The sequence below is a fragment of the Thioalkalivibrio sp. ALE16 genome, assembly GCF_000381305.1.
Classification (GTDB): Bacteria; Pseudomonadota; Gammaproteobacteria; order Ectothiorhodospirales; family Ectothiorhodospiraceae; genus Thioalkalivibrio.
The window spans coordinates 1-53566 of sequence record NZ_KB906373.1; the positions used below are offsets into that span (position 1 = coordinate 1).

The 53566-nt window shown below is 66.9% G+C and carries 61 protein-coding genes and 2 tRNA genes (1 of these 63 cut by a window edge); 29 read left to right on the plus strand and 34 right to left on the minus strand.

Going from position 1 to position 53566, the window contains the following annotated elements; genetic code table 11:
* Window positions 1-332: 332 nt before the first annotated feature.
* From F627_RS0113460 to F627_RS0113480, 5 genes are all read right to left on the minus strand, one after another.
* Window positions 333-950, minus strand: a complete 618-nt coding sequence (locus F627_RS0113460; protein ID WP_026332117.1) for a phosphoribosyltransferase — start codon at window positions 948-950, stop codon at window positions 333-335.
* Window positions 943-1521: an isochorismatase family protein gene (locus F627_RS0113465; protein WP_019584343.1), complete on the minus strand. Its 579-nt coding sequence runs from the start codon at window positions 1519-1521 to the stop codon at window positions 943-945. Before F627_RS0113465 ends, F627_RS0113460 begins: the two co-directional genes overlap by 8 nt.
* Window positions 1518-2927 (minus strand): nicotinate phosphoribosyltransferase, encoded by a 1410-nt coding sequence (locus F627_RS0113470; RefSeq protein ID WP_019584344.1) that lies wholly within the window; start codon window positions 2925-2927, stop codon window positions 1518-1520. Before F627_RS0113470 ends, F627_RS0113465 begins: the two co-directional genes overlap by 4 nt.
* Entirely contained in the window at window positions 2924-3457 is a 534-nt protein-coding gene (locus F627_RS0113475) for a macro domain-containing protein (RefSeq protein WP_018880352.1), read from the minus strand. The genes F627_RS0113470 and F627_RS0113475 overlap by 4 nt, the downstream gene beginning before the upstream one ends.
* An 85-nt stretch (window positions 3458-3542) precedes the next feature.
* Complete coding sequence (locus tag F627_RS0113480; protein ID WP_018866133.1) at window positions 3543-4547, minus strand: LLM class flavin-dependent oxidoreductase; 1005 nt, start codon at window positions 4545-4547, stop codon at window positions 3543-3545.
* A gap of 93 nt (window positions 4548-4640) precedes the next feature.
* On the opposite strand from F627_RS0113480, the gene F627_RS0113485 reads away from it, so the two are divergent.
* A complete protein-coding gene (locus tag F627_RS0113485) occupies window positions 4641-5114 on the plus strand; it encodes an aminoacyl-tRNA deacylase (protein WP_018866134.1) in 474 nt (157 codons plus the stop codon).
* Window positions 5115-5223: 109 nt separating this feature from the next.
* Window positions 5224-5661 (plus strand): nucleoside deaminase, encoded by a 438-nt coding sequence (locus tag F627_RS0113490; RefSeq protein ID WP_026332118.1) that lies wholly within the window; start codon window positions 5224-5226, stop codon window positions 5659-5661.
* 26 nt (window positions 5662-5687) lie between these two features.
* On the opposite strand, the gene F627_RS0113495 is transcribed toward F627_RS0113490, so the two are convergent.
* From F627_RS0113495 to sohB, 6 genes are all read right to left on the minus strand, one after another.
* Window positions 5688-6758, minus strand: coding sequence for a succinylglutamate desuccinylase/aspartoacylase family protein (locus F627_RS0113495; RefSeq protein ID WP_018866138.1), 1071 nt, complete (start codon window positions 6756-6758; stop codon window positions 5688-5690).
* The gene (gene rimK, locus F627_RS0113500; protein ID WP_019584346.1) at window positions 6758-7663 is read right to left on the minus strand and encodes a 30S ribosomal protein S6--L-glutamate ligase; all 906 of its coding nucleotides are present in this window, start codon (window positions 7661-7663) and stop codon (window positions 6758-6760) included. The genes F627_RS0113495 and rimK overlap by 1 nt, the downstream gene beginning before the upstream one ends.
* The gene (locus F627_RS0113505) at window positions 7660-8163 is read right to left on the minus strand and encodes an ATP-dependent zinc protease (protein ID WP_019584347.1); all 504 of its coding nucleotides are present in this window, start codon (window positions 8161-8163) and stop codon (window positions 7660-7662) included. Before F627_RS0113505 ends, rimK begins: the two co-directional genes overlap by 4 nt.
* A gap of 97 nt (window positions 8164-8260) precedes the next feature.
* Complete coding sequence (locus F627_RS0113510; RefSeq protein ID WP_019584348.1) at window positions 8261-8725, minus strand: DUF302 domain-containing protein; 465 nt, start codon at window positions 8723-8725, stop codon at window positions 8261-8263.
* A 262-nt stretch (window positions 8726-8987) separates the two neighbouring features.
* Window positions 8988-9491 (minus strand): DsrE family protein, encoded by a 504-nt coding sequence (locus tag F627_RS0113515; protein WP_019584349.1) that lies wholly within the window; start codon window positions 9489-9491, stop codon window positions 8988-8990.
* A gap of 77 nt (window positions 9492-9568) precedes the next feature.
* Complete coding sequence (gene sohB, locus F627_RS0113520; protein WP_018876387.1) at window positions 9569-10657, minus strand: protease SohB; 1089 nt, start codon at window positions 10655-10657, stop codon at window positions 9569-9571.
* 64 nt (window positions 10658-10721) lie between these two features.
* Here sohB and F627_RS0113525 point away from each other — a divergent pair, with 64 nt between their 5' ends.
* From F627_RS0113525 to F627_RS0113535, 3 genes are all read left to right on the plus strand, one after another.
* Window positions 10722-11111, plus strand: coding sequence for a hypothetical protein (locus tag F627_RS0113525; RefSeq protein WP_018876388.1), 390 nt, complete (start codon window positions 10722-10724; stop codon window positions 11109-11111).
* 40 nt (window positions 11112-11151) lie between these two features.
* Window positions 11152-12039 carry a LysR family transcriptional regulator gene (locus tag F627_RS0113530; RefSeq protein WP_304412394.1) on the plus strand — a complete coding sequence of 296 codons (888 nt, stop codon included), beginning with the start codon at window positions 11152-11154 and terminating at the stop codon, window positions 12037-12039.
* 102 nt (window positions 12040-12141) lie between these two features.
* Entirely contained in the window at window positions 12142-13926 is a 1785-nt protein-coding gene (locus F627_RS0113535; protein ID WP_019584351.1) for an N-acetylglutaminylglutamine amidotransferase, read from the plus strand.
* A 310-nt stretch (window positions 13927-14236) separates the two neighbouring features.
* Here F627_RS0113535 and moaB read toward each other — a convergent pair whose 3' ends face one another.
* Entirely contained in the window at window positions 14237-14773 is a 537-nt protein-coding gene (gene moaB, locus F627_RS0113540; RefSeq protein WP_019584352.1) for a molybdenum cofactor biosynthesis protein B, read from the minus strand.
* Between the two features lie 59 nt (window positions 14774-14832).
* Between moaB and rluB the strand changes: the two genes are divergently transcribed.
* The 4 genes from rluB to F627_RS0113560 all read left to right on the plus strand — a co-directional run bounded on the left by rluB (window position 14833) and on the right by F627_RS0113560 (window position 18017).
* Entirely contained in the window at window positions 14833-15828 is a 996-nt protein-coding gene (gene rluB, locus F627_RS0113545) for a 23S rRNA pseudouridine(2605) synthase RluB (protein ID WP_019584353.1), read from the plus strand.
* 6 nt (window positions 15829-15834) lie between these two features.
* Window positions 15835-16488, plus strand: coding sequence for an endonuclease III domain-containing protein (locus tag F627_RS0113550; RefSeq protein WP_019584354.1), 654 nt, complete (start codon window positions 15835-15837; stop codon window positions 16486-16488).
* Window positions 16489-16568: 80 nt separating this feature from the next.
* Complete coding sequence (locus tag F627_RS0113555; RefSeq protein WP_017941597.1) at window positions 16569-16784, plus strand: lipopolysaccharide assembly protein LapA domain-containing protein; 216 nt, start codon at window positions 16569-16571, stop codon at window positions 16782-16784.
* Between the two features lie 72 nt (window positions 16785-16856).
* Window positions 16857-18017 (plus strand): nitrate/nitrite transporter, encoded by a 1161-nt coding sequence (locus F627_RS0113560; RefSeq protein ID WP_019584355.1) that lies wholly within the window; start codon window positions 16857-16859, stop codon window positions 18015-18017.
* Between the two features lie 33 nt (window positions 18018-18050).
* Here F627_RS0113560 and F627_RS0113565 read toward each other — a convergent pair whose 3' ends face one another.
* The gene (locus tag F627_RS0113565; RefSeq protein ID WP_018882623.1) at window positions 18051-18749 is read right to left on the minus strand and encodes a hemerythrin domain-containing protein; all 699 of its coding nucleotides are present in this window, start codon (window positions 18747-18749) and stop codon (window positions 18051-18053) included.
* Complete coding sequence (locus tag F627_RS0113570; protein WP_019584356.1) at window positions 18742-19284, minus strand: hemerythrin domain-containing protein; 543 nt, start codon at window positions 19282-19284, stop codon at window positions 18742-18744. The genes F627_RS0113565 and F627_RS0113570 overlap by 8 nt, the downstream gene beginning before the upstream one ends.
* Window positions 19285-19418: 134 nt before the next feature.
* Here F627_RS0113570 and F627_RS0113575 point away from each other — a divergent pair, with 134 nt between their 5' ends.
* The 5 genes from F627_RS0113575 (at window position 19419) to rnk (ending at window position 21929) form a co-directional block, all read left to right on the plus strand.
* Window positions 19419-19817 (plus strand): hypothetical protein, encoded by a 399-nt coding sequence (locus tag F627_RS0113575; protein ID WP_026279693.1) that lies wholly within the window; start codon window positions 19419-19421, stop codon window positions 19815-19817.
* A gap of 2 nt (window positions 19818-19819) precedes the next feature.
* On the plus strand, window positions 19820-20272 hold the full coding sequence (locus tag F627_RS0113580) for a glycine cleavage system protein H (protein ID WP_019584357.1): 453 nt from the start codon (window positions 19820-19822) through the stop codon (window positions 20270-20272).
* 18 nt (window positions 20273-20290) lie between these two features.
* Window positions 20291-20959 carry a thioredoxin family protein gene (locus tag F627_RS0113585; protein WP_019584358.1) on the plus strand — a complete coding sequence of 223 codons (669 nt, stop codon included), beginning with the start codon at window positions 20291-20293 and terminating at the stop codon, window positions 20957-20959.
* Window positions 20960-21006: 47 nt separating this feature from the next.
* On the plus strand, window positions 21007-21354 hold the full coding sequence (locus F627_RS0113590; RefSeq protein ID WP_018874975.1) for a rhodanese-like domain-containing protein: 348 nt from the start codon (window positions 21007-21009) through the stop codon (window positions 21352-21354).
* Window positions 21355-21518: 164 nt separating this feature from the next.
* Window positions 21519-21929, plus strand: a complete 411-nt coding sequence (rnk, locus tag F627_RS0113595) for a nucleoside diphosphate kinase regulator (protein WP_018866160.1) — start codon at window positions 21519-21521, stop codon at window positions 21927-21929.
* A 33-nt stretch (window positions 21930-21962) separates the two neighbouring features.
* Here rnk and F627_RS0113600 read toward each other — a convergent pair whose 3' ends face one another.
* From F627_RS0113600 to F627_RS0113615, 4 genes are all read right to left on the minus strand, one after another.
* Entirely contained in the window at window positions 21963-23396 is a 1434-nt protein-coding gene (locus F627_RS0113600) for a DNA polymerase Y family protein (RefSeq protein ID WP_019584359.1), read from the minus strand.
* Window positions 23397-23553: 157 nt separating this feature from the next.
* Complete coding sequence (imuA, locus tag F627_RS0113605) at window positions 23554-24186, minus strand: translesion DNA synthesis-associated protein ImuA (RefSeq protein WP_018877575.1); 633 nt, start codon at window positions 24184-24186, stop codon at window positions 23554-23556.
* A gap of 3 nt (window positions 24187-24189) precedes the next feature.
* Complete coding sequence (gene lexA, locus F627_RS0113610) at window positions 24190-24807, minus strand: transcriptional repressor LexA (protein ID WP_018877574.1); 618 nt, start codon at window positions 24805-24807, stop codon at window positions 24190-24192.
* Window positions 24808-25166: 359 nt separating this feature from the next.
* A complete protein-coding gene (locus F627_RS0113615; RefSeq protein ID WP_019584360.1) occupies window positions 25167-25658 on the minus strand; it encodes an Lrp/AsnC family transcriptional regulator in 492 nt (163 codons plus the stop codon).
* Window positions 25659-25838: 180 nt separating this feature from the next.
* Here F627_RS0113615 and F627_RS0113620 point away from each other — a divergent pair, with 180 nt between their 5' ends.
* Entirely contained in the window at window positions 25839-27524 is a 1686-nt protein-coding gene (locus F627_RS0113620) for a 2-isopropylmalate synthase (protein ID WP_026280896.1), read from the plus strand.
* Window positions 27525-27773: 249 nt separating this feature from the next.
* On the opposite strand, the gene F627_RS0113625 is transcribed toward F627_RS0113620, so the two are convergent.
* From F627_RS0113625 to F627_RS0113635, 3 genes are all read right to left on the minus strand, one after another.
* The gene (locus F627_RS0113625) at window positions 27774-28214 is read right to left on the minus strand and encodes a type II toxin-antitoxin system VapC family toxin (RefSeq protein ID WP_018880370.1); all 441 of its coding nucleotides are present in this window, start codon (window positions 28212-28214) and stop codon (window positions 27774-27776) included.
* Window positions 28201-28428 (minus strand): type II toxin-antitoxin system Phd/YefM family antitoxin, encoded by a 228-nt coding sequence (locus F627_RS0113630; RefSeq protein WP_017942101.1) that lies wholly within the window; start codon window positions 28426-28428, stop codon window positions 28201-28203. The genes F627_RS0113625 and F627_RS0113630 overlap by 14 nt, the downstream gene beginning before the upstream one ends.
* Before the next feature lie 91 nt (window positions 28429-28519).
* Window positions 28520-29362 (minus strand): ion transporter, encoded by an 843-nt coding sequence (locus F627_RS0113635; RefSeq protein ID WP_018877572.1) that lies wholly within the window; start codon window positions 29360-29362, stop codon window positions 28520-28522.
* A 457-nt stretch (window positions 29363-29819) separates the two neighbouring features.
* Here F627_RS0113635 and F627_RS0113640 point away from each other — a divergent pair, with 457 nt between their 5' ends.
* Window positions 29820-30404, plus strand: coding sequence for a bifunctional 2-polyprenyl-6-hydroxyphenol methylase/3-demethylubiquinol 3-O-methyltransferase UbiG (locus tag F627_RS0113640; protein ID WP_019584361.1), 585 nt, complete (start codon window positions 29820-29822; stop codon window positions 30402-30404).
* Window positions 30405-30760: 356 nt separating this feature from the next.
* Here F627_RS0113640 and F627_RS0113645 read toward each other — a convergent pair whose 3' ends face one another.
* From F627_RS0113645 to F627_RS0113655, 3 genes are read right to left on the minus strand one after another with little or no spacing between them, the layout of a single operon-like run.
* Entirely contained in the window at window positions 30761-31363 is a 603-nt protein-coding gene (locus tag F627_RS0113645; protein ID WP_019584362.1) for a nucleoside triphosphate pyrophosphatase, read from the minus strand.
* Entirely contained in the window at window positions 31356-33188 is a 1833-nt protein-coding gene (oadA, locus tag F627_RS0113650; RefSeq protein WP_019584363.1) for a sodium-extruding oxaloacetate decarboxylase subunit alpha, read from the minus strand. Before oadA ends, F627_RS0113645 begins: the two co-directional genes overlap by 8 nt.
* Before the next feature lie 33 nt (window positions 33189-33221).
* Window positions 33222-34640, minus strand: a complete 1419-nt coding sequence (locus tag F627_RS0113655) for an acetyl-CoA carboxylase biotin carboxylase subunit (protein WP_019584364.1) — start codon at window positions 34638-34640, stop codon at window positions 33222-33224.
* Window positions 34641-34794: 154 nt separating this feature from the next.
* On the opposite strand from F627_RS0113655, the gene F627_RS0113660 reads away from it, so the two are divergent.
* The 6 genes from F627_RS0113660 to F627_RS0113685 all read left to right on the plus strand — a co-directional run bounded on the left by F627_RS0113660 (window position 34795) and on the right by F627_RS0113685 (window position 38912).
* Window positions 34795-35319 carry a DUF177 domain-containing protein gene (locus F627_RS0113660; protein WP_018876407.1) on the plus strand — a complete coding sequence of 175 codons (525 nt, stop codon included), beginning with the start codon at window positions 34795-34797 and terminating at the stop codon, window positions 35317-35319.
* A 109-nt stretch (window positions 35320-35428) separates the two neighbouring features.
* Window positions 35429-35626, plus strand: coding sequence for a 50S ribosomal protein L32 (gene rpmF, locus F627_RS0113665; RefSeq protein ID WP_017942094.1), 198 nt, complete (start codon window positions 35429-35431; stop codon window positions 35624-35626).
* Window positions 35627-35725: 99 nt separating this feature from the next.
* Window positions 35726-36754: a phosphate acyltransferase PlsX gene (plsX, locus tag F627_RS0113670; protein WP_019584365.1), complete on the plus strand. Its 1029-nt coding sequence runs from the start codon at window positions 35726-35728 to the stop codon at window positions 36752-36754.
* Window positions 36751-37713, plus strand: a complete 963-nt coding sequence (locus F627_RS0113675) for a beta-ketoacyl-ACP synthase III (RefSeq protein ID WP_018866174.1) — start codon at window positions 36751-36753, stop codon at window positions 37711-37713. The genes plsX and F627_RS0113675 overlap by 4 nt, the downstream gene beginning before the upstream one ends.
* Window positions 37714-37804: 91 nt before the next feature.
* On the plus strand, window positions 37805-38281 hold the full coding sequence (locus F627_RS0113680; protein WP_018880375.1) for a CYTH domain-containing protein: 477 nt from the start codon (window positions 37805-37807) through the stop codon (window positions 38279-38281).
* Window positions 38271-38912 carry a uracil-DNA glycosylase gene (locus F627_RS0113685; protein ID WP_018881151.1) on the plus strand — a complete coding sequence of 214 codons (642 nt, stop codon included), beginning with the start codon at window positions 38271-38273 and terminating at the stop codon, window positions 38910-38912. The genes F627_RS0113680 and F627_RS0113685 overlap by 11 nt, the downstream gene beginning before the upstream one ends.
* A gap of 172 nt (window positions 38913-39084) precedes the next feature.
* Here F627_RS0113685 and F627_RS16700 read toward each other — a convergent pair whose 3' ends face one another.
* Both F627_RS16700 and F627_RS0113690 read right to left on the minus strand, forming a co-directional pair.
* Window positions 39085-39417 (minus strand): type II toxin-antitoxin system PemK/MazF family toxin, encoded by a 333-nt coding sequence (locus F627_RS16700; RefSeq protein WP_081630766.1) that lies wholly within the window; start codon window positions 39415-39417, stop codon window positions 39085-39087.
* Complete coding sequence (locus F627_RS0113690; protein WP_018866178.1) at window positions 39407-39607, minus strand: DUF2281 domain-containing protein; 201 nt, start codon at window positions 39605-39607, stop codon at window positions 39407-39409. The genes F627_RS16700 and F627_RS0113690 overlap by 11 nt, the downstream gene beginning before the upstream one ends.
* Before the next feature lie 136 nt (window positions 39608-39743).
* Here F627_RS0113690 and uvrC point away from each other — a divergent pair, with 136 nt between their 5' ends.
* The 7 genes from uvrC to F627_RS0113725 all read left to right on the plus strand — a co-directional run bounded on the left by uvrC (window position 39744) and on the right by F627_RS0113725 (window position 48106).
* Entirely contained in the window at window positions 39744-41570 is a 1827-nt protein-coding gene (gene uvrC / locus F627_RS0113695) for an excinuclease ABC subunit UvrC (protein WP_018866179.1), read from the plus strand.
* 260 nt (window positions 41571-41830) lie between these two features.
* A complete protein-coding gene (gene pgsA, locus F627_RS0113700; RefSeq protein WP_018866180.1) occupies window positions 41831-42382 on the plus strand; it encodes a CDP-diacylglycerol--glycerol-3-phosphate 3-phosphatidyltransferase in 552 nt (183 codons plus the stop codon).
* A gap of 141 nt (window positions 42383-42523) precedes the next feature.
* Entirely contained in the window at window positions 42524-43873 is a 1350-nt protein-coding gene (locus tag F627_RS0113705; RefSeq protein WP_019584366.1) for a sensor domain-containing diguanylate cyclase, read from the plus strand.
* Between the two features lie 42 nt (window positions 43874-43915).
* Window positions 43916-43991: transfer RNA gene (locus F627_RS0113710), tRNA-Gly, on the plus strand.
* Between the two features lie 91 nt (window positions 43992-44082).
* A tRNA-Cys gene (locus tag F627_RS0113715) sits at window positions 44083-44156 on the plus strand.
* Between the two features lie 165 nt (window positions 44157-44321).
* Window positions 44322-45416: a diguanylate cyclase gene (locus F627_RS0113720; RefSeq protein WP_019584367.1), complete on the plus strand. Its 1095-nt coding sequence runs from the start codon at window positions 44322-44324 to the stop codon at window positions 45414-45416.
* Window positions 45417-45616: 200 nt separating this feature from the next.
* On the plus strand, window positions 45617-48106 hold the full coding sequence (locus F627_RS0113725; protein WP_019584368.1) for an EAL domain-containing protein: 2490 nt from the start codon (window positions 45617-45619) through the stop codon (window positions 48104-48106).
* 925 nt (window positions 48107-49031) lie between these two features.
* On the opposite strand, the gene F627_RS0113730 is transcribed toward F627_RS0113725, so the two are convergent.
* The 8 genes from F627_RS0113730 to F627_RS0113760 all read right to left on the minus strand — a co-directional run.
* Window positions 49032-49454, minus strand: coding sequence for a type II toxin-antitoxin system VapC family toxin (locus F627_RS0113730; protein WP_019584369.1), 423 nt, complete (start codon window positions 49452-49454; stop codon window positions 49032-49034).
* Complete coding sequence (locus F627_RS0113735) at window positions 49454-49696, minus strand: type II toxin-antitoxin system Phd/YefM family antitoxin (RefSeq protein WP_019584370.1); 243 nt, start codon at window positions 49694-49696, stop codon at window positions 49454-49456. Before F627_RS0113735 ends, F627_RS0113730 begins: the two co-directional genes overlap by 1 nt.
* Before the next feature lie 216 nt (window positions 49697-49912).
* Entirely contained in the window at window positions 49913-50218 is a 306-nt protein-coding gene (locus F627_RS16705) for a BrnA antitoxin family protein (protein WP_081630767.1), read from the minus strand.
* A complete protein-coding gene (locus F627_RS0113740; RefSeq protein WP_018873278.1) occupies window positions 50193-50471 on the minus strand; it encodes a BrnT family toxin in 279 nt (92 codons plus the stop codon). Before F627_RS0113740 ends, F627_RS16705 begins: the two co-directional genes overlap by 26 nt.
* A 134-nt stretch (window positions 50472-50605) precedes the next feature.
* Entirely contained in the window at window positions 50606-50920 is a 315-nt protein-coding gene (locus tag F627_RS0113745) for a CcdB family protein (protein WP_019584371.1), read from the minus strand.
* Complete coding sequence (locus tag F627_RS0113750) at window positions 50920-51168, minus strand: type II toxin-antitoxin system CcdA family antitoxin (protein ID WP_026332119.1); 249 nt, start codon at window positions 51166-51168, stop codon at window positions 50920-50922. The genes F627_RS0113745 and F627_RS0113750 overlap by 1 nt, the downstream gene beginning before the upstream one ends.
* Window positions 51169-51368: 200 nt before the next feature.
* On the minus strand, window positions 51369-52520 hold the full coding sequence (locus tag F627_RS0113755; RefSeq protein ID WP_019584373.1) for a transposase: 1152 nt from the start codon (window positions 52518-52520) through the stop codon (window positions 51369-51371).
* Window positions 52521-53560: 1040 nt separating this feature from the next.
* Window positions 53561-53566 carry the final stretch of a pilin gene (locus F627_RS0113760; RefSeq protein WP_019584374.1) on the minus strand. 453 nt of this gene lie beyond the right edge of the window, so only the last 6 of its 459 coding nucleotides appear in the window; its start codon lies off the right edge, out of view; it ends in the stop codon at window positions 53561-53563.

The following is a 53566-nucleotide window of genomic DNA, read 5'->3' on the forward strand; positions in this document are numbered from 1 at the left end:
CGCCGCGTAAGCCTACAAAAACGGAGAAGCGAACGCGTTATTACGTACCCAACCCTCGATTGCGCAAGCGATTGAGCATGATGGCAACGGGAGCGATCCCGGTGGGGGCCAGTCCGATCATTGCGAAGCACCTCGAGTGCGTGACCTCGCTGGGACCCTCCACCCGCGGAATCCATCCGGGACCGTGGCGAATGAAAGCCGCACACGCAGTCCGAATGTACGGGAGCAATCGTCGCCCCGAAACCATCACTCAAACGCTTGGCAAACCGGGGGCGTCCATGTACGCAATGACGAGGGGATGGGCGGAGCTGCGGCCCCGTTCGCGCGCGCACTCAGTAGTCGAGCCGGTTGTAGCGGATCACGCGATCCAGCTCGGCGGTGCTCAGCGCGAGGCCGTAGTCCTGCTGCAGGCGGGCGTGCAGGTCGGCGGGGCTGTTCGGGGCCGGGTCCATCTCGCGGGCAAACTGGCCGACATCCTCGATGACCGCCCAGGGATAGAGGATCCAGCGCCACTCCTGTACCGCCTGGCTGTGGAAATCGGCGCGACAGGACGTTCCGGCCTTTTCGTGCAGCACCGCGGTACGTACCGCGGCGGGCTGGAAGCCCTCCAGGTGCGGGCGGGCGGCCGCCAGGGTGTCCCCGGAGTCGTTAACGTCGTCCACCAGCAGGACCCGTTCCCCACGGACGTCTCCGGCGAGCGGGACGGTGACCGCGGCCGGCTGTTTCGCGCGGGCACCCGAGGTGTAGTGTTCGACCTTCAGGCTCAGCAGCTTGTGCACGCGGAGAAAGTCGCAGAGAAAACGCGCCGGCATGAATCCGCCGCGGGCAATCGCCACGATGCAGTCCGGCTGGAAGCCGCTGTCCAGGACCTGGCGTGCCAGGTCGTCGGCCGCCCGGACCACCTCGTCCACGGTGATCAGCTGGACCGGCATCTTGTTCGGTTCAGGCATACGCCGCGACCTCCACGCCGGCGGCTTTCATCTTTTTTCGGGCCTCCGCGCCGCCCTCCGGCGTAACGGGCAGCGCGGCATGCGGGATCAGGTGGACGTCAAAGCCGTTGTTGCGCGCGTCCACGGCTGTTGCCGCCACGCAGACGTCGAGGGCCAGCCCGCCCAGCCAGATTCGCGTCACGCCCCGTTTCCGCAGTTCTTCGGCCAGGCCGGTCTGGTCGAACGCGGAGTACTGGTCGTGGTCGAAGCGCGTTCCCTTCGTGACCTTGATAACGCCGGCAGGCAGCCCGAGGTCCGCATGGAACCGGGCCCCGGGCGAGTCCTGCAGACAGTGTGGAGGCCAGGGGCCGCCCTGTTCCCGGAAGCTCGGGTGGCCGGCCGGGTGCCAGTCGCGGGAGGCATAGACCGGCAGTCCCAGCGCGTCCGCGGCCTCAAGCCAGCGGTTGAGCACCGGGATGACGGTGTCGCCGTGATCAATGGCCAGGGCCCCGCCGGGGCAGAAGTCGTTCTGTACGTCGACGACCAGCAGGGCGTCCCCCGTCTGAAGCTGGTGGCGTGGATCGTCCGTCATGAGACTCCCCCTTGGTGTTGCCGCTGGCCGGATGTGGCGTGCCGGGCGCGTATGGCGCGAGTGACCGCATCCTGGTGTGCCTGTAGCGCCGGGCTGACGGACACGGGGTAGGGTGTCTCCGCGGGCTCGATGGCGCGGATCGCGGGGGGCAGTTGCGCCCGCTGTTCCCGCGCGTGGTCACGCAGCGTGTCCAGGTCGCGAGGATGCGCGGGCAGGCGCTGGCCCTCGTGCATCACCGGCTGCAGTAACGGTTCCCCGGGGTGGTTTTCGTCCTGACGGGCAATGATGTCGCCCGCGAACCGGTCGCCTTCCCGGCGCCGGAAGATCTGCTTGGCGCCCGGCAGGATGGGCTTGCCACTGGAGAGCTTGAGGCGGCCTTCTCCGGCGTACTCGGCCAGCTTGTAGGCGATATCCAGGTCCGGCACGTCGGTGGAGATGCCCATGCTGGTGCCGACGCCGAAGGCGTCGATGGGTGCGTCCCGTGCCAGCAACTCCGCGATCGCGTGTTCGTCGAGGCCGCCGCTGGCGAAGATCCCGACCTGCTGCAGTCCGGCGTCGTCCAGCATCGCCCGGGCTTGGCGGGCCAGTGTTCCGAGATCACCGGAGTCCAGGCGGATGGCGCGAACGCGGAAGGCCTCGCCCCGTTCGTGGCCGAGCTGGATGACCCGGCGCACGCCTTCGAGGGTGTCGTAGGTGTCCACCAGCAGCACCGTGTCCGGGTAGAGGCGGGCAAAGGCGGCGAAGGCCTCGGCTTCATCCTCGTGCGCCTGGATGTAGCTGTGGGCCATGGTGCCGCTCACCGGGACGCCGTAGCGCTTGCCCGCCAGCACATTGGAGGTACTGGCGACGCCGGCGATATGGAAGGCGCGCGCGCCCTTCAGGGCGGCGTCCAGCCCGTGCATGCGGCGGGCGCCGAAGTCCACGACCTGCCGCTCCCCGGCCGCGGTCACCAGGCGGGCGGCCTTACTCGCCTGTACCGTCTGCAGGTGGATCTGGTTCATCACCAGGGTCTCGATCAGCTGGGCCTCGGGGAGCGGCGCGGTGACCTCCAGGATCGGTTCGTTGGCGAACACCGGGGTGCCCTCGGGCACGGCGCGGACCGTCCCGGTGAAACGGAAGGCCTCCAGCCAGCGCAGGAACCGGTCGGAGAAGCGGTCGAGGCCGGCCAGATAGTCGAGATCCGACAATTCGAAGCGCAGGTCTTCGAGCTGTTGCAGGACGGTGTCCAGCCCGCAGGCCAGCAGATAGTTGCGGCGCTGCGGCAGGCGGCGCACGAACAGGCTGAAGACTGCGGGTTCGTGCAGGTTCTCCTCGTAGTAGGCCTGAAGCATGGTGAGTTCGTAGAGGTCCGTGAACAGCGCCAGGCCAGGGGTGTACGGGGCGGTTGCGTGCCCGGCGCCGGTCATGCCGTCAGCTCTTCCAGGATCTGCGCGTGGATCTCGCGATCGGCCTCGGTGTGCAGGACGAAGCGGATGTGGCCGACGGCGTCCAGACGCGGGGTGGCGCCAATGACCGTCTGCAGAGCGATCCGGGCGGCCTCCTCGACGGGATAGCCGAACGCCCCGGTGGACAAGGCCGGAAAGGCGATGCCGTAGACCCCGGCCTCTTCCGCCCGGAGCAGGGCATTGCGGTAGCAGTCGGCCAGCAGTCGGCTGGCCGGCTCGTCATGCCCGTAGACCGGCCCGAGGCAGTGGATCACGAAGCGGTTGGGCAGGTTGTGGCCGTCGGTCAGAACGGCCTGACCCGGTTCGATCGGCGCCAGCGGCTGGCATTCACGCTCCAGCCCCGGGCCCGCGGCACGGTGGATGGCTCCGGCCACACCACCGCCCGGTCGCAGCCAGGCATTGGCGGCGTTGACCACCGCATCCATGTCGCGTTGCGCGGCGATGTCGCCGGTGGTGCATTCGATGGTGACGCCGTGAACCTTGACCCGCATGTGTTCCCCTTGTCCGGAATGCCCGTGGCCTGGCCGGCCCCTGATCCAAGCATAGGGCACTCGTCCCAATCGGGTGAACCGCGTCTCAGCGAGCGTCCCCGGCGAGCCGGTCGCGTACCGCCGCGGTCAGTTCCAGCGAGCGCCGTCGCGCCGCGTGATCGAAGGTGGAGGTGGTGACGATCAATTCGTCAGCGCCGGTCTGCTCGAGAAACCGGCGGATCTCGGTCTCCACCGTGTCCGGTGCGCCGATCGCGGAGCAGGCCATGGTCTGCTCGACGATCGCGCGTTCGGCGCGGTCGAGCCGCTCGCGGTAGCCCTCGACGGGGGGCTGGATCGGTTCCGGGCGCCCGCGACGCAGGCTGATGAACGCCTGTTCCATGGAGCTGGCCAGGGTGCGGGCCGCGTCGTCGGTGTCGGCGGCGTACACGTTGTAGCCGAGCATCGCGTAGGGGCGGTCCAGCCATGCGGACGGTCGGAACTGATTCCGGTACAGCGCCAGTGCGTCCATCAGTTGCCCGGGAGCGAAGTGCGAGGCGAATGCGTAGGGCAGTCCCATGCGGGCCGCCAGCTGGGCGCCGAACAGGCTGGAACCCAGGATCCAGACGGGCACCTGCTGGCCGGCGCCGGGGATGGCGCGGATCACCTGGTCGGGCTGCGGATCGTCCAGGTAGCCGAGCACCTCGGCGACGTCCCGGGGGAATTCCTCGGGGTCGATGTCCGGGGCGCGGCGCAGGGCGCGGGCCGTGGTCGGATCGGTCCCGGGTGCCCGGCCCAGTCCCAGGTCGATGCGGCCGGGGTACAGGGCGTTCAGGGTGCCGAACTGTTCGGCGACCACCAGGGGTGCATGGTTCGGCAGCATGATGCCGCCGGCACCCACCCGGATCTGTTCGGTGGCGGCCGCGACCTGGCCGATCACGACGGCGGTGGCGGCGCTCGCGATGCCGGGCATGTTGTGGTGCTCCGCCAGCCAGTAGCGCCGGAAGCCCAGCGTCTCGGCGTGGCGCGCCAGATCCAGGGTGTTGTGCAGCGCCCGGCCGGCGTCGCCATCGGCGGTGATCGGGGCCAGGTCGAGGACGGAGAATGCGGTCATGGGTGCGATTGTACCGGCGCAGGTGTCGGGCGCAGCCGCCGGCGTTGCCGGTGGGGTCTATAGTCGGGTTAAGGCCTTGCCGGAGGGCGCGCCATGAGTATTTCCAGGACCCTGAACAACTTTCTCGACGAGCATGCGGTGACCTACCAGATCGTGCACCATCCGCACTCCGACTCGGCCAGCCGCACGGCCGAAGCGGCCCATGTGCCGGGTGACGCCGTGGCCAAGGCGGTGCTGCTGGTCGAGGAGGACGGGCAGTACCGCCTGGCCATCGTGCCGGCCACGCGCCGGGTGAAACTGGGACGCCTGCACCGGCTGCTGGGCGAGCATGTGGGCCTGGCCACCGAGGACGAGGTGGCCCGCGTGTTTGCCGACTGCGAACGCGGCGCCATCCCCGCCCTGGGGCCGGCCTTCGGGCTGGAGACCCTGGTGGACGAAAGCCTGCTGGAGCAGCGCGACGTGTATCTCGAGGCCGGCGACCACGAATCCCTCGTGCACCTGCGCGAGGCGGATTTCCTGTACCTCCTCGGCCAGCCCCGCCGCGGCGACTTCAGCGCCCACGTCTGAGTTGCCGGCCCTGACGACACTACCCTCCCCCGAGCGAATTCGGTATCGCGCGGCCACTTCGTCTATCGTCGGTGGCTGTCCTGCAGGAGGAGGTGGCTGGATGACGACGATGGATCCGTTTCTGGAGATGGCGCTGGACGAGGCGCGTGAGGGGCTGGGCGAGGCCGGAATCCCCATCGGGTCGGTGCTGGTGCACCGGGGCGAGGTGATCGGGCGCGGACACAACCGGCGCGTGCAGCAGGGCAGTGCCATCCTGCATGCCGAGATGGATGCGCTGGAGAACGCCGGGCGCCAGCCCGCCCGGGTATACCGCGAGTGCACGCTCTACACGACGCTGTCGCCCTGCGCGATGTGCAGCGGGGCCATCGTCCTCTACGGCATTCCGCACGTGATCATCGGCGAGAATGAGTCCTTCCTGGGTGAAGAAGACTGGCTGCGCGGGCACGGCATTCAGGTGGATGTGGTGCAGGACCCGGGCTGCCGCGAACTGATGCGGTCGTTTATCGACAACCACCCCGAACTGTGGCACGAGGATATCGGCCACTGACGCCACCTTCCGGCGACTGCGCGGGCTCAGGGGCCTTCGCGCGGGGGCGGATCGGCGTAGGGATAGTCGCTCGCCTCCAGGTTTTCCTGGAAGCTCTCGAGGCGTTCCACGGCCAGGTCGGTGCGGTTGAACTGGGCGATGTGGAACAGGGCGTCGCCCTCGTTGATCAGCGGCAGGTTGAGTTCGCCGATGATGATGCCGGAGGCGGGGGCGAGGATCTCGGTCTCGGTCTCGCCGAAGGGGTCGGAGACGATGGCCAGCCGGGTCTGGTCGCGGACGACGCGATCGCCCTGGCGCACGAAGGTCCGCAGGATGCCGCTTTGCGGCGCCCGGACCCAGCCGCTGGTGCGGGCCATGATGGGCTCTTTTCGCGGGCGCCGGCGCACGGCCGGGAGCATCTCCAGGTGGCGCATGACCTCGATGATGCCGTGTACTCCGCCGCGGATGGAGAGCTCGTCGAAGCGCAAGGCCTCGCCGGCCTCGTAGAGCAGGATCGGGATCTGGCGTTCCGCGGCCGCCTCGCGCAGGGAACCGTCGCGCAGCGCGGAGTTGAGGATCACCGGTGCGCCGAAGGCGCGGGCCAGCTCGCGGGTTTCCGTATGGTCCAGATTGGCGCGGATCTGTGGCAGGTTGGACCGGTGGATGGCGCCGGTATGCAGGTCGATGCCGTGCGTGCAGCGCTGGACGATCTCGCGCATGAACAGCCGCGCGACCCGGGCGCCCAGCGAGCCCTTCTGCGATCCCGGAAAACAGCGGTTCAGGTCGCGCCGATCGGGCAGGTAGCGGCTCTGGTTGATGAAGCCGTGCATGTTCACCACAGGCACGGCGATCAGGGTGCCCTTCATGCGCCGCAGGGCGGGCACCTTGAGCAGGCGGCGGATGATCTCGACGCCGTTGATCTCGTCGCCGTGGATGGCGGCACTGACGAACAGCACCGGCCCCTTGCGCCGGCCGCACAGGACCTGAACCGGCATGTTGGTGGGTGTGTGGGTGTACAGCGCCCCCAGTTCCAGTTCCACCGTGCGGCGTTCGCCCGGGCGGACGGTGATGCCGCCGATCGTGATCGGGTCGTTGCGAACGGCCCGCGGGGTCGCCATTAGCCGCGGCCCTTGGTCTTGGTCCGGTTGGGCTTGGCGTTCTTCTCGATGAAGTCGATGATCATGCCCGCCACGTCCTTGCCGGAGGCGTTCTCGATGCCTTCCAGGCCGGGCGACGAATTGACCTCCATGACCACTGCGCCGTGGTTGGAGCGCAGCAGGTCCACGCCGCAGACGTTCAGCCCCATCACCTTGGCCGCGCGCACGGCGGTGGCGCGTTCTTCCGGGGTGATGCGGCACAGCGTGGCGCTACCGCCACGGTGCAGGTTGGAGCGGAACTCGCCTTCCTTCGCCTGGCGCTTCATGGAGGCGACCACCTTGTCGCCGATCACGAAGCAGCGGATGTCCGAGCCCCTGGCTTCCTTGATGTATTCCTGCACCAGGATGTGCTGCTTCAGGCCCATGAAGGCCTGGATGACACTCTCGGCCGCCTGCTTGGTCTCGGCCAGCACCACCCCAAGGCCCTGGGTGCCTTCCAGCAGCTTGATCACGCAGGGCGCGCCGCCCACGGTGGCCAGCAGGTCGTCGATGTCGTCCGGCGAGTGCGCAAACCCGGTGACCGGCAGGCCGATCCCGCGGCGCGACAGGAGCTGCAGGCTGCGCAGCTTGTCGCGCGAGCGCGAGATGCCGACGGACTCGTTCAGCGGATAGACGTTCATCATCTCGAACTGGCGTAGCACGGCGGTGCCGTAGAACGTGATGGACGCCCCGATGCGCGGGATAACCGCGTTGAACTGGTCGAGGATGTCGCCCTTGTAGTGGATCTGCGGGCTGTGCGCGGTGATGTTCATGTAGCAGCGTAGCGGGTCCACCACGCGGACCTCGTGGCCCCGCTGGTCGGCGGCCTCGACCAGGCGTCGGGTGGAGTAGAGCTTGCTGTTACGCGAGAGGATGCCGAGTTTCATTCAGGCGCCTTCTGGGCTGTTGGGGTGGACGGACGATGGCTGGCAATGAACGAGGCCTGGGGATCGACCAGGAAGCGACCCCGCATGGCCTCGCGGCCAAGTAACATGCGAAAGAGCATGGTATCGCGGCTGGTCAGGGAAAGCTCAACGGGCAACAGCAGCGGGCCCAGTTGCACGCGGGTGGCGATGAAATAGCGATCGCCGCTGTGTCCGCCGGAGTCGGTGACGCGGCGGATGTCCAGTACCGGGGCCTCGCACCAGACCTCGGTTGTGGCGTCGTGCTGGTGAGGGTGAATGCCGAAGCGTACCCATTCGTGACCGTCACGGGTGAACGGCTCGATGTGGAAGGTGTGGAGCGCAGAGCTGCGCGCGCCGGTATCGACCTTGCACTTGATGGCGGGGATCCCGAGATCGGGGAGCCCGACCCATTCGCGCCAGCCGAGGATGGGCGCCTCGCGGGTTTGCGGTGTAGTTTGGCTGGAAGGGGACGGGTGATCCACGTCGGCTCCCGGTGCGGGTGGAAGCCTCACTATAGCGAATCACCCGCCCGCTGCGAGCGGCCGGGGTCACTTGGTTGCATGTGACCCCGAGGAGGGTTCAGTCCTCGGCGATCGCCGCGTTGGTCAGGTTGTCCAGCGCGTTGCTCATGGTATCCAGGATGTCGTCCCGGTCGTCGATCCCGTGGCGTTCGGCCATCCATTCCGGATCGTTGTACGCCAGCCAGGTCTGGCCGTCGTCATCGGTCCAGGCCAGCGCCTTCATCGGCAGGTCGATGCCCGCGGTCTGCTGGCTGGTGAACATGTGGCTGCCCAGTGCCGGGTTGCCGAACAGCAGGAGTTCGGTAGGACCGAGGTCGATGTCCACACCGTCGGCCTTTGCCGCATGGTCCCAGCGCAGGGCGACGCCGACGTCGTTGGCTGCGAGCGCGTTCTCCAGCCGATCCAGGGTCTCGGAGGCCGAATGCGGGCTGGTCTTGGCGATCATGCCGGGGACGTCGACTGCCAGCGCCGGTGTCGCGGTCAGGGCCAGGGGCAGCAGGGCAGTGAGCAGAGTCTTTTTCATGACGAGGTCCTTGTCTCGGGGAGAATTGAACAGGTCGGGCCGGAGAGCGGTGGGCCGTTGCCCCGGGTTGCACCTGCGTGGAAAACCCACGGCGGGGAAGGTAGACGATCGATACAGATTTTGCAGGGCCCCTCGCGACGATGGTCGGTTCGGGGCCTGAATTCGGGGGCAGTCTGCCGGGGCGGGCGGACGCCGGCCATGCTCGACCGGCCGGGAGACATGTTCCGGCGTCCGCCAGGTTGGGGAGGTGGCGAGGTCTGCGTCACTGCATCAGCAGGTAGCCTTCATGCTGCAGTTCGATGATCTCGGCGTCGGCCATCGGCACGACGTTCACGAAGCCGTGGATGTCCTCGAGCTCGATCCCGCGCAGGCGGGCGGAGGCTTCGCACATGCGGAACTCGATATTGCCGGCCTGTGTCAGCGAGCGGGCGCGGCGCATCAGTTCTTCGTGCTCGTCGAATTCGTCGCGGGTGAAGTAAGGCACTTCCTGCCCGTGCAGCACCATCACGATGTGCGATTCGAACGGGTCGGCCTCGTAGACATTGTTCAGCATGCTCACCCGATCCAGCACCATTTCCAGCTCGCGCGGGCTGCTGGTGTAGACGTCATAGACCACCTTGCGGGGCTCGTAGGGGCGATCTATCTTCTCGGCGGAACCCCACGGCAGGTTATCGTCCGAGCCGGCAACCAACGGGGTGGCCAGCAGGCTGACGGCGGCCAGCAGGATCAGCAGCAGTCGGGTTACGGGACAGTTTTTCCGGTTCATGAGTGGCTCCTTGGTTGCTTTGCCTCGTTGAGGGTGGACGCTTTGCCGTAGCGAAACGTTCCTTGCGACGCGGGACGCTACATGCGGGTCTCGGGCCCCTGGTTCCGCAGTACGCGCTCGAGGACCGATTCCATCGCGAAGGTGATGCGCCGGCCCAGCGTCTGGGGACGGTGATAGGTCAGTTCGAATACGTCCGCCTCGCGGGTCAGTTCCAGCAGCAGATCATCGCTGGTGCGCAGTTCGTCGGCCAGGCCCATCTCGCGGGCCTGTTCGCCATACCAGTGTTCGCCGGTGGCGACCTGCTCGAGGTCCAGTTGCGGGCGGTAGCGGGCCAGGAAGGTCTTGAACAGCTCATGCGCCTCTTCGAGTTGCTCGCGGAACTTCTTGCGGCCCTCGTCGGTGTTCTCGCCCAGCATGGTCAGGGTGCGCTTGTACTCGCCGGCGGTCAGCAGTTCGACGTCGATGTCGTTGCGTGACAGCCAGCGGTGAAAATTGGGAATCTGCGCGACCACGCCGATCGAGCCCAGCACCGCGAAGGGGGCGGCCACGATGCGGTGGCCGACCGCCGCCATCATGTAGCCGCCGCTGGCGGCCACGCGGTCCACGGCCACGGTCAGGTCCAGACCCCCTTCGCGCAGGCGGGCCAGCTGGGCGGCGGCCAGCCCGTAGGAGGGGACCAGGCCCCCTGGACTTTCCAGGCAGACAATCGCCCGGTCCTGGTCCGGCCGCGCCATCGTGAGGATCGCGGTGACTTCCTCGCGCAGGCTTTCGACACTGGAGGCGCGGATGTCGCCGTCGAAACGCAGCACGTACACGCGGGGGCGTTCGGTCGTCGAACCGTCGTCCGGAGGCGCATCGCCGGATTGCGTCATGTCCGCGCTCCCCGATCCTTCCGCCTGCGACGGGGCATCGTGGGCTCGCCCCAGCTTGCGACGGCTCCAGGCGCGCAGGCGCTCGAGCCGACCACGGCGGCGTTCAACGGCTCGGCGCACGGTTTTCTCCATGCGCTCGAAGCGGTCGTTCAGGCGCTTGACCTGCAGGCGGTCCGGCCGTCGCTCGCGCGAGCGGGCGAGCAGGCCGGCGAACGCACTCAGCACGATGAGCGCGGCGATTACGGCCGTGGCGGCCTTGGCGAGGAAGAGTCCGTATTCCTGCAGAAATTCCATTTCGTGTCCCGGTTGAATGGGGTTGCGTGGTGAGCCGCGAAGGCGGTGTGTGCATAATGCCAGCATGGATACCGATACAGTTGAAGACCCCCGGAGCGCGGGACGGTTTCACGGCCAGGAAGGTTCCGCGGCCGGTCCGGTTCCCGAGCCGATCATTCACGCCGGGTATGCCACGCTGAGCCTGCGCCAGATCGACGACTGGAACGGGGTGCCCAAGGGCACGGCCTTTCGCCTGTTCAAGGCACGCAAGGACCAGCTGCGCGAGGGCGTGGATTTCTTCTACATCCCCGAAGGCAGCCACCCCGAACTGACCGAGACCCTGCGCCTGGATGGCCGAATCTATCCCTCCACCGTACACCTGGTACTGCTGACCGGCGCCGCCTATGCCCGCCTGCGCGAGGAGTGGCATGCGCGCACTCACAAGCCGGGTTGCGGATGCCCCGACGAACACTGACAGGGCGCGGCCCCATGGGCCTGTCCGAGCGGGCCGATTGATGCGTGTCACCCTTGAACAGTGGCGGATGCTGCAGGCGGTGGTGGAGGCCGGCGGCTTTGCGCGTGCCGCCGAACGGGTGCACAAGAGTCCGTCGAGCATCAACCATGCGGTGCAGAAGCTGGAAGAGCAGCTGGGGGTGGATGTCTTCGAGGTGCAGGGCCGCAAGGCCGTACTCACCCCGGCGGGCGAGGCGCTTTTGCGCCGGGCCGGGCATCTGCTCGAAGAGGCGGCGGAGATCGAGAACCTGGCCGGCGCGCTGGCGGCAGGGGTGGAATCCGAGATCCGGCTGGCGGTGGACCAGCTGCTGCCGCGCGAGCCGGTGATCCGGGCGCTGGAGACCTTCTCGAAGGCCTACCCGGCCACCCGGATCCAGCTGCACGAGGTGGTGCTGAGCGGGGGGCCGGACATGCTCCGGGAAGCGGCCGTGGACATTCTGCTGGGGCCGGAACTGCCTTCCGGTTATCTCGGGAGCTGTCTGGGCGAGTTGTCGATGGTCTGCGTCGCGCATCCCTCGCATCCCCTCGCCCAGGCGGAGGCGGCCCTGACCCGGCGCGATCTGCAGGCACACCGCCAGGTGGTGGTGCGCGATTCCGGCGACCAGGGAGGTGGCCAGGGCGGCTGGGTCGAGGCGGACCAGCGCTGGACGGTCTCGCACATGGGCACGGCCTGCGAGATCCTGCGTTCGGGCATCGGGTTCGCCTGGGTGCCGGAGGATCGCATCGCGGGGGATCTTGCCGCCGGCCGCCTGGTCGAACTGGATCTGGAGGCCGGGGCGCGCCACCGGGTTCCGTTCTACATTACGCATGCTGATCGTGATCGCGCCGGCGTGGCCAGCCGGTCCCTGATGGCAGCACTGGAACAGGGTTTCCGAGGCGAGCCTTCATAGTCAGGCAAAGCTTGTGGGAGCGGGCTTGCCCGCGAAGCGCCGGCCCGCGCCGGATCGTGCCCGCAAGCCTGAGCGCAATACCCAATCACAAGGAAAGAACCAATGTGCGGGATCGCAGGAGAATTCGTCTGGGGTGAGCGGCGCGCCAGCGGCGAGGCCGTGGCGCGCATGCTGCCCTGCCTGGAACGGCGCGGGCCGGATGCCGACGGGCTGTGGGCCTCGGGGCGGGTCGCGCTGGGCCACCGGCGCCTGTCGATCCTCGACCTGTCGCAGCGCGCGCACCAGCCGATGTTCGACCCGGAGACCGGGCTCGCGCTGGTGTTCAACGGTGCGATCTACAACTTCCGCGCCCTGCGCAGCGAGCTGGAGGGCCGCGGCCATCGTTTCTTCTCCACCGGCGATACCGAGGTCATCCTGCGCGGCTATGCCGAGTGGGGCGAGGGCATCGTGGCCCGGCTGCACGGCATGTTTGCCTTTGCGCTGTATGACGGCCACGCCCAGCGCCTGCTGCTGGCGCGGGACCGCATGGGCATCAAGCCGCTGTATCTGGCGCGTACGGGCGACGGCATCCGCTTCGCCTCCAACACCCAGGCGCTGCTGGCGGCGGGCGACGTGGATACCGAGCTGGATGCCGAGGCACTGCACATGTTGTTCTCGCTGCACGCGGTGGTGCCCGCGCCGCGCACCGTGCTGCGCGGCATCCGCAAGCTGGAGCCGGGGCATTACCTGAGCATCGACGCCCGCGGCCAGGAACGGCTGCAGCGCTACTGGACGCTGCATGCCCACCGCCCGGACGCGGCCGTGTCCGACGCCGAATGGCAGGAGCGTATCGAGCACAGTCTGCGCAGCGCCGTGCGCAGGCGCCTGGAGGTGGCCGACGTGCCGGTCGGCGTGCTGCTCTCCGGCGGGCTGGACTCCTCCCTGCTGGTCGCGCTGGCGATGGAGGAGGGGGCGCAGGACCTGCGCACCTTCACGGTCGGTTTCGAGGATCAGCCGGAGGAGAAGGGCTCGGAGTTCGAATACTCCGATCCGGTCGCCGAGCGCTACGCCACCGACCATCAGGCCACGCTGATCCCCAACGACCAGGTGCTGGCCCGATTGCCGGAGGCGGTCGGGGCGATGGCCGAGCCGATGTTCGGCCAGGACGCGGTGGCCTTCTACCTGCTGTCCGAGCAGGTCTCGCAGCATGTGAAGGTGGTGCAGTCCGGCCAGGGCGCGGACGAGGTCTTCGGCGGCTACTTCTGGTACCCGCAGATGGCCGAGGACCGTCACGGCGACTGGGTGGAACGTTTCCGCCGCCACTACTTTGACCGTGACCACCCCGAGATGGCCGAGATGCTGCGTCACCCGCCGGCGAACGACGTGACCGGCGACTGGCTGCGCGAGCAGTTTGCCGAACTCGAGACCGACCGCGCGGATTCCTTCATCGACGCGGTGCTGGCGCTGGATGTGACCACGCTGATCGTCGACGATCCGGTCAAGCGCGTGGACAACATGACCATGGCCTTCGGCCTGGAGGCACGGGTGCCGTTCCTGGATCACGAACTGGTGGAGACGGCCGCCGCGATGCCGCCGCACCTGAAGCTGGGCGACGGCGGCAAGGACGTGCTGCGCCGCATCGCCCGCGGGCGCCTGCCGGACGCGGTGCTGGACCGGCCCAAGGGCTACTTCCCGGTGCCGGCGCTGAAATACGTGCGCGGCGACTTCCTTGAATTCATGCGCGACATCCTGACCTCGCGCGCATCCCGCGAGCGCGGGCTGTACCAGCCGGCCTACATCGACAAGCTGCTGGACGCCCCGGACCAGTACTTCACCCGCATCCAGGGCTCCAAGCTCTGGCACGCAGCCCTGCTCGAATACTGGCTGCAGACTCACGTGGATGCGTGATCAAAGGGTGTATGTCACCACGAAGCACACGAAGGCACGAAGAAGGTCAAGGTCAAGAGCGGATTAACCACAGAGGACACGGAGTACACGGAGACGGCCCATGGCATTTCGGGTGAAGGGCGCGAGCATCATGGGCCGGGAATAGTCCGTCTAAAGGGGGTCACCCCAATGCAGTTCGATATGCTTGGCACGTACTTCAGCTGCAAGCCAATCAACGACTTTCTCCGTGATCTCCGTGTGCTCCGTGGTGCAACCCGCCCTGGACCTTCTTCGTGCCTTCGTGTGCTTCGTGGTGAAATCCGTGTTTCCCTCAGGACTCCGTCAGGCGCGGCATCAGCATGGTGAGGTTGCAGGGCATGGTGCGGTCGTCGAGCTGGGCCTGGATGATGCGGTCCCACGCGGTGCGGCAGGCGCCGGTGGAGCCGGGCAGTACGAAGATGTAGGTGCCGTTCGCGACCCCTGAAAGGGCGCGGGACTGCAGACTGGAGGTGCCGATCTCTTCATAGGAGAGCATGCGGAACAGCTCGCCGAAGCCCTCGATGGTCTTGTCCAGCAGCACCGAGGCGGCCTCGGGTGTGCCGTCACGGCCGGTGATGCCAGTGCCGCCGGTGGTGAGCACCGCATCGATCTCGGGGTCTGCGATCCAGCGCGAGAGTTCCGCGCGGATGGCGTAGATGTCGTCCTTCACGATCCCGCGATCGGCCAGGCGGTGGCCGGCGCCTTCGAGGCGTTCTACGAGGGCATCGCCGGAGCGGTCCTCCGCCAGTTCGCGGCTGTCGGAGACGGTGAGCACGGCGATGTTCAGCGGCTTCCTGACGGGGGTGGTTTCCGGCGTGGAATCGGTCATGGCAACGTCCTGTTGGTGTATCGTGGCGCCCATCTTAATGAGTTGCTGGAGTTCCGGGAATGTCGGAGCGGGTACAGAAGGTCCTGGCGGCGCGCGGGCTGGGTTCGCGGCGCGAGATCGAGGGCTGGATCGAGCGCGGTGAGGTGCAGGTGAACAACCGGACCGCGCAGCTGGGGGATCAGGTCGACGAGCACGACGTGATTCGCGTGCGTGGGCGCATCGTGCGGCGCCCGGAGCACCCGCACCGCTGGATCGTGTACCACAAGCCGGTCGGCGAGATCTGCAGCCGCTCCGATCCGGAGGGCCGGCGACCGGTGTTTGCCAGCCTGCCGCGTCTGAAGGGGCAGCGCTGGGTGGCGGTAGGCCGGCTGGACCTGAATACTTCGGGCCTGCTGCTGTTTACCACCGACGGGGAACTGGCCAACCGGCTGATGCACCCGAGCATGGCCCTGGAACGCGAGTATGCCGTGCGGGTACTCGGCGAGGTGCCGGCGGCCACGCTGGACATGCTGCGCGGGGGCGTGGAGCTGGAGGATGGCCCGGCGCGTTTCGACAGTCTGGAGGAGCAGGGCGGGGACGGCGCCAATCATTGGTATCACGTGATCGTCAGCGAGGGCCGCAACCGCCTGGTGCGGCGGTTGTGGGATGCCGTCGGGGTCACGGTCAGCCGGCTGATCCGGGTGCGCTACGGGCCGGTGGTCCTTGGGCGGGGTCTGAAGACCGGCGCGGTCCGCGACCTGGAGAGCCGCGAGGTGGCCGGGCTGTACGCGGCGGTGGACCTGCCGATCCCGGAATCGGCGCGCCCTCGCGGGCGGGGCGGACCGCGCCGCGACCCCCGGAGCAAGCAGCGGCCCGGCAAGCCGGCGGCGGCCGGCAAGTCGCGCAACAGTCGGGCGGCGCGCGAGGACGGCTGGAGTTCCTCGCCGCCGAAGAAGTCGGGCAAGCCGGCATCCCCTGGTGGTCGCGGTGGTGGCCGGGGCGCGAAGCCCTCGGGCGGTCGTTCCGGCGGGCGCCCGGCGGGCGGTGGCAAATCGGGCGGGCGTCGCCAGCGGTAACGCCACGTGCGGATTCCCGACCTTCTGGAGGCCCTGCGCGCGGAGTACGGTGACCTGCAATGGTGGCCGGCCGATACCGCCTTCGAGGTGATGGTCGGTGCGGTACTGACCCAGAACACCAGCTGGACCAACGTCGAGAAGGCCCTGGACAACCTGCGCGCCATCGATGCCCTCTCGCCCGAAGGACCGATGGCGCTTGACCCGGAAGAACTGGCCGAGCGGATTCGTCCCAGTGGCTACTTCAACGTGAAGGCCGACCGGCTGCGGCATCTGCTGCGCTTCCTCGAGGCATCCGGCGGTGTCGAGGGACTGACCGCGCTGGAAACGGCCGAGTTGCGCTCGGCGTTGCTGGGCGTCAAGGGCGTGGGCCCGGAGACGGCCGACGATATCGTGCTGTATGCCTTCGACCGCCCGGTCTTCGTGGTGGATGCCTACACGCGGCGTCTGTTCGAGCGCCTGGAGGTCCCGCAGGCGCAGGCCCCCTATGATCAGCTGCGTGGCCACGTCGAGACGGAGTTGGGGCCGGATGTGGCCGCCCTGAACGACCTGCATGCGCTGATCGTGGAGCATGGCAAGGAGCGCTGCCGCCCGCGACCGCGGTGCGAAGGCTGCCCGCTGCGCGACCACTGCAGCCATCCCGACACTCGGGGAAACCCTTGAGGTCGCCGCCTCGTGCCGGTTGACGCTGACCCCGGGGCGCCCGAACCTGAGCGTTTGGCCCGACTGACCCGGGAGGTCGCATGCGGTACGTCTACTCCCTGCTGATCATCGTGTTCGTCGCGGTGGTCGCGATCTTTGCAATCCAGAACCTGCGACTGGTGACCCTGAATTTCCTGACCCTGCATGTGACGCTGCCACTGGCGTTGCTGATCGTCGGGATCTACCTGCTGGGGCTCGTCTCCGGGGGCGCGCTGGTGGCCCTGCTCAAGCGCTGGATCCGTGGCGCGAGTCGCTGATCGGAGCGCTTCGATGCCTATGACCGGTCGCGTACGGTGACGGCGCTCTGGATTCGTCGTCACCCCCTGCTGGTGATCGTGGCGGCACAGCTGTTCGGCACGTCGCTGTGGTTCTCGGTCAACGGGGTCGGGTTGTCGCTGCAGCAGGCACTGGGCTGGTCGCCGGCCGAGATTGGCTGGCTGACCATGGCGACCCAGACGGGCTTCATCACCGGGACGCTGGCGGTGGCCGCGACCGGCCTGGCGGACCGTTTTCGTGCCAGCCGGCTGTTCGCGATCTCTGCCGTGGCTGGGGCCGGACTGAACGCCATGTTTATCCTGCTGGCCGGTGTCTGGGAGATGGCCCTGCTCACGCGGTTCCTGGTCGGACTGGCGCTGGCCGGGGTTTACCCCCTGGGCATGAAGCTAGTGATTGCCTGGACGCCCGAGTACAAGGGCTGGGCCCTGTCCTGGCTGTTGGGCATGCTGACCCTGGGCACCGCGCTGCCGCATCTGCTGCGCGGCGCCACGCTCGACTTCCCCTGGGCGATCCCGGTGCTGCTGGCGTCTTTCCTGGCGGTGCTGGCGGCACTCCTGATCCTGCGCCTGGGGGATGGGCCCCACCTGCCACCCCCGGGGCGCACACCGGGTCTGGGCAAGGGGTTTCGTGCATTGCGGCGGCGGGACTTCCGGGCCGTGGCCGGAGGCTACTTCGGGCATTGCTGGGAACTGTACGCCTTCTGGACGCTGGTCCCGCTGCTGGTGGCGCGCGAGCTGTCGCGTCTGGAGGCCGATGCCGGGCTGATCCCGTGGCTCGCCTTCGGCGTGATCGCGCTGGGGTTGGCCGGCTGCGTCTGGGGCGGCCGCCTGAGCCGGAGCCTGGGGAGTCTGCGCGTGGCGCGGGTGGCCCTGGCGACGTCGGGCCTGGCCTGTCTGCTGTATCCGCTGCTGGCCGGGCACTCGCCCTGGCTGCTGTTCGGCCTGCTGGCGTTGTGGGGCCTGACGGTGATCGCGGACTCGCCGCAGTTCTCCGCGCTGGCTGCGGACAGTGCGCCGGCGGACGCGGTGGGGTCCGCGCTGAGCGTCATGAATGCGATTGGCTTTGCCCTGACCCTGCCGGGGATCTGGCTGACCAGCTGGCTGTGGGCGGACGGCGGGGTGTGGGTCCTGTGGCTGCTGCTGCCTGGCCCGTTGCTGGGGCTCTGGGCGCTGGCCCGCCTGTCGCCGCCGCATCGCTCCGCTGTGGCGCGCTGAAGCGATCGTGTCGCGGGGCTTGCGATGCAGCGGTCAGGGGCTCGCGAGTTCGGCCTGCGCCCGCGCCAGCAGTTCGGCGGCGGCGTCCGGTTGTTCGCGCAGGGCGCGGCTCCAGTGCGGGAACAGGTTCTGCTCCTCGCGGCCCTCGTGCTTGGCCAGCGCGCCGGAGATCAGGGCGAAGAACGGGGCCACGGCCCAGGCCTCGTCGACCCCTTCGCTGAATTCATGCTCGAGCATCGCGGTCTGTTCCAGGATCTCGTCGTGCTCGCGCAGCATGATCGAGGTCGGGTCCTGGCCGTTCGGGCTGCGCGGCAGGTCCAGCAGCGGCACGATCAGTTCGTTTTCCACCTCCACGTGGCGGCGCAGGCCATCCACGTAGGCGTGGAAATCCGGTGCGGCCCCCTCGAGATCGCCGGCGTTCACCTTGTGCAGGGCGCTGGCGAACAGGCGGTCGATGCGCAGGTGGTCGCGCTCCAGCAGGTCGACCAGATCCACCGGGGCGACATCCTCGCGGCGCTGCACCGCGAGCTTCCACAGCGGTGGCCCGTTTTCGAGACCCCGCCAGTGGATGGCATGCCGCAGCTGCAGGCCGACGGCGTCCATCAGGAGCTTCGGTTCCTGGTCCAGCCAGACCTCGAAGACCTGGCCCGGCCGCAGTTCGCGAAGGGTGTAATAGGCCCGCGTATGGGCATGGTCGCCCAAGCCGCGCAGATCGAGCAGGAAGTCAGCCATCGTCATTCCCGATCCCGCGCCGTGCGGCCATGCGGGCACCGATGGTGTGGCGCTCTTCCGGGCTCAGCAGGTGTTCGGCGAACGGCAGCACGGCCCGCTCTTCCAGGTCGAGATGCACGCGGTATTGCCGGATCCAGGCCTCCGCGCCGGTCAGTTCCGCGGTCGAGCCGTCGGCAATTCGCTGCAGGGCCGGTTCCAGCCGGTCCCAGCCGGCCTCGATCTCGGCATGTTCCGCGCTCAGGCGCTCCAGCCATTCGCACAGTTGGGGGTGGCTGTCGGGGTGGTCGCAGTGCCGCTGGAGGAGGGGGAACAGATCCTCGTCCTCGTCCGCGTGGTGATTGGGGGCAGCCTCGTGAAAGTATTTCAGGACCCGCTCCGCCGCGGTGCGCGCCTCCTCGTCGGCGCCCTTTTCGGCGAGGTGCGCGGGCAGACGCTCGAGGATGTCCAGGGAGTTGAGGATGCGCCGGTGACAGGCGCGCAGCAGTTCGACAGGCTGCTGGAATCCGGGGACGGTTTCGTGGAGTTGTAGATGCATGGCGGTTGCGGCCTTGGCGGGTGTTCCTGAAGGATGGACTGTTACCGAATGGGCGGCAGCAGGTGTTGATCTCGATCAATGCATATGGAATATAGCTTAAAGTATGCTGAGTCAAACCTGACAAGGAGCATCGCATGCACCCTCGAAACCGGATGTTCATCCTCGCGGCCCTGGTCTATGCCCTGCTGGGCGGGCTGCTCGGCATCCTCTGGCTGGTGCATCCCGGCCTGATCCCCGGCAACGTGCCGCGCATCCACGGCCACCTGATGCTGCTGGGTTTCGTGACCATGATGATCTATGGCGTGGGGCTGCATGTGCTGCCGCGTTTTTCCGGGCGGTCCCTGTTCTCCGAACGCCTGGGGCATGCGCAGTTCCTGCTGGCCAACATCGGGCTGTGGGTGATGGTCGCCGGCTGGCTGGTCTTCCATAACGCGACGGTCGCGGTGGGTGGCGCGCTGGCCTGGGGGGCGATGATCCTGTTCGCCGTGAACATCGCGCTGACCGTGCGCCACTATGGACCGAAGGGGGCATAACCATGGCACGCGCGGAATACAACGGCTGCGAGCTGCCGGACGACCTGTTCTACGACCTGGACTACGTCTGGGTGCGGCCGGAGGACGACGGCACCTTCACCCTCGGGATCACCGATCCGGCGCAGACCATGGCGGGCCGTGTGCAGTACTTCCGTTTTCGCAAGCCGGGTTCGCACCGTGCCGCGGGCAAGCCGGTGGCGCGGCTGGAGTCGGGCAAGTGGGCGGGCGGCATTCCGACCCCGTTCGACGGCACCATCGAGCGTATCAATCCGGCGGTGGAGGCCGATCCGGGTCTTGTGAACGTCGCGCCCTACACGGATGCCTGGGTGGTGGTGATGCGCCCGGACGATCCGCAAAAGGCGCTGGAGCGGCTGCACACCGGGCCCGAGGCGATCACCGGTCTGAAGCAATGGATCGATCGTTACGACATCCACTGCATGCGCTGCGCGGACTGAGCCGGGGGAGACGGATTCATGAAGGTGGAACTGCTGGTATCCGAATGGTGTGCCTCCTGTCACGATGCCGAGCGCATCTGGCGTCAGGTGGCCGAGGACAAACAGATCGACTTCGCGGTGGTCGACATGGGCCAGCCGGAAGGCCGCGAGCTGGCCACCCGGCTGCGTATCCGCTCCATCCCGGCCGTGGTGGTCGATGGCGAGCTCAAGCACATCGGTCTGCTGGATCGCACCGCCGCCACCGAACTGGTGGGCGCCGCCCCGGAGCGTACGCAAAAGGCGGCCCGGCATGTAGGGCTGGGCCTGTCGCCCTCCAGTCGGGCCTCGGTGCTGGGGGCAATGGTCTGGCTGCTGATCGCGGGGGCGGCGCTGCCGCTGGGGGGCTTTTTCCTGGAGGGCGCGGCCCGGCCGGCGGCGCTGCACGGCTTTACCCTGGGCTTTCTGCTGCTGCTGATCATGGGGCTGGGCGAGCACATGCTGCCGCGCTTTACCGGGCACCCGATCGCAGGCGGCTGGCTGTGGACCTGGGCACCACAGATCCTGGTGCATCTGGCCGTGGTGGGGATGGGCCTGGGCTGGATCCTGGGGGTTGCGATGCTGACGGCGGTGGGTGCGCTGGCGGCGCTGATCGGCCTGGCGCTGTTTACGGTTCGGGTGGTGCCGCTGCTGGTGCGTCCGTCCCTTTGAAGCTCGCGCGATAGGATGGTGGCCTACCCACGATTCGGAGTGTGTCCGTGAGTCTTTTCGAGAAACGTATTGGTGATCTGGAACAGAGTTTGCCGCATCTGGAACCGGCCGAGGTGGCCCGCTGGCGCCAGGACGGGAAGCCGTTTCTGCTGGTGGACGTGCGCCAGCCGGAGGAGGCGGCCGAGGGTACGATCGAGGGCGCGGTGAATATCCCCCGGCCCAAGCTGGAGGCCACCATCGAATCTCACATGCAGGACCCCCAGCAGCCCGTCGTGGTGTTCTGTGGGGGGCGTGGCCGGTCCCAGCTGGTGGCCGACAGCCTGCGGGCGATGGGGATCGATGCGCATGTGCTGCGCGGCGGCTATGCGGCCTGGCGGGACGGCGAGGGCCGGTAGTGAGTGTGCGGGCGGATCGATATTCCAGTGCCGTGACTGGCTGGATCGCTTTTTCGTCGAGACTTGGCTAATCTCGAAGTTCGTTTCCCGGTTTCCGGAAAATCCCTGAATTTTCTTCTCTGGCGCGTCTCTCCGGGGGCGCGTCGTGTATTTGGAGTGTGAACGTGAACAAGCCGAAGATCATCGTCTCCACCACGGACATGGAGCGTCTGGACAAGCTGCTGGAATCGCTGCCGGAGGATGCCTTTCCGGGCAAGGCCGATCTGGAGGCCGAGCTGGACCGCGCGGATGTGGTGGATTCGCACGAGATCCCAGGTGCGGTGGTGACGATGAACTCGAAGGTCCGGTTCCGGGTGACCGAGTCCGGCGAGGAATTCTCGATGACGCTGGTATACCCGCGGGACGTGGATGAAAGCGGCGGCACGCTGTCGATCCTGGCGCCGGTGGGCAGCGCCCTGCTGGGGCTTTCCGAGGGGGACGAGATCGAGTGGCCGCGCCCGGGTGGCGGGCAGATGCATGTGCGCATCGTGGAGGTCGAGTACCAGCCGGAGCGGGCGGGCGAGTACCACCGCTGACGGACGGGGGCGGTGGGCGTATCCGGCGCGGATTCAGCCCCAGTAACCCTGGCGATACCACTGGCCACTGCGCAGGCAGCGATACAGCCAGAGCCGGCGGCCCTGGCGATCGAGTGCCCGGGCGTAGTCGCGCCGTGCATCCTGGCCATGGTCCCACCAGCCGTCTTCCAGCCGCCCCAGCCATTGCGGCTGGTCGGGCGGGGTGGCGGGGTCGGGGCCCTGCAGCCACAGGGCCGCCCCGACGGTGCGCTGGCCCGGTGTCGGGGCGACCGGGGCCGGAGTAACGGCGAGATCGTGGCGTGATCCCTGGGCCTCCTCCGGCCTTGGGGTGCGGCGGTTGACCAGGCGGGTGACCGCCGGCTCGCCCAGGCGGGCGCGCAGTCGGGCCAGGACCGCGGGCAGCTGATCCGCCGGTGGCGTGCTCGCCGGGTCCCCGGCCAGCAGGCTGTCGCCCCGGTCCGGGGGATCCAGCAGGCGGGATGCCCGCAGGCGCAGGCCGATGACGGCCTCCGGCAGGGTTTCGCGCTCCAGACGAGTCTGCCACAGGGGTAGCCATTCGTCGGCGCGCATGCCCGGCTGTCCGCGTTCCAGCGTCAGCCGGGTGCGCGCCTCGCGATGTGTCAGTTCCAGGGTCATCCCCTGCAGGCTGCGGTTCAGGCCGCGCAACTGGGCCTCGGCCTGGCGCAGCAGCCGTTTGAGCGGGAAGGCCAGGGCCGTGGTGGCGTGGATCTCGTGCTCCAGGCGCAGGGGCAAATCCAGCACCGGAGGTGGCGCAAAGCGGGGCAGGGTCTCCACGCGTCGGGCCAGCAGGTGATCCAGCAGGTCCAGCAGTTCCGGTCCGTGGCGCCGGGCCAGCTCGGCGCGTGACAGGCGCAGCAGGTCGCCCAGCTGGCGCAGGCCCAAGGCGCGCAGGCCTTCGCGGGTGGCGTCGGCCAGCGGCAGGGCCTCCAGCGGCACGGGTGTCAGCAGTCGGCGCAGGCTCTCGGGGTCCTCCGCGATCGCGGGGTTGCGCAGGTGCGCCAGCAGGCGCGCGGCGGCGGGGCTGCGCCCCAGCCCGATGCGGGGATGGAAACCCAGGCCGGCCAGGGTGTCCTGCGCCTGCTGGCGCAACGCCTCCAGGCCGCCGAACAGGCGGCGGCTGCGTCCGACCTCCACCAGGATACGGTGGACCTCCGGTTCCGGGTGCACATGGTCGGAGAACCGCAGCAGTACGCCGGCCAGCATCTCCAGCTGGGTCCGCAGGGCGTCCGGGTCATGTTCGACCAGTTCCGGGGTATCCAGCACGGCCAGCGCATCCCCCAGCGCCATGCCGGGTCGCGCACCGGCGCGCCGCGCCGCACGGTTGGCGGTGTGCACCCGGGGTGCCGCGCCGGACGTCACCACCAGCAGGGGGCGCTGCAATCGCTCCGGCTCCGGTCCCGCCCGGGCCAGGGACTCCAGCGCGAGGTGCGGCAGCTCGATGGCCATCCAGTGTTCCCGCCGCGCCCGGGTGGCACTGGCGGGGCGTGCCTCCGGTGGCCGGGGAGTGGGCGCGGGGGCGGGCGCCGCCGGCAGCAGGCTCAGTTGCTGCCGGGCAGGTTCGGGGGGTGTGGCTGCGCGCGCGGGGCGGGCGGGCTGGCCCATTTCAGGCCCCCGGTGCTTCGGGAATCCACAGAGGCTGGCCGGAGCGGGCCCAGTGGCCGGCCCCCTTCAGGCAGTGCAGTTCCAGGCCGGTGGCCGCGGCCTGCCAGCGCAGGCGCTGATGGGCCGGCGAGGGCTGGGCCGCGGCGTCCGGCGGCCGGTACAGGACGGCGCAGGCCCGGCTCTCGCTGGCGGCCAGGCGTAGCCGGCGCAGCAGGGCTGTCTCCACGGGACGGCGCAGCCAGGCGAGCAGCACGCCGAAGGCCGGGTCGCGCAGACACTGCTCGCCGGCCCAAAGGGTGTCGCGATCGTGCTCGGTGTGGATCAGCAGTACCCGCTCCGGCGGGATGCCCAGGGTCTGCCAGCCCGGCAGCCAGGGGGTAGCCGGTGGCGCGATCACCGCGATCCAGTAGTCGTCCTGGCCGCAGGCGGTCAGCATGGGGACCAGCAGCCGGGTCTCGCCGCAGCCGAACGGGGCGCCCAGCAGTTCGACCAGCTGGCCGCGTGGCCAGCCCCCGCCCAGGGCCCGGTCGAGTTCCGCGTGGCCGCTGGGCCAGACCGGGGCATCCGGGGCCGGGGTGGCGCTGCGTCCGCGCCAGAGGGCCGGATGGTCGAGCAGGGTATCCAGCGCGCCCATAACTCAGGCCTGGGGGTCGAGATCGCGCAGAACGCCCACGCCGACCCCCTCGATGGCCAGTTCCTGGCGCTCCAGGTCGATCTCGATGGGGGCGAAGTCGGGGTTCTCCGGGAGCAGGCGCACCCGCGGGCCGTCCTGCGCGAAGCGCTTTACGGTGACCTCGTCCTCGATGCGGGCAACCACGATCTGACCGGGCCGGGCCTCCGGGGTCTGGCGCACGGCCAGCAGGTCGCCGTCGAGGATGCCGGCGTCGCGCATGCTCTCGCCATGCACGCGCAGGAGGTAGTCGGGGTGGGCACGGAACAGGGCGTCGTCGACCCGGTAGTGGCGCTCGATGTGTTCGGTGGCAAGGATGGGCAGTCCGGCGGCGACGCGCCCGACCAGGGGCAGCTCGCGCGGTGTGCTGCGCACCGCGCCCGGCAGGCGGATGCCGCGGGAGGTGCCGCCCAGCAGTTCGATGGCGCCCTTTTTTGCCAGCGCCTTCAGGTGGCACTCGGCCGCGTAGGGTGAGCGAAAGCCGAAGGCCCGGGCGATCTCGCTGCGGGTCGGTGCCGTGCCCTGGTTGGCGACGGTCTCGGTGATGTAGTCGAGGATGGCCTGCTGGCGTTCAGTAAGCGACACAAGGCGCCCTCCGGTATCTGTCTATATATACAGTATCCGGAGGGCTCGCCGCAGGGCAAGGGCGGATTCACCACGAAGCCCACGAAGGCACGAAGAAGGTCAAGATCCAGGTCAAAAACGGTCTACAGGAAGAAGAGAAGGCTGGAAGATAGAGGGGCCATGACGGGCGCTACCAGGGCAATGCTGGGAAGCGGCCACTTTAGGGGCGTACGATTCAGTCAGCGCTCCCCATATGTCTGCCTGCCATCACGCTTCACCATCAAAGCCTTCTAACCTTCCAGCCTTCCTGTGAATCGCCCTTGAACTTCTTCGTGCCTTCGTGCGCTTCGTGGTGAATTTGCCCTGGGTTTTAAGACGTTTCAGGTGGGGGTGTAGTCGAGTGGCAGGGCGGTGCGGTCGACGACGCGGCGCAGGACGAAGCTGGAGTGCACGCTGTCCACGCCCTCCAGGCGGGTGATGCGCCGCAGCAGGAAGTCCTGGTAGGCGTCCATGTCGGGGACCACGACCTGCAGCATGTAGTCGGCGGACTGGCCGGTGATCAGGTAGCAGTGCTGCACCTCGGGGTAGCCGGCCACGGTCTCCTCGAAATGTGCGAAGCGTTCCGGGGTGTGGCGGTCCATGCCGATGTGGATCAGGGCGGTCAGTTCCAGCCCCAGGCGGCGCCGGTCCAGCAGCGCCACGCGGCGCAGCAGGATACCGGCCTGCTCCAGCGCGCGGACGCGGCGCAGGCAGGGGGAGGCACTGAGTCCGACGCGTTCGGCCAGGGCCTGGTTCGACAGGCTCGCGTCCTCCTGCAGGATTTCGAGGATGCGGCGGTCATAGCGGTCCAGTGAGTGCGGTTGCGGTTTCATAGGTGGATTATTGCGCATATTGAGCATTAATGCGCAATGATAGATCCCTCCTAAGGCCTTGATAGGGAAAAACGCAAGGTTATGCCCGGATGAATGCGTTAGGATAATGCACAGACAGAAATCCTCAGCGCGGCGGCCGATTGTACGGCCCGGGCCGCGCCCTTACAGGAGATGCGCACCATGGCCTTCGATCACACCAAATATGCCCCGTTCCCGCCGATCGACAAGGCGGATCGCCGCTGGCCGGCGAAGCGCACCACGGTTGCGCCGCGTTTCTGCGCGGTGGACCTGCGCGACGGCAACCAGGCGCTGGTGCACCCGATGAGCGTCGAGCAGAAGATGCGCTTCTTCGAGGTGCTGGTGGATATCGGCCTGACCGAGATTGAGATCGGGTTCCCCTCTGCCTCGCAGATCGACTACGACTTCACCCGCCGCCTGATCGACGAAGACCGCATCCCCGAGGGCGTGTATATCCAGGTGCTGACGCAGGCGCGCGAGGATCTGATCCAGAAGACCTTCGCGGCGCTGGAGGGCGCACCGCGCGCGGTGGTGCACGTGTACAACTCCACCAACCCGGCGCAGCGCGAGCAGGTGTTCCGCATGGACCGCGCCGGCATCCGCGGCATCGCCGAGAACGGCGCGCGCTGGGTGCGTGACTATGCGGCGCAATACCCGCAGACGGACTGGATCTTCCAGTACTCGCCGGAGAGCTTCTCCACCACCGAGCTGGACTACGCGGTCGAGGTCGTGGATGCGGTGAACGCGATCTGGCGCCCGGATCAGGGCCAGAAGGTGGTGATCAACCTGCCGGCCACGGTCGAGTCGGCCACGCCGAATGTCTTCGCCGATCAGGTCGAGTGGTTCTGCGACCACGTGCAGTACCGCGAGCACTTCTGCGTGTCGCTGCATACGCACAACGACCGCGGCACCGGCGTGGCCGCGGCCGAGCTGGGCCTGCTGGCCGGGGCCGACCGCCTGGAAGGCACGCTGTTCGGCAACGGCGAGCGCACCGGCAACATGGACCTGGTCACCGTCGGCATGAACCTGTATTCGCAGGGGATCGACCCGACCATCGACCTGTCCGATATGGAACGGCTGATGGAGGTGTACAAGGAGTGCACCGACATGCCCATCCACCCGCGCCATCCGTGGGCGGGCGAATTGGTCTATACCGCCTTCTCCGGCAGCCACCAGGATGCGATCCGCAAGGGCCTGGCGCACTACAAGGAGCAGGGCGGCCACTGGAACGTGCCCTACCTGCCGATCGATCCGGGCGATCTGGGCCGGCGCTACGAGGAGGTCGTGCGCATCAACAGCCAGTCCGGCAAGGGCGGCGTGGCGCATGTGCTGGAACGCGATTACGGTATCGAGGTGCCGCGCTGGCTGGCGATCGAGTTCGCCCGCATCGTGCAGAAGGATGCCGAGGCCTCGCAGATCGAGGTCTCGTCAAAGCGCATCCACGAGCTGTTCGAGCAGCATTACCTGACGCCGGTCGCCGGCTGGGATCTGGTGCGCTACGAGATCGAGAAGGAAGGCCCGGTGGTGCGCCTGGACGCGACCATGGGCCCGCCCGGGCGCGAGTCGCGCCTGCAGGGCGAGGGTCACGGTGCGGTCGAGGCCCTGACCGCCGCGATGCAGGCCGAGCGCGGAGTGGAGGTGAAGGTCAGCCACTTCGACGAGCACGCGATGGAGTCCGGCACCGAGGCGCGGGCCATGGCCGCGGTGGACGTGCAGGTGGACGGCGAACGCTCGGTCGGCGTCGCTCTGGGCGAGGACACGACCGCTGCCACGCTGCAGGCCGTGCTGAACGCCACCGGCCGCCGCCTGGGCGAACGCGCCACCGAACCGGCCGCCGTTAACGCCTGATCCCGCGGCCTCCTGTGCGTCCGAGGGCGCGCAGGCGGGGCGTTGAGCGCAGTGCAGGCACCGGTCGTTGAGGTGGGGCTGGCTTTGGCAGGGGCTTCGCCTGCAAGCAGGCTCCTACCGGGGTGGGATGTGGTCTTGTAGGAGCCGCCTTGGCGGCGAAGCCCCTGCCCGCGCCGGAGCGCCGCAGCCGGGTTCCTTCCCGGGCTCTTTGCTTTACCCGCTTCTCCCGCGCGTCGGGTGCCGGAGGCGTCAGAATCGACGAACGGTCAGGCCCATCGATGAAGCCGCGTCCGCCAGCACGTTGTCTGCGGTGGCGATGACTGGAAACTCGTGATGCCGCGCGGTTGCGATGTGCAGTGCGTCCAGTGTCCGCAGTGGGTGTTCGGGGTAGCGGGTGATCAGGTTGGTCGCTTCCTCGAAGAGTGAATCATCGAAGGGATAGAGCTGTAACGAGGCACTGGAGATGTCGTCCTGGAAGGTGGCGAAGATGATCGTTTCCAGCTCCTGCGGCAGTTCGCCCATACGCCGGCGCCGTGCGAGCAGGGACCGCAGTTCCGTGGCCACCAGCCGACTGATGATGGCGACGTCGACTTTTTGCAGGTAGTCGACAAAGGCCTCGGAGCCCGGTTCGTTCAGGTACCACTTGGCCAGGGCACTGGTGTCGAGGTAGCACCGTTCATCCGCGCTCATCGCGCTCTTCCCTGAGGAGGGTCTCCGAGGGAATCAGTTGCGCGGTGCGTTGGCGAAGCTCGTGGTGGTCGGGACGCTGACGCCCGCGACGCACGGGGAGGACGCGTGCAATGGGTTTTCCGTGACGGGTGATGGTAATTTCGCCGGACGCCTGTACGATTTCGTCCAGGTGCCCAATGGAGGCCCGCATCTCGCGGACGTTGAGCTCTTTCATGGCGCCCCTCAGGTGTGCTTCATTTTCTGATATTGAAGCACGAGGCTGTACGTCCGGCAATGACGGGGCCCATTGGGGCACGCAAAGGCGCTTACTTCACCCGCTTCTCCAGCATGTTCTGCATGCGGATCAGGCGTTCCTGCAGCTTGACGGTTTCCTGCTGGATCTCGTGGATCTCCGCGTGCAGGGCCTGGTTCTCCTCGTGCACGCTGTCGTGGATCATCTGCTGTTCGATCTCCATCGCGCGATCATGCATGCGCTGCATGGCGTCCACGATGATCGCGATGAACAGGTTCAGCACGGTGAACGTGGCGATCAGGATGAACGGCACGAAGAATATCCAGGCCCAGGGGTAGACCTCCATCACCGGGCGGGCGATATCCTCGGACCAGCCCTCCAGCGTCATTACCTGGAACAGGCTGTACATGGTGGCGCCGAGGGTGCCGAATTTCTGCGGAAAGGATTCGCTGAACAATCCGGTGGCGATGATCGCGAACACGTAGAAGATCAGTAGCAGCAGTCCGATGATGGAGACGATGCCGGGGATGGCCCGTAGCAGCGCCTCCACGATGAAGCGCAGCTTCGGCACCATGGACACCAGGCGCAGCAGACGCAGCACGCGCAGCACCGAGAATGGCCCGGAGGCGGGGATCAGCGCGATCCCCACCACGAAGAAGTCGAACACGTTCCACGGGTTGCGCCAGAAAGCCAGGCGGTAGACGAACAGCTTGGCCAGCACCTCGGCGGTGAAGAGCGACAGGATGATCGCGTCCGCGGCCAGGATGACCGGCCCCATCCAACCCATCACGGTATCCGAGGTCTCGAGCCCCAGGGTCAGGGCGTTCAGCAGGATCAGGCCGATGATGAAGCGCTGGGTCAGCCGGGCCTCGATGAAGCCTTCCAGGCGCGTGCGCAGCGTGGGGGTCTCGCTCATGGTGTCGGGAGTCGTCGCAGTGCTCGGGGAGGCGCAAGAGTAGGGTAAAGGCCGCATTCCGGCAATCGCGCCCGCTAGGGAAACACTGATTAATGCACCCGCTCGCGTTGGCACCCCAGGTTTTCCGAGACAAGGCGCGTCGCGCAGCGGGTAGCGGTTCTACCGCGCAAGCGGCGCAACGCAGGATCGGGGAACCTGGGGTGCCAACCCCCACAAGCTAGTGAAAGTCGGGGCTCGGCCGCCCGTTGTTGATCAAAAACGGGCGCGCGCACGGCGTTTCGGTTCCCTTGTGCAGAATGACTGCACGGCAGTCACCGCGCCTTGTTCGCACGCAAAAGCGACTCGAGCGCGAGCGCGTGCATTAATCAGTGTTTCCCCAGGAGCCTGTGTCTCTGCCCCGCGCGTGGTAAAACGCGTGGACCGATGGACCCTGGCTGCAACCGTGAGGAGACGATGAATGTGGGACGAGCGCTACGCGGCGGATGAGTATGTCTATGGCACCGAGCCGAATGATTTCCTGCGTACCGCGGTGGCCAACGTGCCACCTGGGAAGGCCCTGTGCCTGGGCGAGGGAGAAGGCCGCAACGCCGTCTTCCTGGCGCAGCAGGGCTTCGAGGTGCTGGCGGTGGACAGCTCCGCCGTTGGCCTGCAGAAGGCCCAGCGTCTGGCAGAGGACCGCGGCGTACAGATCGAGACCCTGGTGGCGGATCTCGCGGATTACGCGATCGAGCCGAACTCCTGGGATCTGATTACCTCCATCTTCTGCCATGTGCCGCCGCCGATCCGGCGTCGTCTGCATGCCGGGGTGGTTGCCGGGCTGCGACCCGGCGGGGTGTTCATCCTCGAGGCCTACACCCCGGCGCAGCTGGAATGGGGGACGGGCGGGCCGCCTACGGCCGAACTGATGATGACGCGGGACGCGCTGGTCGAGGAGCTGGACGGGCTCGAATTCGAGGAAGCCGTGGAGCGCGAACGCGACGTACTCGAGGGGCAGTTCCACACCGGGCGCGGTGCCGTCGTGCAGATCCTAGGGAGACGCTGATTGAATCGCGCGTGCGCGTTGGTACCCCAGATTTTCCGAGACAAGGCGCGGTGCGCAGCGGGTAGTGGTTCTACCCGCAAGTGGCGCAACGCAGGATCGGGGAACCTGGGGTGCCAACCCCACAAATCATTCAATGCAGGGGCTCGGCCGCCCGTTGTTGATCAAAAACGGGCGCGCGCACGGCGTTGCGGTTCCCTTGTGCAGAATGACTGCACGGCAGTCACCGCGCCTTGTTCGCACGCAAAAGCGACTCGAGCGCGAACGCGCGATTCAATCAGTGTCTCCCTAGCCATAATCCAAGGCAGCATTGGGGGTAGGTCCCGGCCCCGGCCCCGGCTCTGGGCCGAGCGGCCGGTTCAGGCGGGCCGGGGCGGGACGGCGATGCCCGCCTCGCGCAGCCACTCGCCGAGGGTGATCAGCGGCAGGCCGACCAGCGCGGTCGGGTCGTCGCCTTGCATGCGCGCGAACAGGCTGATGCCCAGCCCTTCCGACTTGAAGCTGCCGGCGCAGTCCAGCGGCTGCTCGAGTGCCACGTAGTGGTGGATCTCCTCCGGGGTCAGTTCGCGAAAGGTCACGGTAAACGGGACTTCGCCGGTCCGCGCCTGCCCGCTGGCGGTATCCAGCAGGCAAAGGCCCGTGTGGAAGGTCACCGTCTTGCCCGACAGGGCCGCGAGCTGAGCCTCCGCGCGGCCTGTGTCGCCCGGCTTGCCGAGGATGCTGTCGGCGTGGCTGGCGTTCTGGTCGGAGCCGATCACCAGGTGGTCGGGATAGGCATCGGCCACGGCGCGGGCCTTGGCCTCGGCGAGGCGGGTCACCATGGCGTCGGGACGCTCGTGAGGCCGGGGGGTCTCGTCCACCTCCGGGCGGGCGGTCTCGAACGGCAGGCGCAGACGCCCGAGCAGTTCGGCGCGGTAGGGCGAGGTGGAGGCGAGGACCAGTTTGCGCGCGGTCTCAGTCATCGGCGTTGTCGATTTCGATCAGCGCATCGTCGGGATTGGCGGCCGCGCCCTTGGCGATGTTCACCGCAGTGACGGTGCCGGACACGGGGGCGGCGATCTCGGATTCCATCTTCATGGCCTCCAGCACCAGCACCGGCTGCCCGGCCTCCACGTGGTCGCCCTCGGCCACCAGGACGTCGATGATGGTACCGGGCATCGACGTGGTGACGTCGCCGGGGCGGGTCGCGCGCCGCGACTTCTTGCGGCTCCCACCCCCGCTCGGCGCGGCATGGCCACCACTGGCGGTCTCGATGGTATCCAGGGTCTCGATCTGGACCTCTTCCGGCATGCCGTCGACCGTCACGTACATCGGACGAGTGTCCTCCCGATGGTGGCCGGAGCCGGTTACCTGGATGTGGTAGGTCTCGCCGTGGAAGGTCACGTTGAACTCCACCGGGGCCGGGCAGCCCGCCTGGGTGTTCTCCGGGAGGTTCAGCGGTTCCGGCTCGAGCGTGCCGTCGTGGCGTTGTTGCAGGAACTGGCGCCCCACCTCGGGGAACAGGGCGAAGGTCAGCACGTCCTCCGGCCCGCGGGCCAGTTCGCCGATCTCGGCGGCCAGCGAGTCCATCTCCGGGGGCAGGAGGTCGGCCGGCCGGCTGTCGATGACCTCGGCATTCCCGATGGCCTGTTGCCGCACCACGGCGTTGATGGGGCCCGGTGCTCGGCCGTAGTGCCCGGTCAGGTACTGCTTCACCTCGTTGGTGATGGTCTTGTAGCGCTCGCCGGCCAGTACGTTCATCACCGCCTGCGTCCCGACGATCTGCGAGGTGGGCGTCACCAGTGGCGGGTAGCCGAGGTCCTCGCGCACCCGGGGGATCTCTTCCAGTACCGCGTCGAAGCGATCCAGTGCGTTCTGGTCGCGCAACTGGTTGGCCAGGTTGGAGATCATCCCGCCGGGCACCTGGTTGACCTGTACGCGGGTGTCGATGCCGGTGTATTCGCTCTCGAAGCGCTGGTACTTCTTGCGCACCTCGTGGAAGTACATCCCGATCCGCTGCAGCGCGACGAGGTCCAGCCCGGTGTCGTACCCGGTACCGGACAGTGCGGCGACCATGCTCTCGGTCGGCGGGTGGCTGGTACCGCCGGCGAAGGCGGAGATCGCGGTCTCGATATGCCGGCAACCGGCCGCGATGGCCTCCCAGTGGCACAGCTCGGACAGCCCCGAGGTGGCGTGGGCATGCAGGTGGATCGGCACGTCCAGGGCCTCCACCAGTTCGGTGACCAGCTCGCGGGTGGCGGTCGGCGTGAGCAGCCCGGCCATGTCCTTGATTGCGATGCTCTGCGCGCCCATGGCGACCAGCTCGCGTCCCAGGGCGACGAATTGTGTGGCCGAATGTACCGGGCCAGTGGTGTAGCAAAGTGTGCCCTGGGCATGGCCTCCGGCCTCGCGGGTGGCCTCGATCGCGGTGCGCAGGTTCCGGGCGTCGTTCATCGCGTCGAAGATGCGGATGATGTCGATGCCGCCGGCGACCGAGCGCTCGACGAAGGCGCGGACCACGTCGTCGGCGTAATGGCGGTAGCCCAGCAGGTTCTGGCCGCGCAGCAGCATCTGTAGCGGGGTGTTCGGCAGCGCGGCCTTCAGCTGATGCAGGCGCTCCCAGGGGTCTTCCTTCAAGAAGCGCACGCAGGCATCGAAGGTCGCGCCGCCCCAGACCTCCAGCGAGTGGAAGCCAATGGCGTCCATGTGCTCGCAGATCGGCAGCATGTCCTCGGTGCGCATGCGCGTGGCGATCAGGCTCTGGTGGCCATCGCGCAGGGTGACATCGGTGATGTGAACTCGATCCATGGTCATTCCGGTGTCCGTGCGGCGGGCTGCGGTCTACAACCCGTGGTGAGCGGCGAGGGCGGCCGCGACGGCCACCGCGAGCTGGCGATCGGAACGCTTGCCGGGGAAGTGCGTGAGCTCGGGGTGCGCCGCGACAAATCCGGTGTCGAAGTGGCCGCTGCGGAACACCGGGTGGTCGACGATCGCCAGGTGGAAGGGGATGGTCGTCTTGACGCCGAATACGCCCATATCGCGTAGCGCACGGTTGGCGCGGGCCAGCAGGTCATCCCACTCCAGGGCCCAGCAGATCAGCTTGGCGCACATCGAGTCGTAATGCGGCGGGATGGTGTAGCCCGTGTAGATCGCCCCGTCGGTGCGCACGCCCGGTCCTCCCGGGGCGAAGTAGCGGGTGATGCGGCCGAAGCTCGGCAGGAAGTCGTTCTTCGGATCCTCCGCGTTGATGCGGAACTCCATCGCGTAGCCGCGCCGGGTGATGTCGGACTGGGCATAGCGCAGGGGTTCGCCGGCGGCGATGCGCAGCTGCTCCTGCACGATGTCCACCCCGGTGATCATCTCGGTCACCGGATGTTCTACCTGAAGACGGGTGTTCATCTCCATGAAATAAAAGGAATCGTTCGAGTCCATCAGGAACTCGACGGTCCCCGCGTTCTGATAGCCGACGGCCTTCGCGGCTCGCACGGCCAGCTCGCCCAGATGGTCGCGCTGGGCGTCGGTCAACTGCGGGGAGGGCGCGATCTCCACCAGCTTCTGGTGGCGCCGCTGGACCGAGCAGTCGCGCTCGAACAGGTGGATCGCCTGGCCGTGGGTATCGCCCAGGATCTGCACCTCGATATGCCGCGGATTGACCACGGCCTTCTCCAGGAAGATCTCGGTGCTGCCAAAGGCGCGGGTGGCCTCCGAGCGCACGCGTTCGAAGTTGTGCTCCAGGGCGCGCGCATCCTCGCACAGGCGGATCCCGCGTCCGCCGCCGCCGGAGGTGGCCTTCAGCATTACCGGGTAGCCGATGCGCTCGGCGACATCGAGCGCGGCCGCGACGTCCTCCAGGTTGCCCTCGGAGCCGGGCGTGACCGGCACACCGGCCTCGATCATCGCCCGGCGTGCGGCGACCTTGTCGCCCATGCGTCGGATGACCGTGGCGTCCGGGCCGACCCAGATCAGGTTACGCGCGGCGCAGGCGGCGGCGAAGTCGGGGTTCTCCGAGAGGAAGCCATAGCCCGGGTGGATGGCGTCGCAGCTGGCGGCGCGCGCGACGCTGATCAGACGGTGAATACTGAGGTACCCGCCCATGGAGTCGGGGCCGATGGCGTAGGCCTCGTCCGCCTTCTTTACATGCAGGGCGTGGCGGTCGGCGTCCGTGTACACGGCGACCGAGATGATGCCCAGTTCGCTGCAGGCCCGGATCAGGCGCACGGCGATCTCGCCCCGGTTGGCAATGAGCAGCTTGCGAATCAAACGGAAGGTCCCGGACAGGTCGATGACTTCTCGAGTATCGACGTCGTTCGGGGTGGCTGCAAGTTTCTGTTTCCCTTTGACAGATCGCCCGCGCGCGCGTATATTCCGCGCCCTCGTTCCGGGGAGGCCCGAACGGTTTTCCCAAGAGTTTGTTATGAGTCGTATCCCCGTCTCTCTGGACCCGTGGCAACCGCGTGCCCGGCACCTCGAATTCGAGGGCGACCTGCGTCCCGAAGACCTGCCGCGACTGCGCGCCGACGCGTTGCCGGGACACCCGCTGCGGGTGCACGCGAAGTTCCTGCTGGAACGCGGGACACTGGACGAGATGCGTCTGAGCGGGGTGATCAGCGGCGAGCTGTGGCAGACCTGCCAGCGCTGCCTGCAGCCGCTGGCGTGGGAATTCCGTCTGGAGGCGGATGCGGTGCTGCTGCCGGCGGAGGGCACGCCGGCCGGCATGAGCGAGGACGACGATTTTGTCGAACTCGAGGCCGACGGCCTGCTGCGCCCCGCGGCATGGATCGAGGAAGAGATCCTGCTGGCGTGGCCGCTGGTGCCGCGCCACGCGGATTGCGAGCCGGCGGCGGCGCCCGAGTTCACCGAAGGCGAACGCGGCGAGAACCCGTTTGCCGTGCTGGAACAACTGAAAAAGGGGGGCGGCCCGGACCGGGACGACCCGTGAAGCGAACGCGGTCGGGGCATTGCCCCCGCCGAACCGTTATACTTGCGCCCGTTTTGATACCGGGCTCACTCCCGTCGCCACGGGAATCTGATCAATCTGGAGATGCATCATGGCTGTTCAGCAACGCCGCAAGACCCGTTCCAAGCGTGACATGCGCCGCTCCCATGACGGGCTGACGGGCGCCACCCTGTCCACCGATCCGACGACCGGCGAGATCCACCGCCGTCACCACGTGACCCCCGATGGCTTCTATCGCGGTCGCCAGGTGATCCAGCAGGACGTCGAAGTCGACGAAGACGAAGATTAAGGTCCGGGTAATGACCGTCCCGGGGCCACGGCTGCGCTTGCACCGTGGCCTTTCCGCGTTTGAATCCGGCTCTGTCCCGGCCGGTCGTCGGACTCGAGCATGACTGCCAGCTTCACCATCGCACTGGACGTGATGGGCGGTGACCACGGCGCCCCCGTCGTACTGCCAGCGGCGCGTCGCGCACTCAAGGTGGCGGACGACTTCCGCCTGCTGCTGGTGGGCGACCAGGACACCATCGAATCGGGCCTCTCCGGCTGGTCGGCCAGTGAACGCGAGCGCGTCGACATCGTGCACGCCAGTCAGGTCGTGGGCATGGAGGAACTGCCGGCGGTGGCGTTGCGCACCAAGCGCGACTCCTCCATGCGCGTGGCCATCGACCAGGTCAAGAATGGCACGGCCCAGGCCTGTGTCTCCGCCGGCAACACCGGCGGGCTGATGGCGACCGCGCGCTATGTGCTGAAGACCCTCCCCGGTATCGACCGCCCGGCCATCGCCACGGCGTTGCCGTCGATGGATGGGCACACCCACATGCTCGATCTGGGCGCGAACGTGGATGTCGAGGCCGCGCACCTCTACCAGTTCGCGGTGATGGGCTCGGTGCTGGCGAACGCCGTGGACGGCCTGGAGGCCCCGCGCGTGGGGCTGCTCAACATCGGCTCCGAGGCGATCAAGGGCAACGACCGGGTGCGCGAGGCCGGGCGCATGCTGGAGGCATCCAGCCTCAATTACATCGGCTTTGTCGAGGGCAACGACGTCTACTGCGGCGATGTGGACGTGGTCGTCTGCGACGGGTTCGTGGGCAATGTCGCGCTGAAGGTCAGCGAGGGCGTCGCCAAGATGATCTCCTCGAACATGAAGGCGGAATTCCGGGCCTCGCTGTATTCACGTCTGGCTGGACTGTTCGCCCTGCCGGTGCTGCGGCGGCTGCGTCATCGCTTCGATCACCGCCGCTACAACGGGGCCTCGCTGCTGGGCCTGCAGGGCGTGGTCATCAAGAGCCACGGGAGTGCCGACGAACTCGCCTTCGAGCATGCGATCCGCATCGCTCGCATCGAGGCGGAGGCGAACATCTCGCGGCGGATCGACAAGCAGCTGGGCCAGCTCCTTGGGCAGGAGAACAGCGAGTGAAGCATGCACGTATCAGCGGCACCGGCAGCTACCTGCCCGAGCGCATCCTGACCAATGCCGAACTGGAGGCGATGGTCGACACCTCGGATGCCTGGATCCGCGAACGCACCGGCATCCGCGAGCGCCACATCGTGGCGGAGAACGAGGTCACCTCGGACCTGGCGCTGAAGGCCGCGGAAAGGGCGCTGGATGCCGCCGGCATTCGGGCCGCCGATCTCGACCTGATCCTGGTGGCGACCACGACCCCGGACCAGATTTTCCCCAGCACGGCGTGCATCCTGCAGGCCAAGCTGGGCGTGGGCGGCTGTCCGGCGTTCGACATCCAGGCGGTGTGCAGCGGTTTTGTGTACGCGCTGGCGACCGCCGACCGCTTCATGCAGAGCGACGAGATCCGCCATGTGCTGGTGGTCGGGGCCGAGACGCTTTCGCGCATCACCGACTACACCGACCGCGGCAACTGCATCCTGTGGGGCGATGGCGCGGGGGCTGTGGTGCTGTCGCGCTCCCCCGACCCGGGAATTATCTCCACCCACCTGCATGCCGACGGCCATCACAAGGGCCTGCTGGAGGTCCCGGGTGGCGTCTCCCAGCCGAATGACAATCCCGATCTGGAATTCATCCGCATGGAGGGCCGCGCGGTCTTCCGGGTCGCGGTGAACACACTGGACCAGATCGTTGACGAGACTCTGGAATACAACGGCATCGACAAGTCCGAACTGGACTGGCTGGTGCCGCATCAGGCGAATATCCGCATCATCCAGGCGACCGCGAAGAAGCTGAACATGTCCATGGACAACGTGGTGGTCACGGTGGACCGCCACGGCAATACCTCGGCCGCCTCGATCCCGCTGGCGCTGGACACCGCCGTGCGCGATGGCCGCATCAAGCGGGGCGACCTGATCCTGACCGAGGCCTTCGGCGGCGGCTTCACCTGGGGTTCCGCGCTGATCCGGATGTAGCGCACGCATCCGACTTGGGCGGGGGCTTCGCCTACAGGCAGGCTCCCACAGGATTCATGCGGCGGTTCGCCGCAAGACGGGAGTCGACGACATGGGGCGCGAGATCGAACGCAAGTTCCTGCTGGCCAGTGATGCCTGGCGCGAAGGCGTGGTGCGCTCGCAGTACATGCGCCAGGGCTACCTGTGTGGCAACGATCGCGCCTCCATCCGCGTGCGGGTGGACGAGGAGGGGGCCAACCTCAACATCAAGAGCGCGACCCTCGGCGTGGAGCGCGACGAATACCAGTACGACATCCCGGTGGACGAGGCGCATCGCCTGCTGGATACCCTTGCCGGACCGCAGGTGGAAAAGACCCGGTACTGGGTGGACGTCCAGGGCTGGGAGTACGAGATCGACGTGTTCGAAGGCGCCAACGCCGGGCTGATCGTCGCGGAACTGGAGCTCCCGAGCAGCGATGCCGAGTTCCCGCGTCCCGAGTGGCTGGGCGACGAGGTCTCGCACGACCCGCGCTACTACAACACCGAATTGGCCCGGAACCCCTACCGCGAGTGGTCGGATGCCTCCTGAGCCCCACGAAATCTTCGCGCCGGACTGCCGTTCCTGCCCGCGGCTGGCGGCCTTTCTGGAGGACGTGCGGGCGAAACATCCCGAATACCACGCGGCGCCCGTGCCGTCCTTCGGCCCGCTGGATGCGCGGCTGCTGATCGTCGGTCTGGCACCCGGCATGCACGGGGCCAATGCCACCGGGCGCCCGTTCACCGGCGACTACGCGGGGGTGCTGCTGTACCAGACCCTGCACGAACACGGCTTTGCCAGCGCACCGGAGAGCACGCGCGTGGACGATGCCCTGGAACTGGTCGACTGCCGCATCACCAACGCGGTCAAGTGCCTGCCACCACAGAACAAGCCGACCACCGAAGAGATCCGCACCTGCAACGGCTTCCTTGCGGCCGAGATGACGGCGATGCGGCCGCGGGTGATTCTGGCGCTGGGCAAGATCGCCCACGACGCCATCCTCCGGGCCAAGGGTCTGCCGCTGTCCAGCCTGCGCTTCGCCCACGGCGCCGAGCACGAGCTGGACGCGCACACCTGCCTGATCGACTCCTACCACTGCTCGCGCTACAACACGCAGACCCGGCGCCTGACCCCGGCGATGTTCCACGAGCTGTTCGCCCGGATCCGCGGCCACCTCGGTTAGCCTTCCGGCCCGGAAGGTCTGCCCGGTGCCCTCAGGGCCTGCGTCCGGGGTGGCCACCCGGATCGCCACGCACCTGCGGCCCTCGCGATGACGCTGTGCTTCCCCTGTCATTGCGAGGCCCCGCAGGGGCCGTGGCAATCGGTCAGTTTACGGGCAGGGCCGAGCTCCCCGCCTACGGGCAATGGAAATGGCGGCAGAAATGCGCCCGGATCCCATCAACGGTTTGTGCGTCGAGCTTCGCGTATTGATGAGTGATCAAACGGCTACTGAGCGTGAATATCTTGTCGTAGCGAACCCAGCTGGGCTTGGGAAGTGAACCCTCCAGCAACATGTTCGGGTTCACTTCTATTGCATGAGTCTGGTTTGGCGACGATGTTACGGCGAGCGCAGCGAAATCGCCGAATCGATCGATCGCGGAAAGGACAAGGACAGGCCGGCGTTTTCGAGTGGTCAGGTCCGAAAAGGGAAAGGGGATGGCAACGATAGCTCCCGGCTCAGCGGTCATCCCAGACCTCGTCCTCGGGGTTTTCCCAGATCGATCCGAGAGCAGTTTCCTGGGCTTTCTTGATGTCTTCGCCGGGCGTGTCACTCAATCCGTGCTTGGATTCCAGATAACCAATGAAATCCAGCACTTCGCGCGAAAGGGGTTCGGGCAGGCGCTTAACCTCTTCATAGATCTGATCGGCGATGTCCATGGTTCGACCCTCTTGGTGCGCCGCCTCGGCTGGCGGAGTGACATTAGAGATTGGCTTGAAGGATATCCCGAACAGGATCGGTCGCGCACGAGGCCTATGCCGGGCGAGGGGGCAGTTCCGGTATCCTGATGCGATCATGAGTACCCCCGAGACCGGATTCGATCACAAGGCCTTTCTGCAGTCGCTGACGCAGTCCCCCGGCGTGTACCAGATGCTGGATGCGTCGGGGGCGGTGCTGTATGTCGGCAAGGCGCGAAACCTGAAGAGCCGGGTGGCCAGCTATTTCCGTGGCAGCGATGACCGCGGCCCGCGCATCCGCTCGATGGTGCGGCAGATCGCGGATATCCGTGTGGCGGTGACGCACACCGAGGCCGAGGCCCTGCTGCTGGAGGCCAACCTGATCAAGCGCCACCGGCCGCGCTATAACGTGCTGCTGCGGGACGACAAGAGCTACCCCTACATCTACGTCTCCAACCAGGAGTACCCGCGGCTGGGGTTCCACCGTGGTGCGCGCAAGAAGGGCGTTCGCTACTTCGGGCCGTACCCCTCGGCCGGGGCGGTGCGCGAGAGCCTGGCGCTGCTGCAGAAGCTGTTCCAGGTGCGCCAGTGCGAGGACAGTGTGTTCGCGCATCGTTCCCGCCCCTGCCTGCAATACCAGATCGGGCGCTGCACCGCCCCCTGTGTCGGCTACATCGAGCCGGAGGACTACGCCCGCGACGTGGAGGCTTCGGTCAAGTTCCTCGAGGGCAAGAGCGAGGCGGTGGTCGCGGAATTGATGGAGCGCATGGAGGCGGCCTCCGCGCGCCTGGATTTCGAGCACGCGGCGCGCCTGCGCGACCAGATCGCGCGGTTGCGCCAGATCTCCGAGCAGCAGTTCGTCTCGGGCGGCGAGGGCGATGCCGACGTATTCGCGCTGGCGCAGGAGGCGGGGGCCTGCGCGGTGGAGATCTTCTTCGTGCGCAATGGCCAGAATCTCGGCAACAGCGAGCTGTTCCCCAACGTGCCCGAGGCCACGGATACGGACGAGATCATGGCCGCGGTGCTGGCGCAGTACTACGCGGAACGCGAGCCTCCGGCGCGCATCCTGCTTTCGCACGAGCCACAGGGTGCGGAGGCACTGGAGGCCTTTCTGGCGGAACGTCGTGGCGGGAAGGTCGCGCTGGCGTGGTCGCTGCGCGGCGAGCGGGCCCGCTGGCTGGACATGGCGCGGCGCAACGCCGAGCTGGCGCTGAAGACCCGCATCGCCAGCCAGGCCGGGCAGACCGCGCGGCTGGATGCCCTGACCGCCGAGCTGGGGCTGGAGGAGGCACCCCGGCGCATGGAGTGCTTCGATATCTCGCACACCGGGGGCGAGGGCACCGTGGCCTCCTGCGTGGTGTTCGGGCCGGAGGGGCCGATCAAGTCGGACTACCGCCGCTTCAATATCGAGGGGATCGAGCCGGGCGACGACTATGCGGCCATGCATCAGGCGCTCAGCCGGCGTTTTGCGCGGCTGAAGAAGGGCGAGGGCCAGGAACCGGATATCCTGTTCATCGATGGCGGCAAGGGCCAGGTGACGCAGGCGCTGAATGTGCTGGCGGATCTCGGGCTGGACCACATCAAGGTGGTGGGCGTGGCCAAGGGTGAGGAGCGCAAGCCGGGGATGGAAACCCTGATATTGAGCGGGGTAGAGGCGCCCTCTATACTCCCCGCGCATTCCGGCGCGCTGCATCTGATCCAGCAGATCCGCGACGAGGCCCATCGGTTTGCGATCACCGGACACCGCGCCCGCCGCGCGAAGGCGCGCAAGGAATCGACCCTGGAGGCCATTCCGGGGCTGGGGCCGAAGCGGCGCAGCGCGCTGCTGAAGCACTTCGGCGGCCTGCGGGGCGTCAGCAGGGCCGGGGTCGAGGAGCTGACCAAGGTGCCGGGGATCCATCGACGCCTCGCGCAGTCGATCTACGACCAGTTTCACGAGAGTTAAGGAAACACTGATTAATGTGCACGCTCGCGTTGGCACCTCAGGTTTTCCGAGACAAGGCGCGGTGCGCAGCCGGTAGTGGTTCTACCGGCAAGCGTCGCAACGCAGGATCGGGGAACCTGGGGTGCCAACCCCGAAGGGGCTCCGGCGTTGCGGTTTGCTTGTGCAGAATGACTGCACGGTGGTCACTGCGCATTAGACGCACGCAAAAGCGACTCGAGCGCGAGCGTGCACATTAATCAGTGTTTCCTTAAGCTACTGCCATGTTCCCCCAACTGCCCACCTGGCTGACCTGGTCGCGGATCGTAATGATCCCCTTGCTGGTAGCCGTGTTCTATGGCCTGGCGATGCCCCTGGGCGGCGTCCTCGCCGCCATCATCTTCGCCCTGGCGGGGCTGACCGACTGGCTGGATGGCTATCTGGCCCGGCGCTGGAAGGTGACCAGCCGGTTCGGCGCCTTCCTGGACCCGGTCGCGGACAAGCTGATCGTGGCCGCGGCGCTGGTGCTGGTGGTCGATCACAACCCGGGGCTGGGCCTGGCACTGGCCGCGATCGTGATCATCGGGCGCGAGATCGCGATCTCCGCGCTGCGCGAGTGGATGGCGGAGATTGGCGGCAGCGCCAAGGTGGCGGTGTCCTGGGTGGGCAAGGTGAAGACCACGGCCCAGATGGTCGCGATCTTCCTGTTGCTCTGGGCGGAGCCGATCGCCGGGCTCCCCACCTTCGTGATCGGCGAATGGCTGTTGTATCTTGCCGCGGCGCTCACGCTGGTCTCGATGATCCAGTACATGCTGGCTGCCGCGCGAAGCAACTGACGCGCGGCGCGATCCCTTCTCATCGGTGGCCCCGACACCACGGGACAGGCCGCGCCCACCGGGCGATACGGTGCGTTCCGCTGCGCCGGGGTTTGGCGATACACTGCGATGATCGACCACGTGTCGCCCGCGGGAACGCCCATGCCTGGTCCCCAGCTAGACCTCGACAACATCCAGACGCTGGAGGCGCTTCAGGGGCTGCTTCCCGGCTTCGTCTACCAGTTGCGCAGAGGGCCGGACGGGCATTTCGTCTACCCCTATGTGGGCGAGGTGGTGGAGCGCTGGTTCGGCGTGGACCGGGAGTCACTGAAGGTTGACGGCGCGCCGCTACTGGAATGCATCCATCCGGACGACCGCGAGCGAGTGGTGCGATCCACGATAGCCACCGAGGAACATGGGGCGCACGCGAGCATGGAGTTCCGCATGCGGTGTCGCGGGGGCGGCGAGATGTGGCTGTCCGCCTACGACACCGCACGGCGCCTCGACGATGGCTCCGTGGTCTGGACCGGCTTTGCCACCGAGGTGACCGAGCGCAAGCAACTGGAGGCTTCGCTGCGTCAGAGCGAGGCGAAGTTTCGCGCCTTCGTGGAGACGGCCAGCGACGTCATCTACTCGCTACGCCCCGATGGCGTGCTGAGCTACGTATCGCCCAACTGGACCGAAAACCTGGGGTACCCGATCAGCGATGCCATCGACCACGCCATTGATGAGTACGTCGCGCCGGAGGATCTTCCGGCCTGCTACGCCTTTCTCGAGGGAATCGCCCGTACGGGGCAGAAAGCCTCGGGCATCGAGTATCGAATCCGTCATCAGGATGGGCATTACCGCTGGCACACTAGCAACGTGTCGCCGGTGCTGGACGAGGAGGGTCGCGTGACGGAGTTCCTCGGTATTGCGCGTGACATCACTGATCGCAAGGTAACCGAGGAGCAGATGCAGAGACTGGCTCATTACGACCCGCTCACGGACTTGCCAAATCGCACTCTTTTTTACCAGATCCTTGATCACGAACTGACAGGGGCTCGCCGCGGCGGGCAGCCGGTAGCCCTGATGTTCGTCGACCTCGACGAATTCAAGCCGGTGAATGATCAGTATGGCCACGCGGTTGGGGATCTCCTGTTGCGTGCGGTGGCTCAGCGTCTGGCGGGTGCGATACGCGAAAGCGACGTGGCTGCGCGCATTGCGGGGGACGAGTTCGTGGTGATGCTGCCGCGCTTCCAGTCGGCGCAGGAGAGCCGGGCACAGGCCGCCGTGATTGGCGAGAAGATTCGGGCGGCCCTGGCCGAACCGTTCGACTGCGACGGCGTCGAGGTGCGGATCTCCTGCAGCATCGGGATTGCGCTGTTTCCGCTGGATGCGGCCGACGGACCGGGCTTGTCGCGGGCAGCGGATGCCGCGATGTATGTCGCGAAGAATGCCGGACGCAACCAGGTGGTGGTGTTTGACCGCGCGGTGCATGGCGCTGGGGCGATCGGCTACCGCGGGTATTGACCTGCCGGGAATCTGCGGTAGAATACGCGCCGATAACGAAGAGCGGGAATAGCTCAGCTGGTAGAGCACAACCTTGCCAAGGTTGGGGTCGCGAGTTCGAATCTCGTTTCCCGCTCCAACAGATTCCTGAAACCCCGGTTCCGCCGGGGTTTTCTGTTTCGGCCCGCGCAGATGCCCGTGCGTTCGCGGACCGGAACCCACCCGATACAGGCTGGGTGGCAGAGTGGTTATGCAGCGGACTGCAAATCCGTGTACGCCGGTTCGATTCCGACCCCAGCCTCCATCATTGCAGTACCTGCAAAAGGCCGCCTCCGGGCGGCCTTTTGCGTGGTCGGGATTGTCCCGCGTGATGACACCCGGCATGCTCGGGGCACCCGGGGCGTGCGCGAGGGTCGGCCCGGGAGCCATTCATCAGCGGCGGTCCGTCCGTCCGATCGGGGATCAGGCGATGGACGATCCATCCAGCGGCGGTGCTCATGCCGAAGCGGCACAACTGCAGGGCCGCAAGCGCCTCGTATACTTGGTGGCGCTGGCGGGTGGGGTGGCGATCTTCCTGCTGAGCTGGTCGATCCGCGGCCCTGACGATCCCTTTCTGACCTACCTCTATCCACTATTCGCCGGACTGCTGGCCGGTCTGTGGCTAGCCCTGTGGCGTCGTCCCGGCTGGCTCATGCGGCTGGAACCCTGGATGCTGGGACTGGTCGCCGCGATCGTCCTCGCGCGGCTGGGCTGGCATTTTCATGCCGGGGGATCCCTGGACGACCGCCTTCTGGTCCTGGCTGGTGGCCATTACTGGGCGGTGGGGATTGTGATCCTCGCGGCGTTCGTGATGCTGGATCACCGCGCGGGTCTGCGCGCGGGGCTGGCTATCCTGATCGTTGCGTCGCTCATCGCCCTGGCCGGGGTGGTCGGAGAGGCCCTGGACGGGACGCTTGCCACCGAGACCGCGGTCTATCTGCTGCGGGTGCACCTGTTCCTGGGCGTGCTGCTGGTGCTGGCCAGTATTGCCACCTCGATGCGTGACACGGTGAAGGATGCCCTGGTCCGGTCCGAGGCCATGGCGCGGGCCGCGCGCACCGACCCCCTGACCGGACTTGCGAATCGCCGGGCCGCGGAGGCCTTTCTGGACCGCCAGGCCGCGGCCGTGGCGCGTTACGGGCATCCCGTCGCGGTGATCGGCATGGATATCGACCACTTCAAGGCCGTGAACGACGCGCATGGTCACGCCTGTGGCGATGCCGTGATCGAGGGTGTGGCGCGTCGACTGGAGGCCAACCTGCGCGAGCCGGACTTCGTCGCCCGCTGGGGCGGGGAGGAGTTCCTGATCGTGGCGCCGGAGACCTCAGCACACGAGGCGCAGCAGCTGGCCGAGCGCTGCCGGGCGGCCCTGGCTTCCGAGCCGATTGCGGGAGTACCGGTCACCGGTTCGTTCGGGATCACGGTATTCCGCGCGGGGGATACGCTGGACGATGTGCTGGGGCGCGCGGACAACCTGATGTACGCGGCCAAGGCAGCCGGCCGGGATCGCGTGCTGGTGGAATAGGCGCGACTCCGGTGCCGGCGCGCAGCAGGATCAAAGCCGTGGCACTATGCTGGAGGCTATACCGCCCAGGGAGTTCGATTAACGTGTCGGACGAGTATGCAATGCCTCCGGGCGCCGGTCTGACTCGATCCCGTAAACCGGCGCAATGTCGTAGGCCATGGACGGCCCTCGTGGGGGCGGCGGCCGCGTGCTTGCTCGCAATGCTGCCGGCCGGGCAGGCGTTCGCCGAGGCGGAACTGCGGGTAGGCGTGTACGACAACGCGCCCAAGGTCAGCGTGGACGCGCAGGGCGAGGCCGGTGGTCTGTTCGTGCACCTGCTGGACTCCATTGCCCGACGCGAACACTGGCAGATCGAGTATATCCCCTGCGAGTGGGCTCAGTGCCTGCTGGATCTGCGCCAGGGCCGGCTGGACCTGATGCCGGACGTGGCCCTGACCGAGATGCGCGACGAGTTTCTCGACTTTCACCAGATCCCGGTCGTGCAGGGCTGGAGCCAGGTGTACGCCTTCCCGCAATCCGGCTTCAGCAGCCTGGAAGCGCTTGGCTCGCGGCGGCTCGCCGTACTGGAAGGCTCCGTGCAGGAAAGCCATCTGCGACAGGAGCAGATGCGCGATCCGGACCTCGAGTACGAACTGGTCACCTTCACCAGCCTGCCGGCGGTCCTCGCGGCGGTTGGGGAAGGCGAGGCTGTCGCGGCGGTCAGCAACAACTTCTACGGTCGCCAGCATGCCAGGGCCTTCGGCCTGGTGGAGACCCCCATCACCTTCGGCCAGGTGGGCCTTTATTACGCGGCCACGCCGGAGCGGCATGGCGAGTACCTGGCCGTGATCGACGCCTATCTGGATCAATGGAAGCCCCTGGCGGATTCGCCCTATCAGCGGGCCCTTGCCGAGACGCTGCTGGCGGATGATTCGCCCGGGTTGCCGGGCTGGGTCCGCTGGGCGTTGTTTTCCGCGCTGGGCCTGGTGCTGCTCCTGGCGGTCGCGGGACTGCTGTTGCGCTGGCAGGTGCGTCTACGTACCCGGGAGCTGGCGGCCGCCAACCAGCGGCTGGAGCATGTGATCGACAGCGGCCCGACGGTGATCTATCAGCTCGCCTCCTCGGATCTCACGCCACAGTGGGTGAGTCCCAACATTCAGCGTCTGTTCGGGGTTGATCCGGCTGCCGCGCTGCGCCCCGGCTGGTGGGAACAGCAACTGCACCCCGAGGATCGGGTCGGTGCCCTGCAGGAGAATCAGCGGCTGCTGACCGACGGCGAGGTGGTGCGCGGATTCCGGCTGTTTGATGGCTGGGGCAAGCTGCGCCACGTGCGCGACGAGATGCGGCTGGTCCCCGGCGCGAGCGGTCGGGGCGAGCAGGAAATCGTCGGCGCCTGGACCGATCTGACCGACAGCATCGAGCAGAAGGAGCAGCTGCGCCAGATCTCGCACTTCGATACCCGTACCGGGCTGCCGAACCGAACGCTGCTGCAGGATCGCCTCGGGCACACGGTGGAGCGCGCGATGGCCGATGGCGAGGCGCGCTGGGTGGTGCTGCTGGACCTCGACCGCTTCCGCAACGTCAACGAGACCCTGGGGACCTCGGCGGGCGATACCGTCTTGCAGGGGATCGCGCAACGCCTGGGCCAGACGCTGACACCCCAGGACACCATCGCGCGCGTCGGCGCGGACGAATTCTGCCTGATTGCGGAGACCCCGGAACACGACGGTCTGGAATCCTTCATGCAGACCCTGCTGGATACCCTGCGCGCCCCCTTCGAGACCTCGGGGCGCAGCCTGGTACTCACCGTGAGCGCCGGTGTGGCCCGCTTCCCGGACGACGGCCAGACCCGGGAGGAGCTGCTGACCGCGGCCGAACTGGCCATGCAGGCGGCGCGGGCCCGTGGCGGTGACGGCTGGTGCGCTTACACCCCGGAGATGGGCGCCCTGACGGAGCACCGACTGTTTCTGGAAAACGACCTGCGCCAGGCCATCGCCAACGAGGAATTCGTGCTCCACTTCCAGCCCCAGTTCGACCTCGCCAGTGGCGAGTGTGTGGGGGTGGAGAGCCTGGTCCGCTGGAACCATCCGCGCCGCGGCATGGTATCCCCCGCGGAGTTCATCCCGCTGGCGGAGGAGACGGGGCTGATCGTATCGATCGACCGCTGGGTGCTGGAAGCGGCCTGTCGCCAGCTCGCCATCTGGGACACGGCGGGCCGACACATCCCCATGATGGCCGTGAACCTCTCGGCCCGCGAGCTCCATGACGAGGCGCTGGTTGCGACCGTGCGCGAGACCCTCGAGCGCCACGGCATCGCCCCGGAGCGTCTCGAGGTTGAACTGACCGAGACCATGATCATGGAGGACCCGGAACGGGCCCTGGCGATCCTGCGCCGCCTGGACAGCCTGGGGGTCCGACTGGCCATGGACGACTTCGGCTCGGGCTACTCCAACCTGGCGCACCTGCGCCGCCTGCCGCTGCATCGCCTGAAGGTCGACCAGTCCCTGGTGCGCGACATCGGCCACTCCCGCCACAACGAATCCATCATCCGCGCCATCATCGCACTGGCCGCCGCCCTGGAACTGGACCTGATCGCCGAAGGCGTGGAGGAAGAACCCCAGCGAAGCTTCCTGCTGCGCGAAGGCTGTGCCACCGGCCAGGGCTACCTCCTCGGCCGACCCGCCCCCGCCAACCAATTGTTTCAGACCTGACGCGCGGACTGCGCATCGAGCCACACGCTTCACCTGGCCCGACCGAAGCGGCAACGCCACGCCATGTAGGAGCGGTCTCGGCCGCGAAGCCCCTGCCCGCGTGAGCATCACCCCGACCCTCTGGGGCGACCCACGGCCCACGATCGAGAGTAGCTGGACCCTCGTGGGTGGCTGCCGCGATTTCGGCGAAATAGAAAAATATTCCAGCAAAAACTACCGATCAGAGATCGAAATCGACCGCTCATGGAAATGTTCGCCACGCGGCTGGAACTCCACATCGGTTCTGTTAGCTTGTGCCTCGGGGCAGGGAAGCCCCAAAAGGGTCGTCCAGGAAGGGAATCCGGGGCGGCCCTTTCTCGTTCTACGCCCCGGTAACTCTTGATCCCAATCCTGACATTTCCGTAGTGCTGCAGAACAGGTGAGGTGTCCGCGAGGTTCTTCCGGGTCCAGTGGACGTCCCGGTAATCCTAGCGCTTGTCCCGTACGGTCGCGTTCGAGTCCTGCGTTCGCGAGCGATGGGCGGTCGGAGCCTGCTTGCAGGCGAAGCCCCCGCCCGCGCCGGACCTGCCCAAACTGCCGGGTGCATCAGCGAATCCAGCCTCTGGCAATAAGATGCCCGACCGCGCGCCGGTGCTTGGGGAACCAAAAGTAAACTTCCGCCCAGTGTCCTGCGGTCGAATTGGGCCCAGCAACAAAGGACGCAGCATCAAAGTGCGTGTCCTGAGAGAGCGCACCCACCCACCGGTCATCCCGCAAACCGCGAAGCGGTTATCCGGGATCTCGATGATTGGGGCTGCCTCTACGCGGGAGATCCCGGCGCCTGGCTTCGCTCCGGCCGGGATGACATCGCGCCAAAGTGGATGTGCCACCGCGCCAACGAATGGTCGCCAAAGTGGATGTCCCGCAGAACTGAATTCTCGGCAAACTACAGCAGCGTCGCATTCACGCCCATGGGTTCTGCAGCGGCCACGAGCGTCTTGTCGAGTGAGCAAAGTTCCACGCCGTGGTTGTACGCAATGGCCAGGTGAAGTGCGTCGCCCGCGCGCAACCCGGAGGCATGATCGTCGGCGAAGAGGGCAGCGGTGTGGTAATCGATAGACGAGACCGGCAGGGTCGAGAGCGACGATTCCCGCAACGCCGCAAATGCGCCAAGCACGGTCGCCCGTTCCCGGGGTGTCAGGATCTCCATTCGAACCTTCATGGACAAGGCTGCGGAGAACTCCGTAAGCACCCAGTCACTTATGCACAGCGAACCGGCGCTCTGTGCCGCCAGCCAATTCTGCATATCCTCGGTTCGGGGCTCGCGAGTGAGGGCCGCCACCAGGACGCTGGTATCCAGATAGCGCATCAGTAGCGAGCATCATCACGCATACGACGGATGAAGGTCTCATCGATACTGTTGTGCTGGGTATCCGTGACTGCACGGAGCGCATTCGCATCGATCGGCTTCCTGGGTGCGGTGGCACTGGAAAGGCGCACGACCGCCTTGCCTCGCTTGGTGATGAGGATGGATTCACCTGCAGCAGCACGTTCAGCTAGTTCGCTCAGGTGGGCTTTGGCGTTCGCCAGGCTAACCGTCGGCTCGGGCATTTCGCACCCTCCTGACCATGTAGATGGTCATATCATACCCTGGCCATAACCGTTGCGGAAATGGCCTGGCGCGAGGGACGGGGGTGCAGACGCGGGGCTTGCGGCCGATTGCGGCGGCGAATCCGGCTTATGTCCGCAAAGTGGGTGTCCTCGGGATGGTCCAACCCACCCCGACTGCTTTCGAAAACGCGTTTATAACCAGCCGAGACCTGACAACTAACGATTATTAGAAGTCGGACTATGCTCCTTGAGCCAGTCTTTCAAAGCCGAGTCCATTCGCGTCTGCCAACCCTTTCCCGTCGCGCGGAATGCCTCCACGACGTCTGGCGACAGGCGGATCGTGATGCGCTCTTTAGTCACAGGCAGAGGTGGGCGACCGACGCGTCGCAGGGCTTTCGTCTCGTCTTCGGAAGGTTCCCGGGTCTCTGGATCAGCATCGATTCCGGCCTGAATGGACGATTCCTCGTCGGCGTCGTTCAAGACGACGCGCCGACCGCTACGTAGCGTTAGTGATTTCGACATAACGCGCAATCTCCCGGTTGTTGGCTTTGCGCAGGCTGATGATTCGCCGCACGGACGATCGATCGGTGAAAACGACGCAATACAAGCGTTCGCCCATCAAGGCGTACCCGAGCATTCGACGTTCGCCGTAGCTTTTCCGTCGGTCTTCCATGGCCAGGAGCGTATCCCATTCGAGCCCGAGGGCATCGCCGAGTGAGACCCCGTGTTTCGCCAGGTTCGCAGCGTCCTTGTCTGCGTCAAACTCGATCTCCATATACTTATTGTATGCACATTAAATGGAGTGAGCAATTGGCGAGTTGGGTCAGACTCGTGCCCCTGCAAAACGGGGTCGTCTGGAAGGACGTAGCCGCGGCAACAAAGTGGATGTCCCGGCCGACAAAGGAGCGGTCAGATGCCGGTGAGCAGCAAGTCGCAAGCGGCGATGATGGCATTTCGCTCGTGGGCTAGGCTGACGACCTCGGCGCCAAGCGACTCGCGGGAAACTCCGGCCAGTTCAGCAGTCGACAGGACGACCGGTTGGCCCTCGATGGTGAAGGTCGGGTTGAGGATGCGGGCGGGGCGACCAAACGCCTCAGCGTCTACAAGTGGGGCGACCACCACCGTGTCCAGTTCGGAGAGCAGATCGCTCTGAAGGACGAGCAGATAGGGTATCCAGCGCGCGGTGGCTCCGTGCGGGTTGCGATGTACCGCAAACTGCGCCATCAGAAGCGACGCATATGGTCGCCAAAGCTGCCCTGTTTGGCTACGCGCTGGTTGTATTCTTCGAGGGCCTCCCGATTCTCGGTCAGCCATGCGTCGCGACGGGCGTCGCGCACGGCACGCGCCAGCGATTCCTCGAACAGGCCCGAGAGATTGATGCCGAGCTCTCGCGCCTGGGCCAGAAGGTCGGTATTGACGCTGAGGTTGGTGGCCTTGCGCGGTGCGTCTGTGTTGTACGGGGCCTGGTGCACGAAGGCCTCCTGCATAATGCCGATAATGGTGCATATAATATGCGCATCAGTGATGCGCATCAAGAAGATCTGATTAGCGTCCATCGAGGATGGCATGACCAAGGGCGACAAATTGGCAGTCGCAGAAAACTCTCCTGATCTTGATGGCGCAGAGCGTCTGCGAATCCCGGTCGTTGGCGTCTGTATGGCGGTCGACGGTGTCAGGCAGCGTGATTGGGGAAGAGCTTGCGGGCGGCCCCGATGCCTCGCAGATAGCGGGTCTGGCGCGCGTCGCACCGGGCCGTGATGCGACCCGGTGTCCCCACCACGCTGCCAAATTGCCGCAGCAAGCGGCTGGATGTGAGGATGAACTGGTCGGGGTCGATTCCCAGACGTACCAGCAAGGGTGGGGTTGCACCATCAATGAAGCCGCGCTTGTCTTCGCGGATCACGCGGCCGGTTGCCTCCACGAGCTGCAGGTAGTCCTCGAACCCAAAGGGCACCGCCGGTTCCGTCCGGCCAGTGGCATCGAATGGCATTAGCGGGGCACCCGGCAGACGATTCAGGGCCCACTCGGGGTTCAGGGATTCTGCATCCTGTGGATCCGCACGCCACTGATGTCCGACCGCCCTGGCGATTCGGTACGAGCGTCTCATGCACCCTTTCGTTGAATCGGCCGCATCGATGCTCGGTGACCCGCAGGTTTGCGGGTCGTCGTCCATGGCCAACCTGAGGAGCAGGTCGGTCCTCTCGGCAACCGATGTGTAATCCGAACGCTCGGGTGTATCCGCGATCCCGGCCCGGATGGGGTTGAGGTCAACGTAGGCCATGGCGGTCAGGACAGCTTGTTCGTCGAGGAGCGCCTGGCTCTTGAAGCGTCCTTCCCAGAAGCGCCCTGTCACCCCGTCTTCGGCGTTGGCTTGCCGTGCGATCGACTCGTTCAGCACGCGCATGAACCACGAAAGATCAGCCAGACGCGAGCGATATGTCTCCGCCCAAGCGTCCACGAGCTCGATTTCCGCTTGACCGAGCCGTTCCGCATCCGCCAGATACCGCTGCACCAGGGTCGGTCCGGCAAAGAGTTGAGTCCATCGACTCAGGGCTTCGTCCCGCCCCAGGCCCTGGACCCGCGTGTCGTCCACCCGGACGACGATGTGAAAGTGGTTGCTCATCACCGCGTAGGCCGCGATGTCGATGGCGAATACCGAAGCGAGTTGCTTGATGCGGTCGGCGATCCAGCCTCGCCGGTGTTCGAAGGAGCGGCCGGTGTGCGCATCGTGGCCGCACAGAAAGGCGCGCCGCACGCAGCGCGAGACCACGTGGTACCAGGGCGTATCGTCCAGAGAGACGAGGGTCGAGCGGGGTTCGGTCATGATGAACTCCTTCCGTGGAGTAGGCCTGCCGGAACGCATGTCCGTTGCGCTCCTGCCGATAGCATAGCCATTGTCCTGAAGGTTTTCAGGAGCACGGCAAGCAAACTGGGTGTGCCTGCGCTTCCGGTATGCCCTCGCAGGGACCGGCCGAGGAAGTTGGGCGGCCGAGGAAAGTGGGTGTCCCAGAAGGCCCGTTCCAAGTGAGACCCCGTGTTTCGCGAGGTTCGCAGCGTCCTTGTCTGCGTCAAACTCGATCTCCATTGACTTATTGTATGCACAAGAATCGGTGCGCGCAATCGGGAGAGCCGGATCCACTCGGAAGGGAACGGAATTCGTGTCTCCTGGCGGTCGGTCCTGGACACGCCACGGCGGCGACCCTGGTCGATTTGGGGGGTGGGGGGAGTGCGGGATGTAGCAGCGGAGTCTGAGCCAGGCGGCTTCGGCGAATCGAGCTTATGTCAACAAAGTGGGTGTCCAAGAGGATCCGAAGTGGGTGTCCCGGAGGATCCCTCCTCGATCAGATCCCAATCATTCCACCGATCGAGGTGTCCACCAAAATTAGACCAGCACAAAAAACCGGGGAATGGCTAGTGGCCCTGCGGGGAAGGAGCGGACTGGGAATGCGTGCGGAGCCCGGCGCCAATTGGTTGAGTCGCTGGTGTCGGCGAATCCGGCTTGTGACAACAAAAAACCCCGGCACGAGGCCGGGGTTTGGGGAGGGGAAAATAAATCTGTCCCCTTTTAACTCCAAAGTGGGTGTCCCAGAGTGTCACGCCACCAGAGATTATTCCCGTTAACGAAAAAGCCCCGGCACGATGGCCGGGGCTCCAGTACTAGGTGGGTGTCCTTACCCTCTTCCACGTGGGTGTCCCAGAGATTATTCAGGCCGGTTAGAAGATCTAGATTACAGGGCGCAAAAGTGGGTGTCCCAGAGCTTTGCCAGAGCTTTCACCAGAGGATTTCACATCAAAAGAAAGCCCCGGCACGATGGCCGGGGCTCCGGTACTGAGTGGGTGTCCTTACCCGTTCTGAGAATTGAATTAGGG

Excerpts from the sequence above, each read along its gene's own strand:
- F627_RS0113625 (WP_018880370.1), bottom strand. The coding sequence starts at position 28,214 with ATGAGCGCGGATGAACGGTGCTACCTCGACACCAGTGCCCTGGCCAAG.
- F627_RS0113615 (WP_019584360.1), bottom strand. The coding sequence starts at position 25,658 with ATGAAACCGCAACCGCACTCACTGGACCGCTATGACCGCCGCATCCTC.
- F627_RS0113530 (WP_304412394.1), top strand. The coding sequence starts at position 11,152 with ATGCGTGTCACCCTTGAACAGTGGCGGATGCTGCAGGCGGTGGTGGAG.
- F627_RS0113465 (WP_019584343.1), bottom strand. The coding sequence starts at position 1,521 with ATGACGGACGATCCACGCCACCAGCTTCAGACGGGGGACGCCCTGCTG.
- F627_RS0113585 (WP_019584358.1), top strand. The coding sequence starts at position 20,291 with ATGAAGGTGGAACTGCTGGTATCCGAATGGTGTGCCTCCTGTCACGAT.
- F627_RS0113470 (WP_019584344.1), bottom strand. The coding sequence starts at position 2,927 with ATGACCGGCGCCGGGCACGCAACCGCCCCGTACACCCCTGGCCTGGCG.
- F627_RS0113475 (WP_018880352.1), bottom strand. The coding sequence starts at position 3,457 with ATGCGGGTCAAGGTTCACGGCGTCACCATCGAATGCACCACCGGCGAC.
- F627_RS0113510 (WP_019584348.1), bottom strand. The coding sequence starts at position 8,725 with ATGAAAAAGACTCTGCTCACTGCCCTGCTGCCCCTGGCCCTGACCGCG.
- F627_RS0113480 (WP_018866133.1), bottom strand. The coding sequence starts at position 4,547 with ATGACCGCATTCTCCGTCCTCGACCTGGCCCCGATCACCGCCGATGGC.
- F627_RS0113575 (WP_026279693.1), top strand. The coding sequence starts at position 19,419 with ATGCACCCTCGAAACCGGATGTTCATCCTCGCGGCCCTGGTCTATGCC.
- F627_RS0113580 (WP_019584357.1), top strand. The coding sequence starts at position 19,820 with ATGGCACGCGCGGAATACAACGGCTGCGAGCTGCCGGACGACCTGTTC.
- F627_RS0113680 (WP_018880375.1), top strand. The coding sequence starts at position 37,805 with ATGGGGCGCGAGATCGAACGCAAGTTCCTGCTGGCCAGTGATGCCTGG.
- F627_RS0113720 (WP_019584367.1), top strand. The coding sequence starts at position 44,322 with ATGGACGATCCATCCAGCGGCGGTGCTCATGCCGAAGCGGCACAACTG.
- F627_RS0113745 (WP_019584371.1), bottom strand. The coding sequence starts at position 50,920 with ATGGCGCAGTTTGCGGTACATCGCAACCCGCACGGAGCCACCGCGCGC.
- F627_RS0113535 (WP_019584351.1), top strand. The coding sequence starts at position 12,142 with ATGTGCGGGATCGCAGGAGAATTCGTCTGGGGTGAGCGGCGCGCCAGC.
- rluB (WP_019584353.1), top strand. The coding sequence starts at position 14,833 with ATGTCGGAGCGGGTACAGAAGGTCCTGGCGGCGCGCGGGCTGGGTTCG.
- sohB (WP_018876387.1), bottom strand. The coding sequence starts at position 10,657 with ATGGAATTTCTGCAGGAATACGGACTCTTCCTCGCCAAGGCCGCCACG.
- F627_RS0113570 (WP_019584356.1), bottom strand. The coding sequence starts at position 19,284 with ATGCATCTACAACTCCACGAAACCGTCCCCGGATTCCAGCAGCCTGTC.
- F627_RS0113685 (WP_018881151.1), top strand. The coding sequence starts at position 38,271 with ATGCCTCCTGAGCCCCACGAAATCTTCGCGCCGGACTGCCGTTCCTGC.
- F627_RS0113705 (WP_019584366.1), top strand. The coding sequence starts at position 42,524 with ATGCCTGGTCCCCAGCTAGACCTCGACAACATCCAGACGCTGGAGGCG.
- F627_RS0113485 (WP_018866134.1), top strand. The coding sequence starts at position 4,641 with ATGAGTATTTCCAGGACCCTGAACAACTTTCTCGACGAGCATGCGGTG.
- F627_RS16700 (WP_081630766.1), bottom strand. The coding sequence starts at position 39,417 with ATGACCGCTGAGCCGGGAGCTATCGTTGCCATCCCCTTTCCCTTTTCG.
- F627_RS0113740 (WP_018873278.1), bottom strand. The coding sequence starts at position 50,471 with ATGGAGATCGAGTTTGACGCAGACAAGGACGCTGCGAACCTGGCGAAA.
- pgsA (WP_018866180.1), top strand. The coding sequence starts at position 41,831 with ATGTTCCCCCAACTGCCCACCTGGCTGACCTGGTCGCGGATCGTAATG.
- F627_RS16705 (WP_081630767.1), bottom strand. The coding sequence starts at position 50,218 with ATGTCGAAATCACTAACGCTACGTAGCGGTCGGCGCGTCGTCTTGAAC.
- F627_RS0113725 (WP_019584368.1), top strand. The coding sequence starts at position 45,617 with ATGCTGCCGGCCGGGCAGGCGTTCGCCGAGGCGGAACTGCGGGTAGGC.
- F627_RS0113690 (WP_018866178.1), bottom strand. The coding sequence starts at position 39,607 with ATGGACATCGCCGATCAGATCTATGAAGAGGTTAAGCGCCTGCCCGAA.
- F627_RS0113555 (WP_017941597.1), top strand. The coding sequence starts at position 16,569 with ATGCGGTACGTCTACTCCCTGCTGATCATCGTGTTCGTCGCGGTGGTC.
- uvrC (WP_018866179.1), top strand. The coding sequence starts at position 39,744 with ATGAGTACCCCCGAGACCGGATTCGATCACAAGGCCTTTCTGCAGTCG.
- moaB (WP_019584352.1), bottom strand. The coding sequence starts at position 14,773 with ATGACCGATTCCACGCCGGAAACCACCCCCGTCAGGAAGCCGCTGAAC.
- F627_RS0113630 (WP_017942101.1), bottom strand. The coding sequence starts at position 28,428 with ATGAAAGAGCTCAACGTCCGCGAGATGCGGGCCTCCATTGGGCACCTG.
- F627_RS0113460 (WP_026332117.1), bottom strand. The coding sequence starts at position 950 with ATGCCTGAACCGAACAAGATGCCGGTCCAGCTGATCACCGTGGACGAG.
- F627_RS0113495 (WP_018866138.1), bottom strand. The coding sequence starts at position 6,758 with ATGGCGACCCCGCGGGCCGTTCGCAACGACCCGATCACGATCGGCGGC.
- rimK (WP_019584346.1), bottom strand. The coding sequence starts at position 7,663 with ATGAAACTCGGCATCCTCTCGCGTAACAGCAAGCTCTACTCCACCCGA.
- rpmF (WP_017942094.1), top strand. The coding sequence starts at position 35,429 with ATGGCTGTTCAGCAACGCCGCAAGACCCGTTCCAAGCGTGACATGCGC.
- F627_RS0113660 (WP_018876407.1), top strand. The coding sequence starts at position 34,795 with ATGAGTCGTATCCCCGTCTCTCTGGACCCGTGGCAACCGCGTGCCCGG.
- oadA (WP_019584363.1), bottom strand. The coding sequence starts at position 33,188 with ATGGATCGAGTTCACATCACCGATGTCACCCTGCGCGATGGCCACCAG.
- F627_RS0113755 (WP_019584373.1), bottom strand. The coding sequence starts at position 52,520 with ATGACCGAACCCCGCTCGACCCTCGTCTCTCTGGACGATACGCCCTGG.
- F627_RS0113640 (WP_019584361.1), top strand. The coding sequence starts at position 29,820 with ATGTGGGACGAGCGCTACGCGGCGGATGAGTATGTCTATGGCACCGAG.
- F627_RS0113490 (WP_026332118.1), top strand. The coding sequence starts at position 5,224 with ATGGATCCGTTTCTGGAGATGGCGCTGGACGAGGCGCGTGAGGGGCTG.
- F627_RS0113565 (WP_018882623.1), bottom strand. The coding sequence starts at position 18,749 with ATGGCTGACTTCCTGCTCGATCTGCGCGGCTTGGGCGACCATGCCCAT.
- F627_RS0113730 (WP_019584369.1), bottom strand. The coding sequence starts at position 49,454 with ATGCGCTATCTGGATACCAGCGTCCTGGTGGCGGCCCTCACTCGCGAG.
- F627_RS0113600 (WP_019584359.1), bottom strand. The coding sequence starts at position 23,396 with ATGGCCATCGAGCTGCCGCACCTCGCGCTGGAGTCCCTGGCCCGGGCG.
- F627_RS0113525 (WP_018876388.1), top strand. The coding sequence starts at position 10,722 with ATGGATACCGATACAGTTGAAGACCCCCGGAGCGCGGGACGGTTTCAC.
- F627_RS0113735 (WP_019584370.1), bottom strand. The coding sequence starts at position 49,696 with ATGCCCGAGCCGACGGTTAGCCTGGCGAACGCCAAAGCCCACCTGAGC.
- F627_RS0113635 (WP_018877572.1), bottom strand. The coding sequence starts at position 29,362 with ATGAGCGAGACCCCCACGCTGCGCACGCGCCTGGAAGGCTTCATCGAG.
- F627_RS0113515 (WP_019584349.1), bottom strand. The coding sequence starts at position 9,491 with ATGAACCGGAAAAACTGTCCCGTAACCCGACTGCTGCTGATCCTGCTG.
- F627_RS0113620 (WP_026280896.1), top strand. The coding sequence starts at position 25,839 with ATGGCCTTCGATCACACCAAATATGCCCCGTTCCCGCCGATCGACAAG.
- imuA (WP_018877575.1), bottom strand. The coding sequence starts at position 24,186 with ATGGGCGCGCTGGATACCCTGCTCGACCATCCGGCCCTCTGGCGCGGA.
- plsX (WP_019584365.1), top strand. The coding sequence starts at position 35,726 with ATGACTGCCAGCTTCACCATCGCACTGGACGTGATGGGCGGTGACCAC.
- F627_RS0113645 (WP_019584362.1), bottom strand. The coding sequence starts at position 31,363 with ATGACTGAGACCGCGCGCAAACTGGTCCTCGCCTCCACCTCGCCCTAC.